Origin of the sequence: Azospirillum cavernae, from assembly GCF_003590795.1 — a bacterium.
Taxonomy (GTDB): Bacteria; Pseudomonadota; Alphaproteobacteria; order Azospirillales; family Azospirillaceae; genus Azospirillum; species Azospirillum cavernae.
On sequence record NZ_QYUL01000002.1, the window covers coordinates 510,055 to 565,000 of the forward strand.

The window sequence follows — 54,946 nt, forward strand, 5'->3', positions numbered from 1 at the left end:
AGCGCCGCCACCGCCTCGTCGGCGATGATGAGCTTGGGGTCGCAGGCCAGCGCGCGGGCGATGCAGACGCGCTGCCGCTGGCCGCCGGAAAACTCGTGCGGGTAGCGGTGGGCGTGTTCCGGCTTCAAGCCAACCTGGGTCAGCAGATCGGCCACCCGCTCCTCGATGGCGCGGCGGCGCGACAGGCCGGGGCGGCCGTTGGGGACGTAATCATGGACCAGCATCGGTTCGGCGATGCTGAAACCCACGGTCATGCGCGGGTTCAGCGAGGCGAAGGGATCCTGGAAGATGTATTGGATCTTCTCCTTCAGCTTGGCCTGACCGTTGGAATCGAGCGCCACCGTGTCCGCCCCCTCGAAGCGGATGGCCCCGGCGGTCGAGCGTTGCAGCCCCATGATGGTGCGGCCCGTGGTGGATTTGCCGCAGCCCGATTCCCCGACCAGCGCCAGCGTTTCGCCCGGACGCACCGAGAAATTGACCTGTTCCACCGCGTGGACGCGGGCCTTCAGCGTGCCGAACAGGCCCTTGCGCACGTCGAAACGGGTGACGAGGTTGGACACCTCCAGCAGCGGGGCGGCGGCGTGTCGCACCGTGTCCTGTTGGTGGATGGCGGGGGCTGTGTCGCTGTTCGCCGGTTCGTCCACCACCAGCAGGGGGAAGCGGGCGGGCAGATCCTGGCCGCGCAGCGCGCCCAGCTTGGGCACCGCCGACAGCAGGGCCTTGGTGTAGGGGTGTTTGGGGGCGGCGAAGATCTGTTCGACCGTCCCTTCCTCCACCTTTTGGCCGCGCCACATCACGACGACGCGGTCGGCGACCTCGGCCACCACGCCCATGTCGTGGGTGATGAAGATCACGCCCATGCCCATGTCGTGTTGCAACAGCCGGATCAACCGCAAAATCTGCGCCTGGATGGTGACGTCCAGCGCCGTGGTCGGCTCGTCGGCGATCAGCAGCGACGGGCGGCAGGACAGCGCCATGGCGATCATCACGCGCTGGCGCATTCCGCCGGAGAGCTGGTGCGGGTGGCGGTCGAGCAGGCGGGCCGGTTCGGGGATGCGCACCCGTTCCAACATGCGCAGCGCCTCGGCCCGCGCGGCCTTGCGGTCGACGCCCTGATGCAGCATCACCGCTTCGGCGATCTGGTCGCCGATGGTGAAGACCGGATTCAGGGACGTCATCGGTTCCTGAAAGATCATGGCGATGTCGTTGCCGCGCATGGCGGTCAACTCCTCCGCCGGGGGAAGCGCCAGATCGCGTTCCCGCCCGTCGCGGCCCCGGAAGCGGATGGCCCCCTTGGTGATCCGCCCGCCCGCGTAATCGACCAACCGCATCAGCGACAGCGAGGTGACGGACTTGCCGGACCCGGATTCGCCGACGATGGCCACCGTCTCGCCGGGCGCGACGGAAAAGCTGACGTCATCGACCACGGTGATCGGGCCATGCTCGCCCTGGAAGGCGACCGACAGCCCTTCGACCGACAGAAGGCGGTTGTCGGCGGGCGCGTTCATCGGCTCTGGCTTTCGGCGAAGAGGGCGGCGACGCGGCTCCACACCGGGCCGGGCTTGCCGGTTCCGACCAAACGACCGTCGATGGTGGTGACGGGGGTGATTTCCTTGGTCGTGCTGGCGATCCACACCTCATCCGCCGTGGCCAGTTCGATGGCGCGGACGTCGCGCTCGACAAAGGGCAGACCCGCCGCCGCCGCCAAACGCTGAATCACTTGGCGGGTGATGCCGATGAGGATGCGGTGATCGGCCACCGGGGTGGCGATGACGCCGTCCTTGACCACGAAGACGTTGGTCGCCGCGCCTTCGGTGACGAAGCCGTCACGGATCTGGATGGCGTCCACCACCCCGGCGTCGGTGGCGGCCTGCTGGGCCAGCACGCTGCCCAACAAAGCGATGGTCTTCAGATCGCAGCGGCCCCAACGGATGTCGGGCATGGTCAGGGCGGCGACGCCCTGCTCGCGCCAGGAATCGGGCGGGCGCTTCAGCGGGCTGACCATGCCGAAGATGGTCGGCGCGACCCCGGCGGGGAAGCCGTGGGCGCGGGCCGCCGCCGCGCCGCGCGTGACGTGCAGATAAACGGTCAGATCGCCGTCGATGCCGGACTCCGCCGTCAGCCGCTCCAGAATGGCCAGCCAATCGCCGTCGCTCATCCCGGTTTCGATGCGCAGGGACGCCAGACCGCGTTGCAGGCGGGTGACGTGGGCCTCGGCCTCGAACAGGCGCCCGTTGTAGGCCGCCGTGACCTCATACAGACCGTCGGCGAACAGAAAGCCGCGATCAAGCGGCGACACCTGAACCTGATCCAGCGGCAGGTAACGCCCGTTCCAGTAAGAGATGGTCATCGGTTTCAGCCCTGGTTGAAACGAAGGAAAGTTGTGGCGGCGGATGGTTGGGGGCGGCTCATCGCTCCTCTCGGTCCGGCTTGGCCCGGCCCGGTTTGGGGACGACGTGCAGATAGGGCAAAATGCGCTCGGCCATGTCGGCGGCGCGGTCCACCGTGTTGTTGCCGCTGCGGGCGAGCGCCGCGCCCAGCGCCATAATCAACGCCATCATGCCGGTGGTCGAGCTGTGCAAAACCCCATGATCGGCCCCGGCCAGCAGGGTGACGTCGGCCAGAGGCACGACGGGGGAATCAGGGGAATCGGTCAGCGCCAGCGTGCGCGCGCCCTGCTCCCGGCAATGCTGGACATGCTCCACCGTGCGGCGCGAATAGCGCGGGGTGGTGATGGCGATCATCAGATCGCCGGGTTGAACCTTCATCAGGCGGCGGATCGAGCGTTCCGGGCCGGCGAACTCCACCGTGGCGATGGCCTGATCGACGTAGGGGTCGAGCATGTCGGCCAGAAAGGTCGCCATATAGGCGCTGTCGCCCATGCCGCAGGTGTAGACGCGCTTGGCGCTGCGGATCAGGCGGATGGCCTCTTCGCACTGTTCGGGTTGCAGCAGGTCCAGGGTGCGGGCGATGTTCGCGGCGTCGCAGGCCAGCGATTCCCGCATGATTTCGGCGTTGGACGTGTCGCGCGACACCGCCGCCCGCAGCTTTTCCACCGGGGCGAAGGTGGATTCAAAGGCGCGCAACAAATCGTCGCGGAACTCCGGATACCCCTCATACCCCAGCGCGGTGGCGTAGCGGTTGACCGAGGCGACCGACACCTCGGCGGCGGCGGCCAATTCGCCGATTTTCAAGGTGGCGGTGCGGAACGGGTAGGCCAGCGCCCAGGCCCCGACCTTGGCCAGCGCCGGGGGCAACCGGGTCTGGTGCTGCTGCATCCGCATCAGCAGGGATTCGGTCGCGGCGGGTGGGGTGGGCTGGTCCATGCGTCGGCGTCTCGGTTCGTGAGGTGTCACCAGCGATGGATCACCCAGTTACACAAATCGCTCATTTCTGTAAATCTATTTTCACAATCGGCGCGATGAGACGATTCGACGAAGGGAATGGGCTGGCACCTGGATTTTTCTGCGACGGACGGCAATCCTTACGATTTGTTGAGCGTGCGCCCCTATGGTGACGGTCTCGTGGCTGATTCTGAGAGAGTCTGACGTTCGATATGCTTCCGTCCGGTTATGGCGCTCTTGAGATCCTCATCGTCGACGACATCGCGAACACCCGCCAGATTCTGCGGGCGATTCTGCGTCACCTGGGCTTTGCCCGCGTCACCGAGGCGGGCGGCACGACCGAGGCGCTGGCGCTCATCAAGGAAATCGGCCCCGATCTGGTCTTCACCGATTGGGACATGCCGGGGGCCAGCGGCCTTGACCTGATCCGCATCGTCCGCAGCCATCCCGAATCGCCCGACCCGACCTTGCCGATCGTCCTGCTGACCGCGCATGGCGACCGCCAATATGTGAAGGCGGGCCGCGACGCCGGGGCGACCGATTTCCTGGTCAAGCCCTTGGCCCCGGCGCGCATCCGTGACCGAATTTTGGACGTGGTCAGTCGTCCGCGCGGCTTCGTGTCCGCCCCTGGCTACAAGGGGCCGGACCGGCGGCGGCTGGACCGGCCCGTGGCGCAGGATCGCCGCTCGCCCGAGGCGCCGGCCCCCGACGTGATCCTGTTGCCGCCCGATGGTCTGCTGATGGCCAAGGTGTCGGGCGACGAGATGGCGGTCAAGCGCGCCCAGCAAAGCCGGGTGTCGATTCTGCGGACGCTGGCGGCGGCGCAGCAGAATCGCGCGACGTCCGGGATGATCGCCGCCGCCAACGCCGCCGCCGTCCGCGACGATCTGGACCGGCTGGTCAGCGAGGCGTTGAGCGCGCTGGACCGTTGCGCCGACGCCCTGGCGCGCATGGGCGAGCCGTTGGAACGGTTCCGGCGCGGCGCGCTGGACCAGATGCCGTCGTCGGCGGGGCGGGTCATCGGATCCCTGCAACGGCTGATCGCCGACCCGGCGCGCGTCATGGGCGATCCGGGAATCATCCGTCTGCATTTGTTGGCCATCCGCGCCATGCTGCGCGTCGGCGCCGATCCGGGGGCCGAACGGACGGCCACCGAACTGGCCAGCCAGATCGAGGCGCTGACTCAACGCCGGTCCGACTGAGGGGCCGGTCCGACTGAGTCGTTGGTTGGACGACGAGGCCGGTCGCTGCGGCGGAGCGTCGCAGACCATTTCCTTAGCCCTATCCTAAAGCGCGCTTTAGATCATTAAAGTTGACTTTGCGGACTGTCCATGGCGGAATCGTCGGCGTGGGGAGGGCGTTCATGACCGACAAGAACCGGGTGTACGGCGTCACGGAGTTGGCGGCGGAGTTCGATCTGACGCCGCAGGCGCTGCGCTTTTACGAGGAAAAAGGGCTGCTGTCGCCGCAACGGGCGGGCGGGCGACGGGTTTTCACCTACCGCGACCGGGCGCGTCTGATCCTGATCCTGAAATTCCGCCGCGTCGGTTTTTCGCTGGAGCAGATCGCCGAGTATCTCGCCCATTACCGTTCTGGTCGGCCCAGCGCCCGGCAATACCGCGACGGGCTGACGAAAATCCGCGACCGGCTGGCCGCCCTGGAGCGTATGCAGACGGAAATCGCCGAGATCGTCGGCGAATTGAAGGCGATGGAACTGGATGCCGAAGGGCGTCTGGCCGCCTGCGAACCGGCGCTGGCCGCCGACTGAACGTGTGACGACACACAACGAACCGAAACAAATCAAAGAACTGGGAGAGAAACCGATGCTGCGTGGATTGATGATGGGTGTGCCGCTTTTGGTGACGACGGCGTTGCGTCACGCCGCGCTGTACCACGCCGACACGGAAATCGTGTCGCGCACCACCGAGGGGCCGATCCATCGCTACAGCTACGCCGACGCCTGGGCGCGCGCGCAAAAACTGGCCCACGCGCTGGCGAAGCTGGGGCTGGAGCCGGGCGACCGCGTCGGCACGCTGGCCTGGAACGGCTATCGCCATCTGGAATGCTATTACGCCATCGGCGGTTCCGGCATGGTCTGCCACACCATCAACCCGCGCTTGTTCCCCGAACAGATCGCCTACATCGTCAACCACGCGCAAGACCGCGTGCTGTTCACCGACCTGACCTTCATCCCGTTGCTGGAGGGGTTGGCCGAGCATCTGACCGGGGTGAAGGCCATCGTCGTCATGACCGACGCCGCCCACATGCCGACCTCCAGCCTGCCCAACCTTTTGTGTTACGAGGATCTGCTGGCCGACCAGCCCGACCATTTCGATTGGCCGGAGCTGGACGAAAACACCGCGTGCAGCATGTGCTACACCTCCGGCACCACCGGCCACCCCAAGGGGGTGATGTACAGCCACCGTTCGGCCATCCTGCACGCGCTGGCGGCCTGCCTGCCCGACGTGTTCGATTTGTCGGCGTCCGACGTCGTGCTGCCCGTGGTGCCGATGTTCCACGTCAACGCCTGGGGCATTCCCTACGCCGCGCCGATGGTGGGGGCCAAGCTGGTGCTTCCCGGCGCCAAGCTGGACGGGGCCAGCCTGCATGAGCTGTTCGTGAGCGAGGGCGTGACCAACACCGCCGGGGTGCCGACCGTCTGGCTGGCGCTGCTGAACTGGCTGGACGCCAACAAGAAGGGCCTGGGGATTCTGCGCCGGGTCGCCATCGGCGGCTCCGCCTGCCCACCGATCATGATCCAGCGCTTCAAGGAGCATGGGGTCGAGGTTCTGCACGCTTGGGGCATGACGGAAACCAGCCCGCTCGGCCTCGCCAACATGCCCAAGGCCAAGCACGCGGGACAAAGCGCCGACGACGCGCTGGCGCTGGCCTCCAAGCAGGGCCGCCCGATCTGCGGCATCGAGTTCCGCGTCCTGGACAGCAACGGAAACGACGTGCCGCGCGACGGCAAAAGCTTTGGCCGGTTGCTGGTGCGCGGTTCCTGGGTCTGCTCGTCCTATTTCGGCCTGGATTCCAGCCCGGCGCACGAAACCGTCCCCGGCTGGTTCGAGACGGGCGACGTGGTGACGATGGACGCCGACGGCTATGTGCAGATCGTCGACCGCACCAAGGACGTCATCAAGTCGGGCGGCGAGTGGATCAGCTCGATCGATCTGGAAAACATCGCCGTTGGCCACCCCGCCGTGCAGGAGGCCGCCGCCGTCGCCATTCCCGACGAGAAATGGGGCGAGCGCCCGCTGCTGGTCGTCGTGGTGAAGGAGGGGGCCAGCCTGACCAAAGAGGAACTGTTGGCGGTCTTCGACGGCAAAATCGCCAAATGGTCCATCCCCAACGACGTCCGCTTTGTCGAGGCGCTGCCGCACACCGCCACCGGCAAGCTGTTGAAAAGCAGCATCCGCGACATGGTGACGACCCCGCCCGCCGCGTGATGACGTCCGCCGAATGATCCAGCAGCGGGGAGTCGTCCGGTCAGACGGTTCCCCGCTCGGTCATCCAATCGGTTTGATTGGCTTGATCGGTTGTTGGGGCGGCGGTGTTGCGCAGGATCAAGATGGTCTGGTCGTCGTCCATCGCCGTCCCATCGCGCAGCAGGACGGCGGCGGCCAGGGTCGGATCCACGCTGTGCAAGTTGCGCTCGATGAACAGAACCGGCAGGCGGACGCAGCCATCGCTGTGCAAGATGACGTGATCGCCCGCCGTCCACAAAAGATGAACGCAGGCGGGAATTTGTGGGTTGTAACCAACCATGGCCCAGCGCGCGGCCAGCGACGTCACCTTGCGGTCACGGATGACCGCCCCGGCGACGGTGCCCAGCGCGGTGTAATCCACAGCCTCTCCGCTTATTCGCAACACCGCCACGGTGCCGGTCGGCGTGTCGGCGATGTCGCGCCGGATGGCGCCCACCACCATTTGCGGCGACAAGCCGGGGGTGGTCGCGGCGGCCACCGCTTCGACGCGGCGGGCGCTGGCGCTGGCGCCCGGTATCCCATCGATGACCAGAGCCACGCCGTTGTTGGGGTTGTCGCAACGGAAAAACCATCCATCGCCGCAGGCGTCGGCCCCAAGCCGGGCGACCATCACCGCCCCAACGTCAACCACAGATCCGGGGGATGGCGCGGCGGCGCCATCCATCCGCCAGACTCGCGCCAAATGGGCGCTGCCGACGGAGGGGGTGGTGTGGGTTGCGAACTGGCTGGCTTGGGCCTGAACCACCGCCAGCGCGGCGGCGCCAGGGTCGTCGTCGGCGGAATCGGCGGGCGGGTTTCGGTCGAAGGTGAGACACTCCACCCCTTCGGCGCCCCAGCGGCGCATCAAAAACGTGGCTCCGCCCGTCAAACGGCTGGCGCGCTCACCCAGCGCCGACACCACAACGTCCAGACGTTGGCGGTCGATGTCGGTGAGCCGCCCCTCCGCCAAGGTCATCGCCAAACGTCGCGCCGTGATGATGTCGTCGGTCGACGCGACATCAAAACGATGATGGCAATGCCTGGGCAACATAAGAACGCTCCACTGAACGCGGTGTGGGATCGACGCGCGGGAGTGTAAGGCCAGCGGCGGCACTAACCCAAGCGTTAGCCTGCCATATGGACAACAACCCTAGCATCACCCCGTTTTCACGCCCAATGTCTCGCTTGAGGGATGGATCAGGGGGCGGCCATTTCGACCAAAGCGGGCATCATGGGGATCGACCGGGGAATGCTGTGCGCGCGCAGCATCTCCGCCGCTTCCCAGAGTCGGCCCAGACCAACGATCGACCGGCAGCCGGTTTTCTCCATGATGCGGGCGCGGTGGACTTCCACCGTCTTGATGCTGATGCCCAGATCCCAGGCGATGGTCTTGCTTTGCTTGCCTTCGACGATCAGGCGCAGAACCTCGGCCTCGCGGCGGCTCAGCAGCGTCAGACGGCGGACGGCGTCGCGGCCCCGGTCGCGCTGTTGGGCATAGGGGCTTTCGGTCGTCAGGCAGGCGCGGACCCGATCCAGGAAGGTCGGCGTGGCGAAGGGGTGCGCCAGGCAATCGGTGGCCCCCGCCTTCATGGCGCTGACGGCGGCGTCGACGTCGCCATGGTCGGTGATGACGAGGACCGGCAGATCATGACCGTGCAGCCCGGCTTCAGCGATCAATTCCTGAGCGGTCATGTCCGGCAATTCGTTGCGCACGACCAGACAGGTCGAGCCGGTTCCCAAGACGGACAGCGCGTCCGCCCCGGTGCTGTGAACGCGGCAAGCGATGCCGACGGCCCCCAAAGCGCGCGCCAAGGTGCTGCGCAGCAGCAGGTCGCCATCAACGATATGAACAAGGCAAGCGGTTTGCGTGAACATCAGAACGGTCCTCCACCAGACAGATCCAAAACCGATGTTGGCGCCGGTTTTGATTGCTTGATGATCCGCTGTCTCCACGAACCACCATCTTGAAACCCAGTGTAGCGGCGATGGCCTGCATATTTCTGCATGCACGAGGGATAGCGGAGCGGGCAAATGGGATACTGGGGATAGTATCCGGGGAAACAGTCGGCAGAAGATTGGAGAGCGCGGGATAGCGGAAAGGCGACCATAAATCGCAGGCGTTGAAAAACCAGCGGTTACTGTCGCGTGAATTGGTGGTGGTCACGGCGAATAAAAGAACGCTTCTTCCGTTGGGATGTTTTTAGCGGCAAAGATCCGCAGGATATTGCAGAGCAAAAGAAATTTTTGCGCACGGCGCGCATCATAAAATGTCGCTGACATTGATTGGTTGGCTTCGCCCCGACTCGGATGACGAATCGTCTCAGGAGGGCGTGGATTCGACCCACGCGCGCCACAGATCCCGATAGGCCGCTTCCAGATGGTGGGCGAAACGCGGCCCGTCGCACAAGGCGGACGCCGCCATCCGGCCCCGCAACCCCGCGCGCAAGGCCGCCAACGCGGCGCGGTCCTGCGTCAACCCGGCGGCGATGTCCAGATAGGCGTCGGCGTTGGCGGCGATGAGTTCGGGAAGCCCGGCGGCGGTGAGGTGGGCCACGGAATGGCGAGCGCAAAAGCGGTCTCCTCCGCCCAGCGTCACCACCGGAACGCCCATCCACAGGGCTTCCAGCGTGGTCAGCCCGCCGGAGTAGGGGAAGGGATCCAGCGCCACGTCGATGCGGTTGTACCAGCCGGGCAGATCGGCGTGCCGGGCGGCTCCCGACAATTCCACCCGCGTCGGATCGCCGCCCAACCCGACGATGGCGGCCAACAGCTTGGTCCGCACGCCCGCGTCGTCGAACTGGTGGGTTTTCAGCAACAGCCTTGCCGTCGGCAGGCGGTTCAGCAGGCGCACCCACAGGGCCAGGGTTGGTTCCGACAGTTTGGTCCGGTTGTTGAAACAGCCGAAGGTGACAGGACCACTGCCTTCGGAGGGCAGCGGCCCAACGGCGGGAGCGTCTTCCCGTGGCAAAACGCACACGTAATCGTCGGGCAGGCGGACCACGCGTTCGACCACGCTGGCGTCGCTGCCGGGCGGCATCTGGCGCGGGCAGGCGATCAGCGCGTCCATCGCCGACAGGCCGGTGGTGCCGACGTAACCGGCCCAGGTGGCTTGGACCGGAGCGGGTTTGCGGGCGAACAGGGGCAGCCGGTTGTTGGCGGTGTGCCCGGCCAGATCGACCAGGATGTCGATTCCGTCCGCCGCGATCAGCGCCGCCGCCGCCGCGTCGTCCAGACCATGGATCGAGCGCCAGCGGTCAGCCCCGGCGATCAGGCGGCGGGTCATGCCGTCTTCGCGCGGTTTGGCGTTGTAACAAAAAATCTCCACCGCCGCGCGGTCGTGGGCGGGCAGCAGCGGGGCCAGGAAGTAACCAATGGGGTGATAGCCGAAATCGGCGGAGACGTAGCCGACGCGCAAACGTCGCTCCGGGTCGGGCGCGTTGGGGTGGCGCCAGCCCGCGCGCGGGGCGCGGGGGCGACCATGCCGGTCGTCCCACAGCCGGTGTTCGGCCAGCAGGGCGGCGGCCGTCACTTTTGGGCTGTATTGCAAAGACAGCAGCAGGTTGGAATGCAGGTCGGCGCGGTCGGGAGCCGCCGCGACGGCGCGGCGGTTGTCGGCGATGGCCGTGTCGAGGTCCCCCAGATCCTGACGGACCACCGCCCGGTTGACCAGCCCGCCGACCAAAGCGGGGTCGAGCGCCAGGGCGCGGTTGCAGGCGTCCAAACCAGCGGAGATCCGCCCGGCCCGCCGCAGCATCGCCCCGCGATAGGCCCAGCCGTCGGCGTCCAGCGGCGTCAGCCGCAGCGCCCGCGCCATCAGCGCCGCCGCGTCGCCCGGCTGGTCCAAACTTTCGCAGACCAGCGCCAGATTGTTGAGAACCGCCGCAGAGTCGGGGGCCAACGCGGCGGCGACCCGCGCCTCGACCATGGCCTGCTCGGGCTGGCCAAGGTCGCGCAGCGCCAGCGCCAGATTGATTCGTCCGCCGCCCAGATCAGGGTGCAGGACCACCGCCCGATGGAAGGCGTCGCGCGCGTCGCGCGACCGACCGATGCGGCGGGCGAGCAAGCCGCGCGCGTTCCACGCCTCCGCGTCGGCGGGGGTCAAGGCCAGCAGGCGGCGCACATGCGCGTCGGCCAGAACGGGGCGATCCGCGCGCAGTCGGGCCAAAGCGGCGTGCAGATCAGGGGAGTCGGGCCGCAGCCGCAAGCTCCAGCTTTTCAAGCGCTCGGCGGCGGCGGTCTCCCCAACACGCAGCCGACAGCGCGCCAAGCCGGTCAACACCGAGGCGAAGGCCGGATCCAGCGCCAACGCGCGGGCGAAACCCGCCATCGCCCGTTCGGCGTCGCCCACCCGGTCGAGAGTCATGGCGAGGTTCGTTTGGGTCCGGGCGTCCAGCGGCGTCAGGCGCACGGCTTCGGTCAACGGTTCCACCGCTTCGGACGCGCGGCCCAACGCCCGCAAGACCAACCCGAGATTGTTCCAAGCTTCGGCGTGGGTGGAGGCGTGGGCCAGCAAAGCGCGGTAGGCGACGGCGGATTCCTCGCGTCGCCCGACGGCGTCCAAGCAAGCGGCCAGCCCGAATCCGGCGTCCACCCGCTGCGGCGCGAGCGCCAACGCCCCCTGATAGGCGTCGATGGCCTCGGCGGTTCGCCCCAGCGCGCGCAGGGCGTTGGCGAGGTTGACATGGTGATCGGGGGCCGCCGGGCCATGCCGCACGGCCAACCGCAGCAGCGCCGCCGCGTCGGTCAAGCGCCCGGTCTGCGCGCACAGCACGCCATGCAGGTGGAGGGCGTCGGCGTTCTCCGGGTCCACCTCCAGAATCCGGCCATAGAGCGTGTCGGCCTCCACCACCCGCCCGGCGAGATGATGGTCGAGCGCCAGCGCCAGGGCTTCGCGAATCGTGGCCATGCTTTATCCTCGCGGCAAAAAGCGCGCCCGGTCCAGGCTGTGGCGGGCCATTTTTTCGTTCAGGGTGCGGCGGGGGATGTCCAAAAGATCCATCACCGCCTTGATGTCGCCCCGGCAGCGGTCGAGCGCCTGTTCGATCACCCGCTTTTCAAAGGCGTCCATTTGATCGGACAGCGCGCGGGCCGCCGCCCCGTCGCCGCCGACCCCGCCGACTGGACGGCGGCGCAGCAGCGTGGCGACGCTCGACCGACCAACCGACAGGACATGGCGTTCGGCGAGGTTGCGAAGCTCGCGCACGTTGCCCGGCCAGTCATGCGCCTGAAGAGCGTCCACATCGTCGGCGTCCAGCGGGCGCGGGTCGCGGATGTGGTGGGCGGCGCTGTCGGCGACGAAGGCGTCGAACAGCAGGGGGATGTCCTCGGCCCGCGCCCGCAGCGGCGGGATGTGCAGTTCGGCGACGTTCAGCCGGTAATAGAGGTCGGCGCGGAACCGCCCTTCCTCGCTGAGGTCGAGCAAGTCCACCTTGGTCGCGGCGATCAGGCGGAGATCGACGGGCAGCGGCTTGTTGGATCCCAGCCGTTCGACCGTCCGTTCCTGCAAGGCGCGCAGCATCTTGACTTGCAGGGCCAGCGGCATGCTTTCGATTTCATCAAGGAACAGGCTGCCGCCGCTGGAATGCTCCAACTTGCCCGCGCGGCGCTGGGTGGCGCCGGTGAAGGCGCCCGGCTCATGGCCGAACAGCTCGCTTTCCGCCATGCTGTCGGGAATCGCCCCGCAATTGACCGCGACGAAGGCGCCCTTGGCGGCGCGCGGGCCGAAATCATGCAGGCAGCGGGCGACCAGTTCCTTGCCCGCGCCGGTTTCGCCGTGAATCAGCACGCTGGCGCTGGTGGCGGCCAGATCCAGCACCTCCCGCCGCAGATCGTCCATGGCGCGGGAGACGCCGATCAGCCGGGCCTCGATCCCCGCCGCGCCGCCGATCCGACGGCGCAGACCCCGGTTGTCGAGCACGAGGCGGCGCTTTTCGCAGGCCCGCCGGATGACGGCGACCAGATGATCAGGGGCGAAGGGCTTTTCGATGAAGTCGTAGGCGCCGCGCCGCATCGCCTCCACCGCCAGGGTCACGTCGCCATGGCCGGTGACGAGGATCACCGGCAGGTCGGCGTCGCGCTCCAGCGCGCGGGCCAGCACGGCCATGCCGTCCATGCGCGGCATCTTCACGTCGGTGACGAGGATGCCGGGAAAATCCGGCGACAGCCGGTCGAGCGCGCGCTCGGGCGTCTCAAACCTCTCCGCCGCGAATCCGGCCAACTGGAGCCATTGCGTGACCGACACGCGCATCGCCAGCTCGTCGTCGATGAACAGGACGGGGGTGGGCGTGGTCATGGCGGGGAAACCTCCTTGGCGTCCGGCAGGCGGATGACGAAGCAGGCGCCGCCGTCGGGGTTGTTTTCCGCCCGCAGGCCGCCGCCAAAGTCGCGGACGATTCCATAGGACAGCGACAGCCCCAGGCCAAGCCCCTGGCCAACCTCCTTGGTGGTGAAAAAGGGGTCGAACAGGCGGAACTGGTCGGCGTCGGCGATGCCGGTTCCCCGGTCGCGGATGCGGATTTCCCACGCCGCCGCGCCGTTGTCCGTGACTGGGGCGGCGGACAGGCTCAGGCGGCGGTCGTCCGCGTCGGCCATGGCGTCGGCGGCGTTGCGCAGCAGATTGACGAAGACCTGCTCCAACCGCACCGCGTCGCCGCGCACCAGGGCGTCGGGCGGGATCTCGATGTCCAGCGCGATGTCCTCCTCGCGCAGGCGGGGGGCCAGCAGGGTCAGCGCGTGGTTCATCGCGCGGGCGACCGACACCGCTTCGACCCGCGCCGGACCCTTGCGGGCGAAATCCTTCAAATGGCCGGAGATCACCGCCATCCGTTCGGCCAGATCGCCGATCATGGCGAGGTTGCTTTGCACCAGCGCGGCCTCCCCGCGTTCGGCCAGAATACGGGTGGAGGCGACGAAGGTGCGGATCGCCGCCAGCGGTTGGTTGATCTCGTGCGCCAAGGCCGCCGACATCTGGCCCAAGGCGGCCAGCTTGCCCGCCTGCACCAGTTCCTCCTGCGCCTCGCGCAGCACGCGGTTGGCGGCGACCAGTTCGGCGGTGCGCTCGGCCACCCGGCGTTCCAGCAGGGCGTGCGTTTCGCGTTGCAGGCGCAGGGTTTGTCGCCGTTGCTGCCCCAGCGCCGCGCCGGTCGCCAGCAGCAGAACGGCCAGCGCCGCCAGCAGGGCGGCGGCGTTGGCCTGCGTCCGAACCGGCTCCAAATCGGACAGGAAGCGGATGGTCCAGCCGAATTCGGGCAGGGCGCGATCTTGCATCAGATAGGCATGACGTTGGCCGTCCGGATTGGGCGTGGAGTCCGGCGCGGGCAGGCTGACCAACTGGGCGCCGCCGCCCATCAGGGGGCCTTCGCGGAGACCCAGCGCGTCCAGCGCGCTGCGGTCATACTGGCGGGTTTCGGCCAGCCGGGCGCGCACTTCGGCGGGCAGGGGGCGCAGGGCGCGGTATTTCCAAGCGGCGTGGCTGGCCAAAAAGACAACGCCGTTGTCGTCGGTGACGAGCACCCGTTCGCCGCCCGCCGCCCAATCCCGCTGCACCGGCTCCAGATCAATCTTGACCACAGCCAACCCGATCACCCCTTGGTCGGTTTGGGCGGCGTGGGACAGGAAATAACCGGGCTGGCCCGTCGTCACGCCGATGCCGAAATAGCGCCCGCTGCCGGTTTCCATCGCCTGCCGGAAATAGGGGCGGAAGTTGTAACGCTGGCCGACGAAGCTTTGCGCCGGGTCGCGCCAATTGCTCGACGCCAGCGCCAAGCCGCCGCCGTCCACGACGTAGAGCGCGGCGGATCCGGCGGTGGCGTTCGCCTCTTCCAACCGGCGGTTGACGACATCGCGCTGGGCGTCCGACGGCGCGGCCAGCAGGGCCAGAACATCATGGTCGCGGGTGGTCAGGGCGGGCAGGTAATCATACCGCCCGACCGCGTTGCGGATGCTGCTGGCGTAAAGGCCCAAGCGCTGCTCGCCATTGACGATCAAGTCGTCAAGCGCCAGCGCCTCCGCCCAGCGATGGGCGCCCCAGGCGGCCAACCCGGTGACGACGACCAGCGCCAGGGCGAGCGGGCCGACGTTGCGGCGACGGCGGTTGATGGCGGGGCGGGGCGGTTGGGGCATGCCCTCTTTCCTAGGGTTCCGGGCGGGGCGCTGTCCAGCGCCGTCGCGCATCGGGACTCTGCGTCACTTTCATGACGGGGCAAAGCCCGCTATGGTCCCGTCCGCAACGGGTTGCTGAGGGGATTTCGCCATGGACGCCGTTTCCATCCGCGCCGCTTACCGGCGTTACGCCGGTTTTTATGACCGCGTGTTCGGAACCTTGCTGGCCTCGGGCCGTCACGCCGCCGTGGCGTGGCTCAATCGGCGCGGCGGTTTGCGCATTCTGGAGGTTGGCGTTGGCACCGGCCTGTCGCTGTCGGATTACCGCAAGGACAACCGCGTCGTCGGCATCGATTTGTCCACCGACATGCTGAAGGTCGCGCAAGAGCGGGTGGCGCGGGAAAATTTGGCCCATGTCGAAGGGCTGCTGGAGATGGACGCGGGCAAACTGGCCTTCGCCGACGGCAGTTTCGACGTGGTGGTCGCCATGTATGTGATGACCGTGGTGCCCGACCCGCAAGGCACGATGGCGGAGTTGGAGCGCGTCTGCAAACCCGGCGGCGATATCGTCATCGTCAATCATTTCGCCGCCCCCCGGCCCGGCATCCGCCGCACGGTGGAAAACTGGTTGGCGCCCTTGTCGAAGAAGCTGGGCTGGCGGCCCGATTTCACGTTGGAGTCGCTGCTTCAGGGATCCCCCTTGGCGGTGCAGAGCGTCGAGACGGTGCCGCCCTTTGGCCTGTTCAGCCTGCTGCATTGCCGTCGCCAAGGGGCCTGACGGCTTCACCTGTTGTGGTAGGGTAAGCGTCAGCACGGCAGGCGACAGGAGCGCATCATGGGCGGCGGCGATCTTTCAGGGCGGCGGATTCTGGTGCCGGAAAGCCGGGATTTGGATCTGTTCGCCGGGATGATGGAGCAGCATGGCGCGGAAACCATCCGCTGCCCGATGGTCAAGATCCTCGACCTCGACGATCCCGCCCCGGCCCGCGACTGGCTCGACCAATTGACCGCCGGAGCCTTCAACGACGTCATCCTGCTGACCGGCGAGGGGCTGCGGCGTTTGATGACCGTCGCCCGCGCCGACGGGCGGGAAACCGAGGTTATCGCCGCGCTGGGCCGAACCCGCATTTTCGTGCGCGGGCCGAAGCCGGTGAAGGCGTTGCGCGAAATCGGTCTTGGCCCTTACCGAATCGCCCCGGCCCCGACCACCGACGGCGTGATCCAGGCGCTGGCCGAGGAGGATTTGAGCGGGCGAACGGTTGGGGTGCAGCTTTACCCCGGCAACCCGAACGAGCTTTTGCTTGACGCGGTGCGGGCGCGTGGCGGGGCGCCGGTGGCGGTCACGCCCTACCGTTACGCGTCCGATTCGGAAACCGTCGCGGTTGAGGCGGCGATTCGCGCCATGGCGGCGGGACGCATTGATTTTGTCGCCTTCACCGCTTCCCCCCAGGTCCGCCGTCTGCATGAGGTGGCCGAGGCGTGTGGTTTGGCCGACGAGTTCCGCGCCGGATTCCGCAACACCCGCATCGCCGCCGTCGGCCCGGTGGTGGCCGAGGCGGTCGTGGCGCTGGGCGGAACCGTCGCCGTGTCGCCGGAATCGACCTTTCACATGAAGCCGCTGGTCAACGCCATCCGGGATTTGTTGGCCCGCGATTCATCCGCCCAGCGGGGCTGATCGACCTCAGCCGCCCCAGGCGTCAACCGGCCCAGACATCAACCGCCAAGATCGTTGCGGAACAACTCCAGATCCAAATGCTCCATACGCATGCGGCGCTGACCGGCGGCTTTGCGGACGAAGGGACGACGCAGCGGGCGGCGCAGGGCGGCGCGGGCGCGGCCAATCAGGGAGGTGCAGCGGGCGGTGATGGTCGTGCGCATGGTCCGGCTCATCCTCAAGGTGAAAGCGTGGTCGGTGGTCGCGGGTCACAAGCTCCTATCCAATCACGCGACCATGACGCAGGCGTGTGACAGTTTTCGTCTCCGCTTGATTGCGGAACGATGTCATCAGCGTGGCTTTCGTCATCCGATGGACAAGAAAAAGGCGGGGGCCGAAGCTCCCCGCCTTTGATCCGCTCTTGCCGCCTCAGTGCTTACCTCAGTTCCCGCCTCAGTTCCCGGCGGCGGGGCCGAGGAAGACGCTGGCGTGGCTGTCCTTGTCGGCGTTGGCGGTGTCCGACAGATGGAAGGTCAGCGGGGTGGAGGCCGCCGTCACGTTGCCGCGCGGCGCGGTGACGTACACGCGGTAGGTCGCCACGCTGTCGGGCGAGGCGGAGATGGTGGCCGCGTGGTCCTTGCTCTCCGCGCCTTCGGCTTCGCCGATCACCTTGATCTCGGCGCCGTTCAGACCGCTGACGGTCAGGGCGTAGGCGCGCGATTGCCGGGTTTTGTTGGCGACCTTGAAGGTGTAGGCGTTGCGGAGGCTGCCGTCCGACAGGGTGACGAACAGCGGGGCGCGGTCGCGCAGCACGGTGATGTCCAGGCGCGGGCGCAGCGCGAAGCTCCAGGCCATCGCCCCGCCGATGACCAGCATCAGCAGGCCGTAAATGATCGTGCGCGGGCGGATCAGACGCCACTGATAGGTTTTGCCGCTGGCGCGGGTTTCGTGCGCCGCCAGCGAATCAAAGTCGATCAGCTTGGGCGGCAGCCCTTGGGCGATCATGATGCTGTCGCAGGCGTCCACGCACAGGCCGCAATTGATGCAGTCGGCCTGCTCGCCGCTGCGCACGTCGATGCCGATCGGGCAGACCTGCACGCATTGGCCGCAGTCGATGCAGTCGCCAAGGCCCTTTTCCCGGCGCTCGTCCCAGCTTTCCGACTTGCGCTTCGGCCCGCGATTGTCGCCCCGGTCGGCGTGGTAGGTGACGACCAGGCTGTGCTCGTCCAGCATCGCGCTTTGGATGCGCGGCCAGGGGCACATGTACATGCACATCTGTTCGCGCGTCCAACCGGCCATCAGATAGGTCATGCCGGCGAACAGGGCGAAGAAGCTGGTCGCCTCATAGGAGGCGTCGAACGTCACCAGTTGGCGCGCCAGGGTCGGCGCGTCGGCGAAGTAAGAGACGAAGCCGAAGCCGGTGACAAGGCTCAAGGCCAGCCAACCGGCGTGGGTGCCGGACTTGCGGGCCAGCTTGCGCAAGCTCCAGGGCGCCATGTCGTTTCGGATGCGCTCGGCCCGGTCGCCTTCAAAAAAACGCTCGATCCAGACGAACAGGTCGGTCCACACCGTGTGCGGGCAGGCGAAGCCGCACCACACCCGCCCGGCCAGCGCCGTCGCCAGAAACAGCCCCAGCGCCGCGACGATCAAAAGGCCGGTCAGGTAATAGATCTCCTGCGGCCAAATCTCGATCCAGAAGATGAAAAAGCGCGGGGTGTTCAGATCGAACAGCACCGCCTGGGCCGGGGCGTCGCCGCCGCGCTCCCACCGGATCCAGGGCGCAAGGTAGAACAGCGCCAGAAGAACCGCGAAGGTCGCCGTTTTCAGCCGCCGGAAAACGCCCTTCACCGCCTTTGGGTGGATCTTTTTCTGGCTTTCAAACAGAACGACTTTTTCGGCTGGGGCGGGCGTGGCGGCCGATTTGGGGGTCGGCTTGGCCTTCGTCGGCTGAACGATGCTACCGTCTGGCATGTGGAGGCGCCTGGGTTCCGGGTCAGTGAGCGATACGGACCATAGGCGCACGCCATCCCGTTCCCATTGACCGCGATCAAGTGGGACGCAAGAGAAAAACCACAATCACGCTGCGGCTTCTTTGGGGTGTGCGGACAATCCGCGTTTAAGCCAGAGGTGATACGCCGGTGCGCCGCCGTCCTCAAGCGTCTTATTGCGTCGCAACATGCCGTATTACTGATAGTGATTGGACGCAACAATCAGCGCGATGTAACGCCCCGCCTTGCCCAGCGTGACCAAAACCAAGAAGAGTCGCCAGTCCACCCGCAGGATTCCCGCCACCAAGGTCAGCGGATCGCCGATCACCGGCAGCCACGCCAGCAACAACGACCACACGCCAAAACGCTGAAACCAGCGGGTGGCGCGTGCGACCATCGCCGGAGACGCCGGGAACCAGCGGCGGTTTTGAAAGCGCATCAAAAAGCGGCCCAGCGCCCAGTTGGACGCCGACCCGGCGACGTTGCCCAGAGTCGCGACCAGGACCAGCAGGATGTCGTTGTAACCACCCGCCCGATGCAGGCTGACCAGCAGCAATTCCGATTGCGCGGGCAACAGGGTGGCCGCGACCAAGGCCGCAAGGAACAGGCCGACATAAGCGGCGACATCCGGCATGTGTTGCGAGCCTTTTCAATCCTGCGGCGACCCGGCTCCATAAAGCGGGGGAGATTGGGCAAGACAAGGAAAAACGAACCGTTGCGCCCTGGACAGCAAGACGAATCCCGCTTGCTCAACAACCGATGAGAGATAAGAATGCGCACGCGATGCGCGTCGCGTGTCAAAGTCTGGCCCAGTGAGCCTGGCCCGGCGAACTTGGTTGGGCGTGCGGTGAGACAATCGTCCGGAATCTCTGAGAGGAGCGGGGCAGGCGCATGACGGACACCGGGTTTGCCCGTTTCGGCGCCGATGATCGGTTGGTCTGGTGCAACGCGGCCTTTGCCGCATTGTTTGGCGTGGCGCCCGGCGCTTTTTCCTCCGGCGTCACCATCACCGGGCTGCTGGGCGATGTTGGCGCGCGCAGGCTGCGGCAGGCTGGTTTTGTCGATCACCCAGCTTGTGGTGGTGGGCGCGCGCGGCTGTCGGCGGGGCTGGGGGAAGCGGGGGAGCTTTTGCTGTCGGCGCGCCTTGCGGATTCTACGCCCCATCAGCCCGCCCCCCAACCAAGCGGGCTGGGCGATCCGATCACCCTGTGGGAAAAAACCAGTCTGGTTCTGGAATGCATGAGCCAGGGGGTGATGGCGTTCGACAGCAATTTGGAACTGGTGGCCTGGAATCGCCGGGTTCTGGACTTGCTGTCGATCAACCCGGACTTTCCACGTTACCGCCAGCCTTACGAGGAGGTGGTCCGTCACATCGCCGAGCGCGGAGGCTATGGGGCGGGCGATGTCGAAACGCTGGTTCAGCAACGGTTGGCCCACATCCGCAGCGCCTCTTGGCCCTTTTACAACGAACGCATGCACCCCGACGGTCTGGTTATTGAAACGGTGACGTTGGCGTTGTCGGGGGGCGGATTCGTCACCACCTACACGGACATCACCGAACGCAAGCTGGCCGAACGCGAACTTGCCGCCAGTCGCGAATTGTTTGAGTTGGCCATCCGGGCCGCGCGCGAGGGAATCTCGCAATGGGATTTGCGCGATGACACGCTGTGGCTTTCGCCGCAATGGTGGGCGCTGCTGGGTTATGACTCGGTGGACATCGGCGACAGCCGCGCCTGTTGGGAAAGACTGATCCACCCCGATGATCGCCCCGCCGCTTTGGCCCTGGTGGACGACGTTAGGACGGGGCGGGTGGCGGAAAGCCAAGAGCTGCAACGCTATTTCCACAAATCCGGCGCCATCGTCCATCTCGACACCCGGTCGATCGCGGTCTCAGGCCCGGATGGGCGGCCTTTCCGCATCGTCGGCTCCTACACCGATGTGACCGAGACGATTCGCGCCGCCGAGGCCGTCCGCGCCGCCAAGGACGAGGCCGAACGGGCCTTGCAGGATCTGAAAGAGGCCCAGGTTCATCTGATCCAGGCGGAGAAAATGGCGGCGTTGGGATCGCTGGTCGCCGGGGTGACGCATGAAATCAACACGCCCATCGGCATCGCGCTGAGCGGAGCGTCCTTGTTGGCGGACAAGGCCCGTGATCTGCGGCTGTTGTTTGACGCGGGAACGATGCGCCGGGGCGATTTCGCCGGTTTCATGGAGACGGTGGACGAAGCGACCCATCTGATGCTGCTGAACATCGAGCGCGCCGCTCGTTTGATGCAAAGTTTCAAACAGATCGCCGTCGATCAAGCCAGCGAGGAGCGTCGGGTCTTTGATTTGAACGATTACATTCATGAGGTGTTGCGCAGTCTTGGCATGCGCGTCCGCCGCTCCGGCCACGCCGTCCGCGTGAGTTGCCCGGAGGATTTGACGCTCGACAGCTATCCAGGCGCGATCAGCCAGATCCTCACCAATCTGGTGATGAATTCGATCATTCACGGCTATGATTCCGGGGAAATCGGGCGCCTGGACATCGCGGCGCGCTGTGACGGCGATGCGGTGGAGTTGATCTACGCCGATGACGGAAAAGGAATTCCCGAGGCGATTCAAGCGCGGGTGTTCGAGCCGTTCTTCACCACCTGCCGTGATCGTGGCGGGAGCGGCCTTGGCCTGAACATTCTTTACACGCTGGTCACGCGCACCCTGCGCGGCACGGTGCGTCTGGACAGCGGGTCGGGGCGGGGCGCGACCTTCATTCTGCGTTTTCCCCGTGCGATGGCGCGGGCGCGGCGTTTGGCCTGAGCCAAGAAACGCTTGAGCCAAGAAAAAGCCCCCGCGCCGAACGAACGGAGCGGGGGCTTTTTAGAGCAGATCGCGTTAAATCGGGATCGATTTGACGCGTGAATCTGCTCGATAAATCAAAGATTAGAGCGCCGCGCTGTTTCAGATTTAGCGCGCGGCGCTCTAAACATTCAATGGTCGCGACAAACCGCCGGTTACTGCGGGCGGCGCGACGCGCGGTGCGCCGGGATCGGGATCGGGCGAATCGCCTGCTCCTCTCGGCGGCTGGCCGACATGTCGATTTCAATGCGCGACAGCGCCTTGCGCAGTTCGTGCACGGTTTCCGACAGGGACTGGATCGTGCCTTCGTTGGGCTGTTGACGCCAGCCGCGATAGGCGGTGATGCAGGCCTTGGCGGTGTCGCGCAGACGCCCTTCCACCGCATCGACCGGCGGCACCGGGCCGGAGGTCGACGCAGCCGGACGAGGCGCGTCCGTCGCGACCGGCGCCGGAGCGGCGGCGGGCGACGCAACCACCGGCTGTGGCGCCGGTTCCGGGCGGCTCAAACGCAGGGTCTCCGAGGGGGCCGCTGGAGCCGAACCGGCGTCGTCGGCCCGCGCTTCTGGCCGGGTCAGGCGGGGGCGAAGTCGGCTGCCCGCCGTGCGATCCGCCGAGGTCTCGCTCTCCGTCACCGTCGTCGAGGGCGCGGCCTCAGCCACCGGGGCGGCCTCAACCATCGGGGCGACGGGCGCAACCGAAGCGGGATTTGTCTGAGGTTCCGCCGCTGTCGCGGGCGGCTCGATCGCGCCGCTGTCGCTGACGTTCAGCTCCCCTTGACCGCTGGCGGCTTCCGCTTTTTTGATGATGTAGGAAATCGCGCTGGGCGTGCATTCAAACTCGCGCGCGATGGCCGACAGCGTCGCGCCACCGTTGTAGCGTTCAAGAATTTCCGGCCAGGCCGATTGAGGAATGCGGCCGCGCTTCTTGGGAGACTCCGGTTCGCTCCCGGTATCTGCGTTCATTATGTCGCTCGGTTGCCAAAGTGAATTTTGAGTCATTCGTCAGCATGTTTCGCCGGATCGCACGCTTTTGACGCAGGAACACGCGGGCGCGTGCGTCAACATCATCGGGCTTCACGCTGGCGGGCGATGTTTTCGGTACGGATGACTATCGGAAACTCTTGTCAAAAACGCCAGCATAACTTTGCAGAGAATCGCGAATTTGTTGGGGTCAGCCACCGGATGGCGGGTGGATGGATTTAAAAACCACCAATGGTGAGAGCGATTTGAAAACAACGAGGGATGCGGGCGATGGCGTCGTCCTGACAAAAAACGCCGAACGAGCCGCAGCGCCCGCCGTTGCGGATCGGGCGGGGCTGGCTTCCTCATGTCGGCATCCTTTTCCTCTACCGCTCATCGCGCCGCGAGAGTATTTTGCCGCCCGTTCGATGAATAGGATGGCCGCAGTGAGCATTTTTTCGGAAGGCCGACCGCCGGTGCGGCTGTCGGTCGTCGTTCCGGTTTTCAACGAAGCCGACAACGTGCTGCCGCTGCTCGACGAAATCGAGCGGGCTTTGGCCCCGCTTGGCGGTTTTGAAGTGATCTTTGTTGACGATCAATCCGACGACGACACCCAGGCGCGCCTTGCCCCGGCGATTGCGGCGGGACGTTTGCGCGTTCTGCGGCATCACAGCCGGTCCGGGCAGAGCGCCGCCGTGCGCACCGGCGTGAAGGCGGCGCGTGGCGAATGGGTGGTGACGCTGGACGGCGATGGACAAAATGACCCCGCCGACATTCCAGCCTTGTTCGCCTTGGTGTCCGACGGTCAGGCGGGAGCGCCGGTTCTGGTCGGCGGCATTCGACAAAAGCGCCAGGACACGCTGTCCAAGCGTTTGGCCTCGCGCTTCGCCAACGCTGTTCGCCAAGCGTTTCTTCAGGATGGCTGCACCGACAGCGGTTGCGGGTTGAAGCTGTTCCGGCGCGACGCCTTCCTGGATTTGCCGTTTTTCGGCGCCATTCACCGCTTCCTGCCCGCCTTGTTCCGGGCGCACGGCCATCCAGTGGCTTATGTGCCGGTCAATCATCGCCCGCGCGAACGCGGGGTGTCGAAATACAACAATTGGCGGCGTGGGCTGATCGGCGTGGTCGATCTTCTGGGGGTCTATTGGCTGAAACGGCGAACCAAGCGGTCGCCTGTTTCTGAAGATTTGTGAAATTGTCGATCACGGAAGTCCACCATGCTTGAACGCGCCATCGCCTGGTTCCAGGACCAGAGCACGACCGATCTGATCTGGATTGGCTTGGGCTTCTTCGCGCAGTTTCTCTTTATGATGCGCTTTGTCGTGCAATGGATCGCCAGCGAACGCGCCAAAAAAAGCGTCATGCCGGAGATTTTCTGGTATTTCTCCATTGGCGGCGGGATTTTGCTGTTGGCCTATTCCGTCTATCGGGTTGACCCGGTCTATATGTTCGGGCAGGGGCTGGGGCTTATCATTTATTTCCGCAACCTCTATTTTGTCTGGAACAACAAGAAACATGGGAGAGAGGTGTGACGAGCCGTCTGCCGCTCTACGCCTATCTTTTGCTGGCGCTGTTGAGCGCCGGGTTGTTCCTGCCCGGCTTTTCCAACCTGCCGCCCTTTGACCGGGACGAGGCGCGTTTCGCTCAAGCCTCCTCGCAAATGCTCGACAGTGGCAATTACGTCGATATCCGGTTCCAAGAGGAGACGCGCTACAAGAAGCCGGTCGGGATTTACTGGCTGCAAAGCGCCTCCACCGCCCTGGCGTCGGCGGTCGTTGGCGACTCAAAGGTGATCTGGACCTATCGGATCCCGTCCTTTCTGGGCGCTGTTCTCGCCGTTCTGGCCAGCGCCTGGGTTGGGGCGCGGCTGTTTGGCGGCGCCGCTGGGTTTCTCACCGGGTTGATGATGGCGTCCTGCGTCGTGCTGGGCGTTGAAGCCCGCATGGCCAAAACCGACGCGGTGCTGCTGGCCACCGTGGTGATCGGGCAGGCGGCGTTGGCGCATCTCTATTTGACTCGCGACCAGGATTCGCCGATGGGGCGGGCCGCCTGGACGCTGCCGCTGCTGTTCTGGGTTTCGGCGGGGCTGGGCATTCTCATCAAAGGGCCGATTGTCCTGCTGGTGTCGGGCAGCACGCTGCTGGTGCTGGCGCTGTGGGACCGCAAGGCGGCCTGGATGAAACGGCTGAAGCCGCTGGCCGGTCTTGGAATCGTGCTGGCCATCGCCGCGCCCTGGCTCATCGCCATCGCCATCAAGACCAACGGCGCCTTCTTCGCCGAATCCGTTGGTCACGACATGCTGGGCAAGGTCGCCGGTGGGCAGGAGGGCAAGGGGCTGCCGCCGGGCTACTATCTGGGCAGCTTCTGGATCACCTTCGCGCCCTGGTCGTTTCTGGCTCTGCTGGCGGTTCCCTGGGTGTGGGCGAAGCGTCGGGACGACGCCGTGCGTTTCTGCATCGCCTGGATCGTGCCAAGCTGGCTGGTGTTCGAGGCGGTGCCGACCAAGCTGCTGCACTACACCTTGCCGGTTTTTCCGGCGATCGCCGCGCTGGCTGCGGCGGCCCTGATGGATCGGTTCGGTCGGACCCAAGACCACCCGCGCCGCGTCCTGACGGCGCTGGCGGTTGGTTTGGGGGGCTTGGGCTTTGGCGCTTTGACCTTGGCGGTGGCCGCGCTCCCCTATCTGGTGGATGGGCGCATCGATCCGGTTGGTTTGGCGCTGGTTCCGGCGGTGGCCGGGCTGTTCGCCCTGTCGGTGCGCGGCTTGCTTCACGCCCAACACCGTTCCGGCATTCTGGCCGGGTTGGCGGCGGCGGGGTTGCTCTACGCGGGAACTTATGGCGCGGTGTTGCCCGCCATCAACGGAATTTGGATCAGCCGACAAGCGGCACAGGCGGTGGCGGCGGCGCAGCCCTGTCCGAACAGCGTGGTCGCCTCGGCGGGCTATTCCGAACCGAGTCTCGTCTTCCTGCTCGGCACGCCGACCAAGCTGGGCGGCGGCGGCGCGGCGGCGGCGCATCTGGTGGCCGATCCGGCTTGCGCCCTGGCGCTGGTGGAAGATCGCGAAGAGGCGGCGTTCCGCGCCGTCACCGATTCAGCCTTCGGTTTGCGCGGCCCCGCCCGCTTGGCCGAAATTTCCGGAATCAACTACAACACCGGCAAGCGGGTTCACCTGACCCTGTACGCCCGTCCGGGGAACTGAGGGGCGGGCGCGTTTGCGGGGTCGCGCGGCCCCTCGTCACGCGGCGTCTGGATGCTCCTCGGGCCGCCACAGCCAGGCGGCGCCGCGCACGCCGCTTGAATCGCCGTGCAAGGCTTGACGCACCGGCGTGTCGAAACGGTCGCTGAAGACCCAGCGGGCGATGGCCGACGGCAGCCGCTCATACAAAATGGCGGCGTTCGACAGGCCGCCGCCCAACACGATGACGTCGGGATCCAGCAGATTGACGACGCTGGCCAAGCCACGGCCCAGCCGGTCCACCAGCCGGTCAACGCTGGCGGCGCAGGCCGCGTCGCCGTCGCCAGCGCGGGTGATGATCGCGTGGGCGGTCAGCGTTTCGCCGGTCATGGCCAAATGGTCGGCGGCCACCGCCGGGCCGGACAGGTGGGTTTCCAGGCAGCCATGACGCCCGCAATAACAGGCCGGGCCGGGGCGTTCCGCGTCGGTTGGCCAGGGCAGCGGGTTGTGCCCCCATTCACCGCCAATGGCGTTGCGGCCCGACAAAGGACGGCCATGGGCGACGATCCCGGCCCCGCAGCCGGTGCCAAGAATGGCGGCGAAGACCACGCCGCACCCGGCGCCAGCCCCATCCGCCGCCTCCGACACCGCCAGACAATTGGCGTCGTTCTCAACCCGCACCGGACGGTTCAGGGCGTCGCTCAGGTCACGGTCGAGCGGATGCCCGATCAACCATGTCGAGTTGGCGTTCTTCACCAGCCCGGTGGCGGGGGAGATGGCACCGGGAATGCCGACGCCGACCGTCGCCCGCCCGCCGATTTCGCTTTCCAGCGCCTGAACCAGAGCGGTGATGGTGGCGAGCGTGCCGGCGTAATCGTCGCGCGCCGACGGAACCCGCCGCCGCAGCAACGCGCCGCCGTGGCGGTCGAGGACGATGCCCTCGGTCTTCGTGCCGCCAAGATCAATGCCGATGCGATACATGACCGCAGCAATAGCGGCGAAGCCGCTTGGCATCAAGCCGTCCTGTGACAAGAGAGGCGAAGAGGCTGGGACAAATGGCGCGGGCCGGGCAAATCGCTTGGAGCGGCTGGGGCGATGCGGTAGAACGTCGCCTTGGCTGCGTGACGGCTGTTTGTTCACCAGCCTGCCCGTTCAAACGAACCGCGCCACCGGAGCACAAGATGAGTCGCCTGCGCGCCGCCCTTATCCCGTCGTCTTTCCCGTTGCGCCGCATGGCCCTGCTGGGCACCGTGTTGGCGGCCCCGCTTGTCCTGTCTGGGACGGTCATGGCGGCGGAGTCCAAGCCCGCCGCCGCCAAGCCGCCGGTTGTGAAGGCCGCCATCTCCAAACCGCAAGCCTGCTACACCCGCAGCGAACATGCGGCGGAGCAGTTGATTCGCATGCACACGGAGATGATGATCGTCGGCTTGACGTGCAAAAACGTCGTGCCGGAAAGAAATCCGTTCGGTGTGTATCAGGATTTCTCGGTCAAGAATCGCGCCCTGCTGTCCAGCTCGGAAGCGACGATTATCGGCCATTACAGGAAGACCAGCGGCTCCAGCGCGACCAAGAATTTCGACACCTTCCGCACGGAGCTGGCGAACGAAAGCAGCCGTCGCGCCGCGACCATCGGCATTCCACAATATTGCGAGACCTTCGTTGACCGCTCCCAAGCGGCCAAGGAACTGACGCCCGACGATTTGCGCGTTTTGACCAGCGACGAGAAGAACGCCGGACTGATGCATCTGGCGAGCAAGCCGCTGTGCGACGTGAAGGTGGTCAGCGTTCCCGACACCAGCCCGTTCCAGGTGGCGCAGGCGCCGGTCTCCACGACCGCCAAGCCTGCGAAGGCGAAAGCCAAACCCGCCGCCAAGGCTCCGGCCAAGCCAAAGGTCGCCGCCGCTCCGGTGTCGCAGACCGTCGCGGTTCGCTGAGAGCGGCGTTCCGCATAAGATTTTGGTGATGACGAAGGCCCCATCCGCAACCAGCGGGTGGGGCCTTCGTCGTTTTCCGCCGTGCGGGACGCATGCGCAGCACACAAATCTGTCTTGCAAAAATCCACCGGGCTGGTACTACCAAAACAAGGCGTGGGTTTGCCTCCGTCCCGTCCAAGGCGGAGCGTGAGGGAGGCCCTGAACGCGAAAAATCATGGCCCGTCAAATCAATAGACGGGTGGACCAGACAGGGGGCTGCTGTTGCGTGATCGGTGTGCCGTGTGTGCCCGTGTCATGGCGCCCTGCCTTTGCGACGCGCTGAAGGTGGGGTGACGCTATGGAATATTTTCTTCAGCAATTGATCAACGGGCTTTCGCTAGGGGCCATTTATGGTCTGATCGCGATTGGCTACACGATGGTTTACGGGATCATCGGGATGATCAATTTCGCGCACGGCGAGATCTACATGATCGGGTCGTTTGTGGCGTTGATCACGTTTTTGGCGCTGGGGGCGTTGGGGATCACCTGGGTGCCGTTGGCGCTGGTGGTGATGCTGGCGGCGTCGATGCTGTTCACCAGCGTGTATGGTTGGACGGTGGAGCGGATCGCCTACCGGCCCTTGCGCAACTCGCCGCGTCTGGCCCCGCTGATTTCGGCGATCGGCATGTCGATCTTTCTGCAAAATTACATGCAGATCCTTCAGGGCGCGCGGTCGAAGCCGTTGCAGCCGATCCTGCCGGGCAATTTGACCATTCTGGACGGCGCGGTGTCGGTCAGCTATGTGCGGTTGGCGACCATCGTGCTGACGCTGGCGTTGATGATCGGCTTCACCATCCTCATCAACAAGACCTCGCTGGGTCGGGCGCAGCGCGCCTGCGAGCAGGACAAGAAGATGGCCGGGTTGCTGGGCGTCAACGTTGACCGGATCATTTCGCTGACCTTCGTCATGGGCGCCGCGTTGGCCGCCGTGGCGGGCATGATGGTGCTGTTGATCTATGGCGTGATCGACTTTTACATCGGTTTCCTGGCGGGCGTGAAGAGCTTCACCGCCGCCGTTCTGGGCGGGGTCGGGTCGTTGCCCGGGGCCATGCTGGGCGGGGTGGTGATCGGGCTGATCGAATCCTTCTGGTCGGGCTATGTCGGCTCCGAATGGAAGGACGTCGCCACCTTCACCCTGCTCGTCCTCGTGTTGATCTTCCGTCCGACCGGCCTGCTGGGTCGGCCGGAAATCGAGAAGGTGTAAGGCCATGACCATGCCGTCTCACGCCGCTGGCGCGCCCCCTCATGGCGCCCCGCACGTCGCCGCCAAGGCCGTCGACTGGTCGGGCAGCCTGCGCGACGCGGGCTTCGCCGCCTTCGTCGCCCTGCTGTTGACCGTTCCGCTGGTCGGTTTGCGCACCATCGACCGCCCGACCGGGCTTGGCATCGAAGCCCGGCCCGAGGAGGTCGTCGCCTCTGTCCTGCTGGTTTTCTTCGGTCGTCTGGGCCTGGGCCTGATCGGCCAGGGTCTGGCGCTGCCGGTGCTGTTTTTGGCGCTGGCCGCCGCCGCCGTCGGTCTGGCCATCCCGCTGCCGACGCAGGTGCTGCGTCTGGTGCTGGTCGCGGGCGGCGGCATCATCGCGCTCCGCGCCGCCTTCGCCGTCACCACCCACCGCTCGAAGCTGACGCTGGCCGAGCGCGACCGCAAGATGGACCGCGTCGCCGCCCAGGTGCAGCACGCCACCAAATACATCGCCCCGGTCGCCTTCATCGGCGCCGTCCTGTTGCCGATGACGCCGCTCGCCGACCGCCAGTTGCTGGACATCGGCATTCTGCTGCTGACCTACATCATGCTGGGTTGGGGATTGAACATCGTCGTCGGTCTGGCCGGTCTGCTGGATTTGGGCTATGTCGCCTTTTACGCCGTCGGCGCCTATTCCTACGCGCTGCTGGCCCATTATTTCGGTTTGAGCTTCTGGGTGTGTCTGCCGTTGGCCGGGTTGCTGGCCGCTTTTTCGGGCGTGTTGCTGGGCTTTCCGGTGCTGCGGCTGCGCGGCGATTACTTCGCCATCGTGACCTTGGGCTTTGGCGAGATCGTCCGCATCATCCTGGTCAACTGGTACCAATTCACCGGCGGCCCCAACGGCATTTCCGGCATTCCGCGCCCGAGCTTCTTCGGCCTCGCCGAATTCTCGCGCACCCCGGCGGAAGGGATGGCGGCCTTCCACGAGCTGTTTGGCCTGGAATTCTCGCCGCTGCACCGCATCGTCTTCATGTATTACCTGATCCTGGCCCTGGCCCTGGCCGTCAACCTCTTCACCCTGCGCATCCGCAAGCTGCCGCTGGGCCGCGCCTGGGAAGCCCTGCGCGAGGATGAGATCGCCAGCGCCTCGTTGGGCATCAACCGCACCAACATGAAGCTGGCGGCCTTCGCCATCGCCGCGATGTTCGGCGGCTTCGCCGGGTCCTTCTTCGCCACCCGCCAGGGCTTCATCAGCCCGGAAAGCTTCACCTTCATCGAATCGGCGATCATTCTGGCCATCGTCGTGCTGGGCGGCATGGGCAGCCAGGCGGGCGTCGTCGTGGCGACGCTGCTGGTCATCGGCCTGCCCGAAGCCTTCCGCGAACTGGCCGATTACCGCATGCTGGCCTTCGGCATGGGCATGGTGGTGATTATGCTGTGGCGTCCGCGCGGCCTGCTGGCCCACCGCGACCCGACCATTCTCTTGCACGGCGGCAAGAAGCCCGCCACCGGGGGGGCCGCCCGATGAGCGCCGTGACGAGCACCGCAATGACGGACGACAAGCCTTTGCTGAGCGTTGAGCATCTGACCATGCGCTTTGGCGGTCTGGTGGCCAACAACGACGTGTCCTTTGTGGCGCGGGCGGGCGAGATCACCGCGCTGATCGGCCCGAACGGGGCCGGCAAGACGACGCTGTTCAACTGCGTCACCGGCTTTTACACCCCCACCGTGGGGCGGTTGACGCTGCGCCATTCCGACGGCAAGGAATTCCTGCTGGAACGGATGCCGGGCTACCGCATCGCCCAACAGGCGGGCGTGGCCCGCACCTTCCAGAACATCCGCCTGTTCGGCGGCATGAGCGTTCTGGAAAACCTGATCGTCGCCCAGCACAACAAGCTGATGCGGGCCTCGGGCTTCGCCATCGCCGGGTTGCTGGGGCTGCCGACCTACCGGGCGGCGGAAAATGAGGCGCTGGAGCTGGCCAAATATTGGCTGGACCGGGTGAAGCTGACCGAATTCGCCGATTGGGAGGCGGGCAATCTGCCCTATGGCGCGCAACGCCGTTTGGAGATCGCGCGCGCCATGTGCACGGAGCCGGTGCTGCTGTGCCTGGACGAACCGGCGGCGGGCCTGAACCCGCGCGAATCGGGCGATCTGGCCGAAATCCTGACCTTCATCCGCGACGCCCGCAACCCGAACGGGCGGCAAACCGGCGTGCTGCTGATCGAGCATGACATGAGCGTGGTGATGCGCATTTCCGACCATGTGGTGGTGCTGGATTACGGTCGGAAGATTTCCGACGGCGACCCGAATTCGGTGAAGAACGACCCGGCGGTGATCCGCGCCTATCTGGGCGAGGACGAAGACGCCGACCTGCCGCCGGAGATCGCCGCCGATCTCAGCGTTTCGGCTCCCGCCGCGCAGAAGGGGGCCTGAAGCCATGAGCGAACCCATGCTTAAGGTGTCGGGCGTCCACACCTTCTACGGCGCGATTGAAGCCTTGAAGGGCATCGACATCGAGATCAACGCGGGCGAGATCGTCTCGTTGATCGGCGCCAACGGGGCGGGGAAATCCACCCTGCTGATGACGCTGTGCGGCAGCCCGCGCGCCCGCCAGGGCCGCGTGCATTTCGAGGGCGAGGACATCACCGACCTGCCGACCCACGAGATCGTGCGGCGCGGCATCGCGCAAAGCCCGGAAGGCCGACGGATTTTCCCGCGCATGAGCGTGCTGGAAAACCTGCAAATGGGGTCCATCGTCGCCCAACCGGGCAGCTTCGACCGCGAGTTGGAGCGGGTGCTGACCCTGTTCCCCCGCCTGAAGGAACGCATCGCCCAGCGGGCGGGCACCATGTCGGGCGGCGAGCAGCAGATGCTGGCCATCGGCCGGGCGCTGATGAGCCAACCGCGCCTGCTGCTGCTGGACGAGCCGTCGCTGGGTCTGGCCCCGCTGATCGTCAAACAAATCTTCTCGGTCATCAAAGAGATCAACCGCGAGCAGAAGATGACGGTCTTCATGGTCGAGCAAAACGCCTTCCACGCGTTGAAGCTGGCCCATCGCGGCTATGTGATGGTGAACGGCAAGATCACGATGACGGGGTCGGGCGCGGCGCTGCTGGCCGACCCGGAGGTCCGCGCGGCCTATCTGGAAGGGGGACACTGAGATGGACGCTGTTTTGGGATCGTCGCTGTCGGTGTTCGTCTTTTTGACGATCCTGGTCTTCGGCGGCTTCGGCGTGCTGACCGGCCAAACCCTGGCCGAAGGCTGGAAGCCGATCTCGGCGGTCTGGGCCTATTCCCTCCTGCTGGGGGTCGGCGACCGCTTCCTCGCCTGGGGCCTGGCGGGCGAAACCCTGCTCGCCCCCTGGGGCTTCATCGTCCACACCGCCGCCATCGCCGCCATAACCGCAACCACATACCGAATGGCCATCGCTCGCAAAATGGTCAACCAGTATCCGTGGATCTATGAGCGGTTCGGACCCTTTCACTGGCGCGAGCGCGCCGGTGGCGGTTTGGCGGAATGACGCGCGCGATAGGGCTTGGCGAACGGCCTTGAGCGAATAGAATAGACCATATGATCCGCCCCCTTCGCAAAACTGTCGCAGTGGCGACCGGGTGGATTGTGGTAAAAAGGACATTGCCGGAGGGGACCCGGCGATGAAGGCCCGCAAGGGCCGGGGGTATGTTGCAACAGGGACCTTCTCAACGAACAGGGAGCTAGCACACCCATGAAATTCAAGCTGTCCCTTCTCGCCGCCGTGGCGGCGACCGCGCTCTCCGTGACGGCCGCCAAGGCCGACATCTCGGTGGCGACCGCTGGCCCGATCACCGGCCAATACGCCACCTTCGGCGAGCAGATGAAGAAGGGCATGGAACAGGCCGTGACCGACATCAACGCCGCTGGCGGCGTGCTCGGTCAGAAGCTGAAGCTGGAAGTCGGCGACGACGCCTGCGATCCCAAGCAGGCTGTGGCCGTCGCCAACCAGCTGGCCAAGGCCGGTGTGAAGTTCGTGGCCGGTCACTTCTGCTCGGGTTCTTCGATCCCGGCGAGCCAGGTCTACGCCGAAGAAGGCATCCTCCAGATCTCCCCGGCTTCGACCAACCCGAAGCTGACCGAGCAGGGCCTGAAGAACGTCTTCCGTGTTTGCGGTCGTGACGATCAACAGGGCATGATCGCCGGCAAGTATCTGCTGGACAAGTTCAAGGGCAAGAAGATCGCCATCCTTCACGACAAGTCGGCTTACGGCAAGGGTCTGGCCGACGAGACGCAGAAGTCGCTGAACGCGGGCGGGCAGAAGGAAGCCATCTACGAAGCCTACACGGCGGGTGAGAAGGACTACTCCGCTCTGGTCTCCAAGCTGAAGGCGGCGGCGGTCGATGCGATCTACATCGGCGGCTACCACACCGAAGCGGGCCTGATCGCCCGTCAGATGAAGGACCAAGGCCTGACCGCCACCCTCATCTCGGGTGACGCGCTCGTGACCAACGAGTATTGGGCGATCACCGGCTCCGCCGGTGAGAACACCATGATGACCTTCGGTCCCGATCCGCGCGAGAAGCCGAGCGCCAAGGCGGTGGTCGAGAAGTTCCGCAAGGCGGGTTACGAGCCGGAAGGCTACACCCTGTACACCTACGCGGCCGTGCAGGTGTGGGCCGAGGCCGTCAAGACCGCCGGTTCGACCGACGTCGCCAAGGTTGCCGCCGTGCTGAACAAGACCACCTTTGACACCGTCAACGGCAAGGTCAGCTTCGACGCCAAGGGCGACCTGACCACGCCGGACTATGTCTGGTACAAGTGGAGCAACGGCGCCTACGCTCAGGTCAAGTAACCGCTTCTCACGGTTGTTTGGGTGAGACGAAAGGGTCCGGCAAGCGATTGCCGGACCCTTTTTTCGTTCGGCGTTTCATGCGCCGGGTTACGGAATGGGCCGGTTGACGCGGATGGCGTCGGCGCGGGCGATGGCGGCGAGCGCGGCGTCGTGCCCGCCCTGTTGGGCCAACAGGCGTTCGGAGCTTCGCAGAACGTCGCGCCAGAAGGCGGCGGCGCGCGGCTGGTCGCTGGCTGTCAACTCCACCCAATGAACGTGGCTGAGTCGGATGGCGCTCCCCCCCAGTTCCGAGACCAGGCGAGTCGCGAAGGCCAATGTGTCGAGGTCGGTGTCCATAGACCGATGAACCCGCCCTGATGACGTTTATTCCACGGGCAAAGCGATCACAGGTGGCGTCGATTGGATTTGTTGCGGCGCTACCAGGGTTGGATTGTGGCGATGCCGTGGCAATTGACGGACGCGCGCCACGATGGGGATGTTTTGTGTTTCAATGGCGCTTGTCGGATCGCTCGGGATGGGCGGTCCAGGGTCGGGATGGGTTTTGGAGAGCGATATGCGCCGAAAGCGCGAAGTTGTTGAAGGTCAAATCTACCGCAAGCTCGGCCCCAGCGGCGGTTTCTGGCAGGTCGTGGCGATCCGCAAGGACGGCATGGGAACCCAGCATGCCCAGCTCAAACGCACCGACGATCCGAAGACGCTGAAAACCCTGTCGGTCATGGCGTTGCTCGACAACCAGCAATTCGAGATCGCGACGGAGGCCTAAGCCCGTCGCTGGTAGAGATCGACGCCGTCCGGCCCGTCGTGGCGCTCCAGCGCGCCGCGACGGATCAGGTGGTTGAGGTGGGCAATGGCCTCACCCATGGCGAACACCATCTGATGCGGGTCGAGCGGGCGCTTGAACAGGGTGCGCGTCACCATCGCGGCGGTTTGCGGGCTGGCGCATTGCAGGGTGATTTCCGCCAACCGCGCGCCATGATGGGCGTGCAACTCCGCCGCTCGGGCGTGCAGCCCGTAAAAGGGCAGGCCGTGCGAGGGCAGGACCAGGGTGTCCGGGGGCAGGGCGGACCACGCTTCCAAACTCGTCAGATAGTCGGTCAGCGGGTCGGCGTCCGGCTCGGTCGGCCAGACGCTGATGTTCGGGCTGATGCGCGGCAAAATTTGATCGCCGGGGATCAGCAGGCCGCGCGCCGCGTCGTGCAGACACACAGGCTCGGCGGTGTGGCCGCCGCCGCCGATCACCCGCCACGTCGAGTCGCCAATCGTCAGATCATCGCCCGCCCGCAAGCGGGTCAACACCGCCGGAACGCTGGGCACGCCGCGCGGGTAAGCGCTTTTGCGGCCAAGCACGGCGGCCAGAACCTCGCCCTCCAGACCGCTGCGCTGGTAAAAGCGCTCGACCGCCCTGTCCATCGCCGGGCTGTTGCCAGCGGACAGCATGCGGGCGAACAGCCATTCGGTGAGGGACGCGGCGAAGGACGCGCCGGTGCGCTCCACCAACCATCCCGCCAAGCCGATGTGATCGGGATGGAAATGGGTGGCGATGATCCGCTCCACCGGGCGGTTTTCCAGCGCGCCGGTGAACAGCCCCTCCCACGAGTCGCGGGTGCGGGCGTCGCCCAGGCCGGTGTCCACCAGCGTCCAGCCCCGCTCCCCGCCCTCCAGCGCCCAGACGTTGATGTGGTCCAACTGGAAAGGCAGGGCCAACCGGATCCACAGGACACCCGGCGCCACGGCGCGGGCGCAGCCCGGTTCCGGGGCGCTGTCGAAGGGATGGCGGAGCGCGGCATCGGGTGAAAGGGACATGGTGATCCGCTGGTTGGGTGGTTGATGGCGTTCCGACCATCGGAGGGGCGGATCATGGGCAAGAGCAAGCGTGCAAAAATGCAACAGAGTGACGGTTGTTGCAACGGCAAGAATTTGCGGTGGAACCCAGGGCGATCCGGTTGGTTACGGGATGGGCTGTCGTGAGGCGGTTCTGGGCTGGGGCGATGGCGTCCGTCCACTGCGGGCCGACAGGCCGATGGGGACTGAGGTGTTTTGCCTGGCTCCCCTGTCAACCTCGGAAGGATTAGAATGATGATGCGACGTATTTTGTTTGGCGCCGCGCTTGCCGCTGCGCTGCCCTCCGTCGCCATGGCCGCGACCGAGGGCTTTTATGTGGGCGCCGGCGCTGGTGGGAATTGGACCCGCGACGCGGATCTCAGCAGCTACCCGACGGCGACGACGGGCTTGAAGGAGACGTTCAAGTCTGGCGGAATTGGCGATGTGTCGATTGGTTACGGAACCCCCACGGGGCTGCGCGCCGAGCTGGAATTCGCCTGGCGGTGGCGCAACGCGATCAAGGACACGGAGAGCGGCACGCCTGCGCTGCGTGGCCTGGGCGGCAAGACCAGTTCCATCGCCTTCATGGGCAACGGGCTGTATGACATCAAGACCGGCACGGCCTTCACCCCTTACCTCGGCCTTGGCGCGGGCGTCGCGCAGGTTCGCCAATCCCTGAACGGGGCGAGCGACAAGGATTGGGTGTTCGCCTATCAGGGCATCGTCGGCGCGTCCTACGCGGTGTCCGACGCGGTGGCGGTGACGCTGGATTACCGTTATTTCGCCACCCTCGACCCGGAATTCACGTTGGGGCCGGTGACGTCGAAGGGCGAATACCGAAATCACACGGTTCTGGCTGGTCTGCGTTACAGCTTTGGCGCGCCGCAACGCCCGATGACGGCGACGCCGGTCGCCACCGCCCCCGCCCCGATGGCGCAAGCCCAATCGGAGTATCAGGTGTTCTTCGATTGGGACAAGGCGGCGATCACCCCGACCTCGGACAAGATCATCGGCGACGCGGCGGCGGCGGCGGGCAAGGAGCGTCCGGTCAATATTCAGGTGATCGGCCACACCGACACCTCCGGGTCGCCCGCCTACAATCAACGCCTGTCGATGCGCCGGGCCGAGGCGGTGAAGCGGGCCTTGATCGCGCGCGGAACCCCGGCGTCCCTGGTCTCGATCGAGGGCAAGGGCGAGTCCCAGTTGATGGTCTCCACCGGGCCGAACGTGCGCGAGCCGTCGAACCGTCGCGCGCAGATCCTGATCCGCGTGCAGTGAGGTTCTGACGGGAGGACGCCGCCACCGTTGGCTTCGCCGCGCCGGTCCTGTTTTGGGGATACGGCGCTGGAAAAGTCAGCGGCGCGGCGTCCTTTTGCCGTTTGTCGAATGGCCACACGCTAATGGGGTGGCGTGAAGCGTTGCGTCAGCGTATGACGATGGTGGTGCAACGCGCATTTTTGGTTCGGGACGTTTCATGCAGGTTCTGATCGCCGACGATCATTCCATCGTCCGCAGCGGCTTGACCCATTTGGTTGGGGAATTGGATGAGCAGGCCACGGTGGTTGCCGCCACCAGCTTTGGTCAAGTCGGCGCCATTCTCGACCAGGGAACCAGTTTTGATCTGATCGTCATGGATCTGCGGATGCCCGGCCTTGGCGGTCTTGACGAGGTTGAGGCGCTGGTCAAGCGGGTGGCTCCGGTGCCGGTCGCCGTCTTTTCGATGATCGAGTCGCCTGATGAAATGCGCGCGGTGCTGTCGCGCGGGGTGCGCGCCTTCATCCCGAAATCGACCGACGACGTGTTGGTGGTCAACATCCTGCGGCTGGTGATGGCCGGGGGATCCTATGTGCCGCCGGTTCTCGGCATGCCGGGGGGCGCCGCCGCCGCCACGGCGTCACGCGCCGCTCCCCCCAGCCTGTTCGACGGGTTGACCCGCCGCCAGTTGGAGGTGCTCGATCTGCTGACTCAGGGTTTGTCCAACCAGGACATTGGCGAGCGGCTGGGGCTGAACCTGTCCACGGTCAAAACGCATGTGACCGGCGTGTTGAAGGCGCTGGGCGTCGGCAGCCGCACGCAGGCGGTGCTGTTGGTCAAGGAAACGGGGCGCGACCGGCTGGTTTGAAAGCCGGAGACATCGGCCAGAACCATCGGCCAGAACCATCGGCTAGAACAGGGCGTTCATCAACGAGCCGCGCCCGCCATAGCTGCCGCTCGACCCCAGCAGGCTGAGCGCGCTGCTGGCGGTGGAGGAACTGCCGCCGTTCAGCATGGCCGCCAGCCCTTGAAGCTTGGTGTTGCCGCCGAAGGGGTTGGACCCTTGGGCCGGTTGTTTGGCGATGGTGTCGTAATCCTTGCTGTAGCTGCCCATGCGGAACTGCACGCCATAGCTTTTGGCGTCTTTCACCGGCACGTCCTTGTCACGGGCGACGCGCACCGTGTAGTCGCCCTTGTCCAGTTCCAACTCGCCCTTTTGCATTTTCTTGAAGGCGTCGTAGGCCGATCCGGAATCTTTGTTGCTGTCGGCGACGACTTTGCCCTGCCGGTCCATCAACTGCACGCGCACCCCGGCGTCGCCGACGGTGCCGATGGTGGCGTTGCCCTTGGCGACGACCGAGAATTTGTAAAAATCGGCGGGATCGTTCGAGGCCAGCGAACTGAAAACGTTCAGGCGGCTGTTGTCCTTGATGAGCGTGCCGATGTTGGTCGCGAAGGGGGCGGTGTTGGTCGCGGATTTGGCGACCGACTGTTCATACTCCTGCACCTTGCCCTTGGCGCCGGTGTCGGCGGTCCCCGACGCCTGTTGCTGCACGCGCTTGACCGCCGCGTCGATCGACTGCTGGAGGCTCTGCGCCATGCCGCCGATATCGCCGAAACTGGACAAACTGACCATGACCGCTCTCCTCGCCTGCCCCCGGTTCGGCGTGTCCGCGCCGGAGTGATCCACATCACAGGGAATGCAGGAAGCGGGCCAGAATGGTGAAGCCAGTGTTTGCAAGGATTCTGTCGGTTTGAACCAACGGTTGTTCCGGACCGCCCGGCAAGAATCTCAGGGCGACGGCAAGATTTTCCCGTTGCGAGTAGCCCATTGTTACCCACCCGTGCGGGGGCGGTGGGATAGTCGCTCTGCCGGATGATCGGCTCCGCAATCCAATGCGCAGATACGGGAGGGTTCCATGGCCGCGAAGAAGATCCTGATGATCGTTGGGGATTACGCCGAGGATTACGAGACGATGGTGCCGTTCCAGGCGCTCGCCATGGTCGGCCACACCGTCCACGCGGTGTGTCCGGGCAAGCACGCGGGCGACCGCATCGCCACCGCCATCCATGATTTCGAAGGCGATCAGACCTACAGCGAAAAGCGCGGCCACAATTTCACCCTCAACGCCTCGTTCGAGTCGGTCAGCGCCGCTGGGTACGACGGGCTGGTCATTCCCGGCGGGCGGGCGCCGGAGTATTTGCGGCTGAACGCCGACGTCATCGCGCTGGTCCAGGCCTTCTTCGCGCAAGACAAGCCGGTGGCGGCGGTTTGCCATGGCGCGCAGCTTCTCGCGGCGGCGGGCGTGCTGAAGGGTCGCCGGGTGTCGGCCTATCCGGCCTGCAAGCCGGAGGTCGAGTTGGCGGGCGGCGAGTACGCCGACATCCCGCTCGATTCCGCCGTGGCGGACGGTAAACTGGTGACGGCCCCGGCCTGGCCGGCGCACCCGGCGTGGCTGGCGCTGTTCCTCACGGCGCTGGACGCCGAATAAACCAAAGGTCGGACCAAAGCCGGGACGAAGGAGAGCGGCGCATGTGCGAGATCTACGTCAAGGCTGATCCGATTCTCTACGAATGCCGGTCGCGCTCGGTGCGCATCCACGGGGTCGTGACCAGCATTCGCCTGGAGAATCTGTTCTGGGACGTGCTGGCCGACATCGCCGCGCGCGACGGCATGACGGTCAATCAATTGATCGCCAAGCTGTATGACGAGATCGTCGAGGCGCGCGGCGAGGTGCCGAATCTCGCCTCGTTCCTGCGGGTCAGTTGCATGCGCTACCTCACCCTGGTTCTGGGCAAGGAGGAGGCCGCACCCGCCCCTCGCCCGGTTTTGCGGCGGGAGGCGGAGGTGGTGGCGTTGCGGCCTTAACCCAAACAGGGTTACTCGTCGTAGGCCATCAGCGAGACGCTGGGGACGTCCAGCTTGTCGCGCCCGTTCAGGAAGGTCAGTTCCACCAGGAAGGCGGCGGCGCGGACGTCGGCGCCGACCTGACGCAGCAGGCTGATCGCGGCGGCCATCGTGCCGCCGGTCGCCAGAAGATCGTCCAGCATCACCACGCGCTGCCCCGGCGTCACCGCGTCGGCCTGCACCTCGATGGTGTCGGTGCCATATTCCAGATCATAGGAATGCTTCACCTTGTCGCCCGGCAGCTTGCCGTGCTTGCGCACCATGACGAAGCCGATGCCCAGCGCCAGGGCCAGCGGCGCGGCGACCAGGAAGCCGCGCGACTCGATGCCGACCAGCAGATCGGGCTTGTGCGGGCGGATCGCCTCGGCCAGTTGGTCGATGGCGGCTTTCCAGGCCGGACCATGGGCCAGCAGCGGCGACACGTCGTAAAACAGGATGCCCGGCTTCGGGAAATCCGGGATGCCGCGAATGTGGGTTTTCAAATCCATGGGGAAAGGTCCGTCCAAGAGCGTGGCGCGACGCCGACCAACGACGCACTCTATCGGGCGGGATGAACGCGCGCAAACAGGCGTTGCGCCGCAGGGGGTGGGGCGCAGCCATCGGGCCTATGCATGCGCTGCGGGGTTGACCCGCCGCGTCCGCATCGCCACCGTCTAGCCCGCAAGTGTGACACAGGGGCGGAGCGGGTGCGCGGCGTGGTGGCGGAACGGGTGTGGATCAAGTCGCGGCAAGGCGATGCGGGGAGCGACGGGGCGACCGGCGAGGGGGCGTGGCGCCTGGACGCGGGCGGACGCTGGACGTTGGACGCCGCCGACGCGGCCACCGCCGCGCTGGACGCGATCCAGCTTGCCAAATCGGCGAGCGCCGTGCGCTTTGGCCTTGCCGGGCTTGAGGCGCTCGACACCGTGGGGGCGTGCCTGTTGATGGGGCTGGCCGACCGGCTGACGGCGGAAGGCCGCAAGGTGACGGTCCTGGACGCCCGGCCCGAGCACGCCGCCTTGATCGACGCGGTGCGCGGGGCGGGCAAGGCGGCGGTCAAGATCGTCGCGCCGAGCCATCACCCGATCATCGACATGATCGCCGGAATCGGCGAGGACTCCATCGCGGCGGGAAAAGAGGCGCTGGATCTCATTGGCTTTCTCGGCCTTGTCACCATCACCTTCGCCCGGCTGCTGCTCCACCCGTCGCGGCTGCGCGTGACGTCCGTGTTCTACCACATCCAACAGACCGGCTTGAACGCGCTGCCGATTCTCGGGCTGCTGTCCTTCTTGATCGGCGTGGTCCTGGCCTTCCAAGGGGCCGACCAGTTGAAGCGCTTCGGGGCGGAGCTGTACGTCGTCAATCTGCTGGGGGTGTCGGTTCTGCGCGAGATCGGCATTTTGATGACGGCGATCATCGTCGCCGGACGCTCCGGCTCCGCCTTCACCGCGCAGATCGGCACGATGAAGGTCAACCAAGAGGTGGACGCGATCGGCACCATGGGGCTGGATCCCATCGAATTGCTGGTGGTGCCGCGCGCCATCGCCCTGATGGTCAGCCTGCCGCTGTTGGCCTTTTACGCCGACATCATGGGGCTGTTTGGCGGCGCGGTGATGAGCTACGCGACTCTCAACATCACCTTTGGTCAGTTCATCCTGCAACTTCACACGGCGGTCGGCATCGGAACGGTGATGGCCGGGTTGATAAAGGCGCCGGTCTTCGCCCTGGTCATCGCCATGGTCGGCTGTTACGAGGGGCTGAAGGTGTCGGGCAGCGCCGAAAGCGTCGGAACCCTGACCACCAAATCCGTCGTCGAGGGGATCTTTCTGGTGATCGTCATCGACGCGCTGTTCTCCGTGCTGTTTTCGGTGTTGGGCGTGTGATGAGCGAAACAGTCGCCCCCGACCTGCCGACGACCGCGCAACCCGTCATCCGGCCCGTCATCCGGGTGCGGGACCTCGTCACCCGATTCGGCACGCAGACCGTCCATGACGGGCTTGATCTCGACGTTCAGGCGGGCGAGGTGCTGGGCGTCGTCGGCGGCTCCGGCTCCGGAAAATCGGTGCTGCTGAAGGAAATCCTTGGCCTGATAAAGCCCGCCGCCGGGCGGATCGAGCTTTTGGGGCACGACACCGCCGATTTGTCGCGGGACGAGCGCGCCGCGCTCCAGGCGCGCACCGGCGTGCTGTTCCAGAACGGCGCGCTGTTCAGCTCGATGACGGTGGCGGAAAACATCATGCTGCCGTTGAAGGAGCACACCGATCTGCCTCTGTCGCTGATTGGCGAGGTCGCGCGGGTGAAGATCGCCATTGCCGGGTTGCCGCCGGACGCCGGGGCCAAGCAGCCCTCGCAACTGTCCGGCGGCATGGTCAAGCGGGCGGCGCTGGCCCGCGCCCTGGCGCTCGACCCCGCCATCCTGTTTTTGGACGAGCCGACCGCCGGGCTGGATCCCATCGGGGCGGGGGCCTTCGACACGCTGATTCGCGACCTTCAACGCAGTCTGGGGCTGACGGTTTTCATGGTGACGCATGATCTGGACAGCCTCGTGACCATCTGCGACCGCATCGCGGTGCTGGTGGACAAGAAAATTCGGGTGGGCACGCTGGAGCAGCATCTGGCCGACCCACACCCCTGGATTCACGATTATTTTCACGGACCGCGTGGCCGCGCCGCGCGCCACGCGACGGATTGAGGCAAGCCATGGAAACGCGCGCCAGCTACATTCTGGTCGGCAGCTTCGTGCTGGTCCTGATCGCCGGTCTGTTGGGCTTCTCTGTCTGGATCGCCAAGGTCCAGTTGGAAGAAACCCGCCAGCCCTACCGGGTGTATTTCACCGGCTCGGTCACGGGCCTGCAACCCGGCAGCCCGGTGCGCTATCGCGGCGTGCCGGTGGGGACGGTGGGCGACATCCGGCTCGATCCCGACAATGTCACCCGCGTGCGCGTCACCATTCAGGTGCAGAACGACACGCCGATCATGGCCGACTCCATCGCGTCGCTGGAAATGCAGGGCATCACCGGCGGCGCCTATGTGCAGATTTCCGGCGGGACGGAGGGGGCGGAACGGTTGAAGGCGACCGCGCCGGATGGGATTCCAGTGATCCCCTCGAAAACCTCCTCTTTGTCGGCGGTGGTGGACAGCGCGCCGCAACTGGTCAGCCGGGCGTCGGAACTGATCGCCCGTTTGGGCGATATGATGAACGCCGACAATCAAAAGGCGATGACCGACATTCTGGCCAACGTCAGCCGCATCAGCGGCGATCTGGCCCGCGCCACGGCGGGGCTGGACGGCACGATGGCGCAGGCGCGGGACACGTTGAAGGGGCTGGAGCCGGTCGGCCCGCATCTGGATCAAACGATCATCCAGGCGCGCGACACGCTGGCCACCGTCAACAACAGCGCCAAGCAATTGACCGGAGACAGCCGCGACCTGATTCAGTCGCTCAAGCGCACGTCGACCGAGCTGACCGCCCTTTTGGGCGAAAACCGCGCGCCAATGCGCGACTTCACGGCGACGGGGCTGTATGACTTGAGTTTGTTGATCGCCCAGTTGCGCGACCTGTCGGGTCAGTTGTCGCGGGTGGTCACACGGATTGAAAATGACCCGTCGAACTTCCTGTTTGGCGGAACCCGGCAGGGTGTGGAGGTGCGGGGCAAATGAACGGTCGAACACGGATGATGGGGCGGTTGGCGTCCCTGGTGGGGCTTGGTCTGGCGCTGTTGGGGCTGACGGCCTGCTCGACGATCATCAACCCCACCGCGCCCAAGCTCTACACCCTGACGCCGCGCGCCGTGGTCGAGGCTGGGGCGCCGACGGTGACATGGCAATTGCTGGTCGAAACGCCGTCGTCGGCGGCGGGCGTCGACACGCCGCGCATCGCCCTGTCGCGCACGCCAACCACGTTGGATTATTTCGCCGACGTGTCGTGGGCCGACCGGGCGCCGAACATGGTGCAGGGGGTCATTGTCCAGTCCTTTGAGGACAGCGGGCGGATCCTGTCGGTCGGACGCGACACCATGGGGCTGCGCTCCGACCTTGTGCTGAAATCGGAGTTGCGCGACTTCCAGGCCGAATACGCGACGCCGGGCGCGACCAGCCCGGACCGCGTGCATGTCCGGCTGTCGGCCAAGCTGGTGGCGATGCCGCGCCGGACCATCGAAGCGGGGGAAACCTTTGACGCGGTGGTTCCCGTCCGTGGGCGGGATTTCACCGACGTGATCGCCGCCTATGACGTGGCGTTGGGTCAGATCAGCGGCGCGCTGGTGAGTTGGACGCTGCGCAATGGGCGCGCCGCCATCCCGTAACCGCTGGGCCGCGCGGAAAAACCTTGCCAGGGCTGCATATCCGCGTGCGTAATAGGGTTGATCGCGAGGTGGCGGACGGGCGTTGATGACGGAACTTTCGGGACTTCCCCGCGAGGAATTGGAGGCGATGGCCGAGGCCGGTCGGGAGGTTCGGGTCTGCCAGCGGGTGCTGGCCAAGACCGGCGACACCGTGGTCGGCGAATTGCTGCGTGGGCATGGCACGCTCTATGAGTGGCGCCACTACCCGCCGGGCGACGTGTATGACGCCGAGCATCACGCGCAATATTATTACCATTGTCACCCCGAAGACGAACGGCCCAAGGGTGAGCATGGCCATTTCCACAGCTTCCTGCGTCCCCACGGCATGCCCTCGGGAATCCGTCCGGCCCCGCTGCCGGACTACGCCCCGCCCGACAACGACAACGATGCGCTGTCCCATTTGATCGGCGTCGCCATGGACGTGGCCGGGCAGCCGGTGCGGCTGTTCACCACCAACCGCTGGGTCACGGGCGAAACCTGGTACGCGGCGGACGATGTGGTGGCCATGCTCGATTCCTTCATCGTCGATCACGCCCGCCCCTCCTGGCCGACCAACCGCTGGATCACCGGGCTGGTCCGCCTGTTCCGCCCCCAGATCATCCGCCTGTTGCGTGAGCGGGACGCGGCGATAGGTCGCTGGGCCAACCAACATCCCGACGCCTATGTTTATGAGGATCGGGGGTTGGAGGTCGCCTCCCAATGCCCCATCTCGGTGGAGGAGCAGATTGCCGAGGTGGAGATGCTGGCGCGTGGAACCCGCCGCCGTCGCTCAATTCTTCCAGAACCGCCCCGGTTTGTGGAGGACGAGGGGGGTGGTTTGACAATCTCCGCCGATCCGTCCCGCCTTCTTCGTTAATGAAGGTTCAACAGTTTCGTCACATCCTTTAACGTGAGGAAGTGCTCCCGGCCATAAGGGGGCAGACCAGGGCAGGAAGGGTCCGCGACCCATGACCGAGCATTTGACCCAAGCCGACGTCGTTCGACTGTTGTCGGACCCGTCGCCCAACAGCCGGACCGATCTTGCCGCCAAGATCGCCCGCCAATTCGGCGGCGCGGAACTGTCCGCCAGCGAACGAAAACTGGCGGAAGACATCATCCGGGTGATGGTGAACGACGCGGTGGTCAGCGTCCGCCAGACCTTGGCCGAGAATCTGAAATCCAACCCGGCCCTGCCGCGCGACGTCGCCCTGACCATGGCGCGGGATGTGGAGGCGGTGGCGATTCCGCTGCTCAGCGTGTCCACCGTGCTGACCAGCGCCGATTTGATCGAGATCTTGCGGTCGGGCGCCGACTCCAAAAGTTTGGCCATCGCCCAACGCCCGAACGTTCCCGCCGCCGTCGCCGACGCGCTGGTGGAAACCGGGTCGGAAAAGGCCGTGGCGGCGCTGGTCGCCAACGAAGGGGCGGAACTGGGCGAACAGACGCTGGGGAAGGTGATCGACCGTTTTGGCGCCAGCGAAGCCGTGCAGGATCCGCTGGTCCACCGGGGCAAATTGCCGATCACCATCGCCGAACGGCTGGTGGCGGTGGTGTCGGAAAAGCTGCGCCAACATTTGGTGTCGCATCATGAACTTCCGGCCAAGGTCGCGTCCGAGTTGATCCTTCAAAGCCGCGAGCGCGCCACCGTGGCGCTGTTCAGCGGCGAGAATGACGAAAGCGCGTTGGAGCGGCTGGTCGCCCAACTGGCGCGCACCGGACGCCTGACGCCGTCGTTGCTGGTCCGCTCGCTGTGCACCGGCGACATCGCGTTTTTCGAGCACGCGATCTCGCAGATGGCGAATGTGCCGATGACCAACGCGCGGCTGCTGATCCATGACGCCGGGCGGTTGGGGCTGAAATCCCTGTACGACAAGGCGAAACTGCCGTCGGCCCTGCTGCCCGCCTGCCGCATCGCCATCGACGTGCTGCGCGAGACCCCTTACGACGGCGAACCCGGCGACCGGGAGCGTCATCGCCGCCGCCTGATCGAACGCATTCTGACCCAGTATGAGGATTTGGCGCCGGAGGATTTGGATTTCCTCCTGACCAAGCTGGGCGACATGATGCAGACGGAGCATGAGGCGGCCTGACGGGGGCCTTCCGAGGCCGATGGGCGCTTGCGTCGGTGTGTCGTTTGGTCGCAGACTGCGTGACGGGATGGGCTTGTAGGGGCTGAAGGGATGAAGCGCGCGGCCTCGCCTCCGCACAGTCAATCCGCCGACCGCGCTTCCCAGACGTCCAGCGAGACGCCAGAGGAGACGATCCGTCGTCTCGAACGGCGCATCGCCGCGTTGGAGGCCCGCTCCGCTCTGGACCCCCACAAGCCGCGCGACGCCGGGCTGCGGGCCAGCGAAGCGCGATTCCGCTCTCTGGTGCAAACGGCGGCCAGCATCATTTTGGTTCTGGGCCAGGATGGCCGCGTGCAGGAGGCCAACCGCGAGGCCGAACGCGCCTTCGGTCTGAATCCCGACAGCGCCATCGGGCGGTCCTGGATGGAGGTGGTCGGGGAGCGGCCCGGCGGGGTGTTCGCCGCGCAACTCGCCATCGCTGGGGAAGGGCAGGAGGTTCGCAATTTCGAACAGGTGCAGCATGACCGCGCCGGGGTGGGCGAGCGGGTGCTGCTGTGGAACATGAACCGTCTGCCGGAAACCGAGGGGGTCGCCCCGGCGATCATCTGCGTCGGCCAGGACATCACCCGCCGCAAACGCGCCGAACTGGCGCTGCGCCACGCCCGCGACGAGTTGGAGATGCGGGTGGCCGAACGCACCCGCGCCCTGATGCAGGAGGTGCAGGAGCGCCGCCGGGCTGAACAGGCGCTGATCCAGGCCAAGGAACAGGCCGAACTGGCCAACCGGGCCAAAAGCGAATTTCTGGCCAACATGAGCCATGAGCTGCGCACGCCGTTGAACGCGATCATCGGCTTTTCCTCGATGATGGAAAGCGAGATCGTCGGGCCGATTGGCCACCCGAAATATCTGCATTACGCCGGGGTGATCGGCAAATCCGGCCAGCATTTGCTGGCGGTCATCAACGACATTCTCGACGTTGCCAAGATCGAGGCGGGCAAGCTGGACCTGTACCCCCAGCCGATGAACGTCCGCGACGCGGTGGACAGCTCGTTGCTGCTGATCGCCGAGCGGGCGGAGGAGGGCGGCATCACCCTGCTTGATTCGGTGGCCGACGACACGCCGTTGATGCTGGGCGATCCGGTGCGGGTGAAGCAGATTTTGCTGAATCTGCTGTCCAACGCCGTCAAATTCACTGGCTCTGGAGGTCAGGTGTCGCTGCGGGTGCGGCCCGACCATGACCGCATTTTGATCGAGGTGGCCGACACCGGCATCGGCATGAACGCCGAGGGCATCGCCATCGCCTTGCAGCCCTTCGGGCAGGTGGACAGCCAATTGTCCCGCCGGGCGGGCGGCACCGGCCTTGGCCTGCCGCTGGTGCGCTCCTTCGTCGAACTGCTGCACGGCACGTTGGACGTGCGCAGCCGGGAGGGGGAGGGAACGACCGTCAGCGTCCGCTTGCCGGTGGCTCGTCCCGACGAGGCGTGACCTCCGGCGCTTGGACGGAAAAGACGGCGCCTTTGCCTTCGACCGAACGCACCGCCACCGGATGGCCGAGCAACCGGGCCAGGCGCTCGACAATCGCCAGGCCCAAGCCGATTCCCTCGCTGCGGTCGCGGTCGGGGCGGTCGAGCTGGACGAACTCCTCGAAGATGCGGCGACGGTCGGTTTCGGCGATGCCGCGCCCGGTGTCGTAAACCTCGATCCACAGCGCGCCGCCGCGACGGCGGCAACCGACCAGAACGCCGCCCTGTTCGGTGTAGCGGATGGCGTTGGCGATCAGGTTGCGGATGATGCGTTCCAACAAGGCCGGGTCGCTGTGAACCACCACGTCGGTCGGCACGGCGCGCAGGCGCAGCCCCTTGGCGTCCGCCTGCCCCGCGAACTCCGCTTCCAACTGGTCGAGCAGGGGGGAGAGCGGGACGTCGGCGGGTTTGGGCAAGATCACGCCGGATTCCAGCTTGGAGATTTCCAAAATCGCGTTCAGCAGGTCGCGCATCGACCGCTGGGCCGCCTTCAGATCGGTCAGCATCGCCATCGCCTTGGCGGTCTGGCTCTGACGCTCCAGCATGCCGGTGAACATGCCGATGGCCTGCAAGGGTTGGTGCAGATCGTGGCTGGCGTGGGCGAGGAAGCGCGATTTGGCGCGGTGGGCCTGCTCTGCCGCGTTTTTGGCGGCGTGCAACTCGGCGGTGCGTTCGCGCACCTGCTGCTCCAGCGTGGCGTTGGCCCGCTCGATGGCGTCGGTCATCCGGGCGATTTCGGTGAACTGGTCGCGCACATGGCGGGTCATCGGGCGGAAGATGACCAGCGCCTCGAACAGCAGCGTCAGCAGCGTCAGGATCAGCGCCGCCAACCCCATCCGGTGCAGGGAGTGAAAGCCCGCCTCGCCCTCTTCCTGATAGAGCGCGACCATGACCTCCAACCGATCAAGCAGCGGCCCCAAGGCTTGGGTGGTCACGTAATCGGCATCGGCCATGCCGGGGGGCAAACCGCTGGGGGCGGCGGCGATGACGGCACGCAGGGCGGCGATGTGGCGGCTCACCAGCGGGTCGAGAGGATCGGAGCCGCCGAAAAACAAATCCTTGGGCGGCGGCCCCAGGGCCGGGCCGCCGGCGGGACCGGCCCGCCCGCTCAAGCGCCGGTGCGCCGCCTCGAACATGTCGGTCGCCTCAGCCAACTGGCGGCCCAGATCGGCGCGGGAATAGGCGTCGGGGTTGTGCTTGAGCTGTTCAACCAGCAGGGCGGTGCGTTGCGACAGCATGCGCTGGCGGCCCGAGACGTTGACCACCTCCAGCATCCGTTCATGCTGGCCGATCACCCGCTCGGTCATCACGAAACCGGCCAGCGTGCCCAGCGCGATCAACGCCAGGGCGACGCCGTAGCGCAAGGTCATCCAACGGGCGGTGGTGGCGCCAATGGGGATCATGCGCGTCCTCGGAATCGTCATGCTGCGACGCAGCGATGGGGAAGCCTACCCGTGAATCGGGTCTTCGGCAAACCCGCAAGCGGCCAGCGCCGCCCGCATGTGGGCGGGAATCGGGGCGACGGCGCCGACCGGCTCGCGCTTGGGGTAAAGCGGCAGGGAGATCGCGCGCGAATGCAGATGCAGCGGATGCCCCTCCGGCCCGCCATATTGCGGATCGCCCAGCAGCGGACAGCCGATGGAGGCGCAATGCACGCGGATCTGGTGGGTTCGCCCGGTGTGCGGGGTCAATTCCAGCCACGTTCTGCCGTTGGCCCGGCCCTTGACCACATAATCGGTGATCGCGGTTTGCCCGTCGGGCAGCCCGCCGACCATCCGCCAGCCGCCGGTCTTGTTCGAGACCTTGGACAGCGTCAACTCGATCCGCCCGGACTCCGCCGGGGGCGATCCGGCGACCACCGCCCAATAGGTTTTGTCCACCTTGCCGTCCTGGAACAGGATGCCGATCTTGCGCAGCGCCTTGGCGTGGCGACCGAGGATCAAACAGCCCGAGGTGTCGCGGTCCAGCCGGTGGGCCAGCGACGGGGCCTTGGGGAAGCCAAAACGCAGGGCGTCGAAATGCCGTTCCAGATTGGGACCGCCCGCTGGCCCGGCGTGGACCGGCAACCCGGCGGGCTTGTCGATGATGAGCATCAGACCGTCACGGAAGAGGATGCGGTCTTGAATTTGGGCGGGTGTCACGGGTGGTTTATCCCCAGGCGCGAGAAATCAACAAATCGAGCGCCGCAATGATGCGGTCGCCGTCGTCTGCGAGCGAACAGACCGTCTCGCCGAGATGGGAGGGAATGGACAAGCTCTGAAGCGTGTGCAAAACCACGGCGCGGTTTTCAATGATGAACACCGGATTTAAAGCAGCCTCAACCGGAGGATTGGCGCTCTTGTCAACCAGAGGAACAACAAAGCGCCGATGGAAATGATCGAAGCGGTGAGACTGAACGATGACGACATAAGGTATGATCGACCGTTGACCGCCCTTGGTCCGATGAACATCAAATTGGGACATCAGAGATCGTCGAGATACTGGTCAGCGAAGGAGCCATGAATCGCGTCGAACTCGTTCCAGGTGGCGATAACGGCGTCGAGCCGACGGTCCCGCTCGTCGCGGTCGCGCTCCTCCTGGGTGACATAGTCGGTCAACAGCTTCTCCACCCGATCCGACAGGTTGCCGGTCAGGGATTCCGCGCGGCGGACCAGATCCTCGTCCAGCAACACCGTCACCGGGCGTTTTTGCGCCGGTCGGTCCTGTATGCCGTCCATGCCGAAAGCCTCCCTCGCGTCCCGGCCATGATAGGCGCAGGACGCGAGGAACGGCAAGTCGGCCTTACGCGAGCTTCAATTCCTTGAAGAAATCATTGCCCTTGTCATCGACGATGATGAAGGCCGGGAAATCCTCGACCTCGATGCGCCAGATGGCTTCCATGCCCAGTTCGGGATACTCGACGCACTCGACCTTCTTGATGCAGTCCTGCGCCAGACGGGCGGCGGCGCCGCCGATGGAGCCGAGATAGAAGCCGCCATGCGCCTTGCAAGCCGCCGTCACTTCGGGGCTGCGGTTGCCCTTGGCCAGCATGACCATGGAGCCGCCCGCCGCCTGGAACTGATCGACGAAGCTGTCCATCCGCCCCGCCGTGGTCGGCCCGAAGGAGCCTGAGGCGTAGCCTTCCGGCGTCTTGGCCGGGCCGGCGTAATAGATCGGGTGGTTCTTGAAGTAATCCGGCAGAGGCTCGCCCGCGTCCAGACGAGCGCGCAGCTTGGAGTGCGCCAGATCGCGGGCGACGATCAACGATCCGGTCAGTGACAAGCGGGTGCGGATCGGGTGCTGGGACAGCGTGGCGCGGATGTCGGCCATCGGCTGGTTCAGGTCGATCTTGACCACATCGTCGGACAGATGCTCGTCGCCGATCTCCGGCAGATACTGGGCCGGATCGGTTTCCAACTGCTCCAGGAAGATGCCGTCCTTGGTGATCTTGCCGACCGCCTGACGATCCGCCGAGCAGGAGACGCCAACCCCGATGGGCAGCGAGGCGCCATGGCGGGGCAGGCGGATGACGCGGACGTCGTGGCAGAAATACTTGCCGCCGAACTGGGCGCCGATGCCCATGTTCTGGGTCAGCTTGTGAACTTCGGCCTCCATCGCCAGATCGCGGAAGGCGTGGGCGTCTTCACCGCCGCTGGTCGGCAGACCGTCCAGATAACGGGCGGAGGCCAGCTTGACCGTCTTCAGATTCTGTTCCGCCGACAGGCCGCCGATGACGATGGCCAGATGGTAGGGCGGGCAGGCCGAGGTGCCGAGATAGCGGATCTTGTCTTCCAGGAACTTCAGCAAACGGTCGGGAGCCAGCACCGACGGGGTGGCCTGATGCAGGAAGGTCTTGTTGGCCGACCCGCCGCCCTTGGCCATGAACAGGAATTTGTAATAATCCTCGCCCTCCGAATAAATGTCGATCTGGGCGGGCAGGTTGTTGCGGGTGTTCTTTTCCTCATACATCGAGATGGGCGCGAGCTGGCTGTAGCGCAGGTTGCGCTTCAGATAGGCGTCGCGGGCGCCTTCGGACAGCGCGGCCTCGTCGCCGCCCTTGGTCCAAACGCGGCGGCCCTTCTTGCCCATGATGATGGCGGTGCCGGTGTCCTGGCACATCGGCAGCGTCCCGGCGGCGGCGATGTTGGCGTTCTTGAGAAGGTCGAGCGCCACGAACTTGTCGTTGGCCGAGGCCTCGTCATCCTTCAGAATCGTCGCCAACTGGGCCAGATGGCCGGGGCGCAGCAGATGGTTGATGTCGGCGAAGGCCGCCTCGGCCAGCAGACGCAGACCTTCCGGCTCCACCTTCAGAACCTGCTCGCCGTCGAAGTCGACGACGGACACATGGTCGGAAGACAGCTTGCGGTAGGTCGTTTCGTCCTTGGCGAGCGGAAACAGGCCAGCGGCTCCGTTGGCTGAGGCGATGTCGTCGGGCATGGGGCGTTCCTTCGGCAATATCCGTGTGCTGCCCGCCGCTTCCCTGGCCCGCCGGATCGATCCCCGGCGCGCGAAAAGGGGCGGGGCCGCGCTCGGCCCCCCTTATACACCGCTGGGGGGACGACACAACGATAAGGCGGACGCGCCGGGGCGGTTGCGGCAATAGCGCCCAACAAAAAGGGCCGCGCCGAAGCGCAGCCCTTGATTGGTCGCGGCTTGACCGGCCGACCGCTTACGCCGCCGCCTTCAGACCGCCCGAGGCTGCGAACGGAGCCTGTTCCGCCGGTTCGGCGGGGGCGCCGACCCATTCGGTGTGGGCGGGGATGTCCTCGCCCTTCATCACCAGCGTCAACGGACCCAGCCGGGCGAATTCGCCGATGTGGGTGTCGTAGAGCACCGTGGCCCCGGCTCCGACGGTGACGCCTTGGGCGACCGACACGCGGCCAACCTTCATCACCCGATCCTCGTACAGATGGGTTTGCAAGGCCGACAGCGCGTTCACCGCCGCGTAATCGCCGACCGACACGCAATCGAACTCGGTGATGTCGGTGGTGTCCATGAAGACGCCCTGGCCGAACTTCGTGCCAAACAGCCACAGCACCCAGGGCAGCATCGGCGTGCCGCGCAGATGGTCGAGCAGCACCTTGCCCGCCAACCCCCAATAGAGCACAGCCACCGCTTCGGTCCGCATCGCCCACCAGGACCACATCGGCTTCATGGTCGGGGTGTAGCGGCCCATCAGCGCCCATTTGACCAGCACGACCATCAACACCATCGCTGAGGGAATGGCGACGCTGACGCCGATGAACTGCCACAGGAAATCACCGTAACGCCCGTCGATGATGGCCGGGGCGAACAGTTCCACCGCGAAGGTGCCGAAGGTGATGAACAGCATCGTCGGCATCGACAGGCTGAACGCCTCGAACAGGGCGCGGCCCAGACGGCGGGCGCGTGACGGCTCAAAGGTCCAATTGGACGAGATGTTGTCGAACTTCTGGCGCACCGGCAGCTTGATCGGCGGGCTGCCGAACCAAGTGTCGTTCGGCTGCATCTGGTCGTTGGTCGGCGGCTTCGATTTGATGCCGATCAGGCAGCCGGTCGGAATGACCGCGCCCGGCGGCACCACGGCGTCGTTGCCGACGAAGACGCGCGCCTCGGTCTTGACCGGCTTCAGTTCCATCCAGCCGCGCCGGATGTCCTCGTCGCCCAACACCACCTCGTCGGCGATGAAGCATTTCTCGCCGATGTCCACCAGATCATAGCGCCCGGCGAGGTTGGTCGAGATCTCGGCGTCGCGCCCGATCTTGGCGCCCATCAGCCGATACCACGCCCGCATGTAGACGGTGGCGTAGAGGGAGCTGAGGGTTTCCAGCATCACTTCGGTGGACAGGGCGACGATCCATTTGCGGACGTAGAACCAACTGTGGACCGAATAGGTTCCGGCCTGGACGCGCGGCAACAGCACCCAGCGCACCCCGGCGATCAGGAAGACGGTGACGCCGACCAGAGCCATCGCCGTCGGCCACGCGATGGCCGGGACGTAATAGAGGTAATTGACCCTGAACAGCCCGCCCATCATGGCGTCGAGCCGGTCGAACAGATAGAAGGCCGGATAGATCGGGATCAAGGCGATGGGTGGCAGGGCCAGCAGGGCCAGCGCGTAGATCACCGCCTGCGCCGCCTTGCGCAGCGGCCCGGCGGTCGCCTCCTCCGGCAACGCCTCGCGGTCCACCGCGCCGACCTTGCGGGCGGGCGAGCCGTCCCATTTTTCGTAAGCGCCGGTTTCTACCCCGGCGGGCAGCGCGGTCAGATCGGCGAGTTCGGTTCCTTCGCCAATCACCGCGCCATGCCCGATGACGCAGGAGGTGCCGATGTAGGCGTCCGCGCCAATGTCGATGGAGCCGATCACCAGCTCATTGCCGATGACCTCGGCGTTGGCCAGCTTGACCTTGCTGCCGATGGCGGCGCCATACCCGATGCTGACCAAATCCAGCGCCCCGGACTCGATTTCACCGATCAACGCCGCGTCGCCAACCTTGGCGCCCAGCGCGCGCAGGAAGACGCGCATCACCGGCGATCCCTGGAACCATTTCAGATGGACCAGACTGATGAAGCGTTGCGCCAGCCACCAGCGGTAATAATAAACGCCCCACAGAGGGTAGCGGCCCGGTTTGGTTCGCCCGATCACCAACCATTTGGCGGCGATGGCGATGACCAGAGTGGCGATGTTGATGACGGCGTAGACGCCCAGCAAGGTTCCAACCTCTTGGAACATCGTGGCGTCTTCGCCCGACAGCAGCATGTAGCTGACAAACACGCCCAACCATTGCGCCGTCATCAGCGCCAGGATGAAGGGCAGCGCCACCGCCTGCGCCAAACCGCAGAGGAAGCGCCGCATCAGGGGCGGCGGGGTGAAGGACAAATCCGGTGGCGCGGCGGCCTTGCCGCCCGCTCCGCGCGGAGCCTTGGCCTCCAGACGCTCGGCCATCGCGCGCAGGGTGCGGGCGCCGTAGACGTCCTGCAAGGTCAGGACGCCTAGCTCAGCGCTTTCCCGCACCGCTGACACGAAGCGCGCCGCCAACAGCGAGTGGCCACCGAGATCCAGGAAGAAATCGCCTTCCAACGGAATGCTCTGACCGGGGAAGACCCGGCGGGCGGCGCTCAGCAGGGCGGCTTCGGTCGCGCTGCGCGGCTCGTCCTGTTCGGCGGCGCCGTTGTCTTCCGTCAGCGTGACCGTTTGCAACGTCTTGCGGTCAGCCTTGCCCGAGGTCATCCGGGGCAGGCTGGCCACCCGTTCGTAATGGGCGGGGACCATGTAGCTGGGAAGCTGGGCGCGCAACGCCGCGCGCAACACTGCGACGTCAAGTTCGGCCCCAGGGTGGGCGACCAGAAAGGCGACGAGCCGATCCAGCCCGTAATCGGCGCGCAGCACGACGGTGGCTTGCGCCACGCCGGGAAGGTCGGTCAGTTTGGCTTCGATTTCGCCCAGTTCGAGGCGGAAGCCGCGAATTTTGACCTGATCGTCAATGCGGCCATGGAACAGAAGATTGCCGTTCTCATCCACGCTGACCGCGTCGCCCGACCGATAGAGCGTTGGGGCGGTTCCATCGGACTGGAACGGGTTGGCGATGAATTTTTCCGCCG

Annotated in this window: 51 protein-coding genes (2 of these 51 running past the window's edge); 28 read left to right on the forward strand and 23 right to left on the reverse strand. The window is 65.9% G+C overall.

Translation table 11 applies throughout. The features are described 5' to 3' along the window. The 3 genes in view from D3877_RS13780 to D3877_RS13790 are tightly spaced (at most 58 nt apart) and all read right to left on the reverse strand, a layout consistent with a single transcriptional unit that may run on beyond the window. Positions 1-1,508 carry the 5' portion of an ABC transporter ATP-binding protein gene (locus tag D3877_RS13780; protein WP_119831354.1) on the reverse strand. Its footprint begins 382 nt before the window's first position, so only the first 1,508 of its 1,890 coding nucleotides appear in the window; the start codon lies at positions 1,506-1,508; its stop codon lies off the left edge, out of view. Continuing rightward, a complete protein-coding gene (locus tag D3877_RS13785; protein ID WP_119831355.1) occupies positions 1,505-2,350 on the reverse strand; it encodes a D-amino acid aminotransferase in 846 nt (281 codons plus the stop codon). The genes D3877_RS13780 and D3877_RS13785 overlap by 4 nt, the downstream gene beginning before the upstream one ends. Before the next feature lie 58 nt (positions 2,351-2,408). Further along, complete coding sequence (locus tag D3877_RS13790; RefSeq protein WP_119831356.1) at positions 2,409-3,326, reverse strand: MurR/RpiR family transcriptional regulator; 918 nt, start codon at positions 3,324-3,326, stop codon at positions 2,409-2,411. Positions 3,327-3,556: 230 nt separating this feature from the next. Between D3877_RS13790 and D3877_RS13795 the strand changes: the two genes are divergently transcribed. The 3 genes from D3877_RS13795 to D3877_RS13805 all read left to right on the forward strand — a co-directional run bounded on the left by D3877_RS13795 (position 3,557) and on the right by D3877_RS13805 (position 6,793). Continuing rightward, positions 3,557-4,546 carry a response regulator gene (locus D3877_RS13795; protein WP_119831357.1) on the forward strand — a complete coding sequence of 330 codons (990 nt, stop codon included), beginning with the start codon at positions 3,557-3,559 and terminating at the stop codon, positions 4,544-4,546. Positions 4,547-4,707: 161 nt separating this feature from the next. After that, positions 4,708-5,112 carry a MerR family transcriptional regulator gene (locus D3877_RS13800; protein WP_119831358.1) on the forward strand — a complete coding sequence of 135 codons (405 nt, stop codon included), beginning with the start codon at positions 4,708-4,710 and terminating at the stop codon, positions 5,110-5,112. A 55-nt stretch (positions 5,113-5,167) separates the two neighbouring features. Then, the gene (locus tag D3877_RS13805; RefSeq protein ID WP_119831359.1) at positions 5,168-6,793 is read left to right on the forward strand and encodes a 3-(methylthio)propionyl-CoA ligase; all 1,626 of its coding nucleotides are present in this window, start codon (positions 5,168-5,170) and stop codon (positions 6,791-6,793) included. A gap of 40 nt (positions 6,794-6,833) precedes the next feature. Here the strand turns inward: D3877_RS13805 and D3877_RS13810 are convergent, their stop codons facing one another. From D3877_RS13810 to D3877_RS13830, 5 genes are all read right to left on the reverse strand, one after another. Beyond that, positions 6,834-7,862, reverse strand: coding sequence for a hypothetical protein (locus tag D3877_RS13810; RefSeq protein WP_119831360.1), 1,029 nt, complete (start codon positions 7,860-7,862; stop codon positions 6,834-6,836). A 146-nt stretch (positions 7,863-8,008) separates the two neighbouring features. Continuing rightward, entirely contained in the window at positions 8,009-8,686 is a 678-nt protein-coding gene (locus D3877_RS13815; RefSeq protein WP_119832441.1) for a response regulator transcription factor, read from the reverse strand. Positions 8,687-9,131: 445 nt separating this feature from the next. After that, the gene (locus tag D3877_RS13820; RefSeq protein ID WP_119831361.1) at positions 9,132-11,717 is read right to left on the reverse strand and encodes a tetratricopeptide repeat protein; all 2,586 of its coding nucleotides are present in this window, start codon (positions 11,715-11,717) and stop codon (positions 9,132-9,134) included. A 3-nt stretch (positions 11,718-11,720) separates the two neighbouring features. After that, positions 11,721-13,103, reverse strand: a complete 1,383-nt coding sequence (locus D3877_RS13825) for a sigma-54-dependent transcriptional regulator (protein ID WP_119831362.1) — start codon at positions 13,101-13,103, stop codon at positions 11,721-11,723. Continuing rightward, entirely contained in the window at positions 13,100-14,932 is a 1,833-nt protein-coding gene (locus tag D3877_RS13830) for a sensor histidine kinase (protein WP_119831363.1), read from the reverse strand. Before D3877_RS13830 ends, D3877_RS13825 begins: the two co-directional genes overlap by 4 nt. A gap of 130 nt (positions 14,933-15,062) precedes the next feature. Here D3877_RS13830 and D3877_RS13835 point away from each other — a divergent pair, with 130 nt between their 5' ends. Both D3877_RS13835 and D3877_RS13840 read left to right on the forward strand, forming a co-directional pair. After that, entirely contained in the window at positions 15,063-15,689 is a 627-nt protein-coding gene (locus D3877_RS13835) for a class I SAM-dependent methyltransferase (protein WP_119831364.1), read from the forward strand. Positions 15,690-15,746: 57 nt separating this feature from the next. Beyond that, positions 15,747-16,586 (forward strand): uroporphyrinogen-III synthase, encoded by an 840-nt coding sequence (locus D3877_RS13840; RefSeq protein WP_119831365.1) that lies wholly within the window; start codon positions 15,747-15,749, stop codon positions 16,584-16,586. 38 nt (positions 16,587-16,624) lie between these two features. On the opposite strand, the gene D3877_RS30250 is transcribed toward D3877_RS13840, so the two are convergent. The 3 genes from D3877_RS30250 to D3877_RS13850 all read right to left on the reverse strand — a co-directional run bounded on the left by D3877_RS30250 (position 16,625) and on the right by D3877_RS13850 (position 19,187). Next, positions 16,625-16,789, reverse strand: a complete 165-nt coding sequence (locus D3877_RS30250) for a hypothetical protein (RefSeq protein ID WP_199720804.1) — start codon at positions 16,787-16,789, stop codon at positions 16,625-16,627. A gap of 229 nt (positions 16,790-17,018) precedes the next feature. After that, positions 17,019-18,536 carry a cytochrome c oxidase accessory protein CcoG gene (ccoG, locus tag D3877_RS13845; RefSeq protein ID WP_119831366.1) on the reverse strand — a complete coding sequence of 506 codons (1,518 nt, stop codon included), beginning with the start codon at positions 18,534-18,536 and terminating at the stop codon, positions 17,019-17,021. Positions 18,537-18,749: 213 nt separating this feature from the next. Next, positions 18,750-19,187, reverse strand: a complete 438-nt coding sequence (locus D3877_RS13850) for a YqaA family protein (protein WP_119831367.1) — start codon at positions 19,185-19,187, stop codon at positions 18,750-18,752. Between the two features lie 257 nt (positions 19,188-19,444). Between D3877_RS13850 and D3877_RS13855 the strand changes: the two genes are divergently transcribed. Next, positions 19,445-21,349 carry a PAS-domain containing protein gene (locus D3877_RS13855; RefSeq protein WP_119831368.1) on the forward strand — a complete coding sequence of 635 codons (1,905 nt, stop codon included), beginning with the start codon at positions 19,445-19,447 and terminating at the stop codon, positions 21,347-21,349. Between the two features lie 194 nt (positions 21,350-21,543). Here D3877_RS13855 and D3877_RS13860 read toward each other — a convergent pair whose 3' ends face one another. Then, a complete protein-coding gene (locus tag D3877_RS13860; RefSeq protein ID WP_119831369.1) occupies positions 21,544-22,350 on the reverse strand; it encodes a hypothetical protein in 807 nt (268 codons plus the stop codon). Between the two features lie 434 nt (positions 22,351-22,784). Here D3877_RS13860 and D3877_RS13865 point away from each other — a divergent pair, with 434 nt between their 5' ends. Genes D3877_RS13865 through D3877_RS13875 form a run of 3 tightly spaced genes read left to right on the forward strand, consistent with a single transcriptional unit; the run spans position 22,785 to position 25,549 of the window. Continuing rightward, positions 22,785-23,540 carry a glycosyltransferase family 2 protein gene (locus D3877_RS13865; RefSeq protein WP_199720805.1) on the forward strand — a complete coding sequence of 252 codons (756 nt, stop codon included), beginning with the start codon at positions 22,785-22,787 and terminating at the stop codon, positions 23,538-23,540. A 24-nt stretch (positions 23,541-23,564) separates the two neighbouring features. Beyond that, on the forward strand, positions 23,565-23,879 hold the full coding sequence (locus D3877_RS13870; protein WP_119831371.1) for a lipid-A-disaccharide synthase N-terminal domain-containing protein: 315 nt from the start codon (positions 23,565-23,567) through the stop codon (positions 23,877-23,879). Next, positions 23,876-25,549, forward strand: coding sequence for an ArnT family glycosyltransferase (locus tag D3877_RS13875; RefSeq protein WP_199720806.1), 1,674 nt, complete (start codon positions 23,876-23,878; stop codon positions 25,547-25,549). The genes D3877_RS13870 and D3877_RS13875 overlap by 4 nt, the downstream gene beginning before the upstream one ends. 36 nt (positions 25,550-25,585) lie before the next feature. On the opposite strand, the gene D3877_RS13880 is transcribed toward D3877_RS13875, so the two are convergent. Further along, entirely contained in the window at positions 25,586-26,539 is a 954-nt protein-coding gene (locus D3877_RS13880; protein ID WP_238474881.1) for an ROK family protein, read from the reverse strand. A gap of 167 nt (positions 26,540-26,706) precedes the next feature. On the opposite strand from D3877_RS13880, the gene D3877_RS13885 reads away from it, so the two are divergent. The 7 genes from D3877_RS13885 to D3877_RS13915 all read left to right on the forward strand — a co-directional run bounded on the left by D3877_RS13885 (position 26,707) and on the right by D3877_RS13915 (position 33,510). Next, positions 26,707-27,459 (forward strand): hypothetical protein, encoded by a 753-nt coding sequence (locus tag D3877_RS13885; RefSeq protein WP_119831374.1) that lies wholly within the window; start codon positions 26,707-26,709, stop codon positions 27,457-27,459. 337 nt (positions 27,460-27,796) lie between these two features. Next, positions 27,797-28,702: an ABC transporter permease subunit gene (locus D3877_RS13890; RefSeq protein WP_119831375.1), complete on the forward strand. Its 906-nt coding sequence runs from the start codon at positions 27,797-27,799 to the stop codon at positions 28,700-28,702. A gap of 4 nt (positions 28,703-28,706) precedes the next feature. Next, positions 28,707-30,209 (forward strand): high-affinity branched-chain amino acid ABC transporter permease LivM, encoded by a 1,503-nt coding sequence (gene livM, locus D3877_RS13895; protein ID WP_119831376.1) that lies wholly within the window; start codon positions 28,707-28,709, stop codon positions 30,207-30,209. A gap of 20 nt (positions 30,210-30,229) precedes the next feature. Continuing rightward, positions 30,230-31,117: an ABC transporter ATP-binding protein gene (locus D3877_RS13900; protein WP_199720851.1), complete on the forward strand. Its 888-nt coding sequence runs from the start codon at positions 30,230-30,232 to the stop codon at positions 31,115-31,117. A 16-nt stretch (positions 31,118-31,133) separates the two neighbouring features. Then, entirely contained in the window at positions 31,134-31,844 is a 711-nt protein-coding gene (locus tag D3877_RS13905) for an ABC transporter ATP-binding protein (protein WP_119832442.1), read from the forward strand. Position 31,845: 1 nt separating this feature from the next. After that, the gene (locus D3877_RS13910) at positions 31,846-32,205 is read left to right on the forward strand and encodes a DUF6867 family protein (RefSeq protein ID WP_119831378.1); all 360 of its coding nucleotides are present in this window, start codon (positions 31,846-31,848) and stop codon (positions 32,203-32,205) included. A gap of 204 nt (positions 32,206-32,409) precedes the next feature. Continuing rightward, complete coding sequence (locus tag D3877_RS13915; protein WP_119831379.1) at positions 32,410-33,510, forward strand: branched-chain amino acid ABC transporter substrate-binding protein; 1,101 nt, start codon at positions 32,410-32,412, stop codon at positions 33,508-33,510. An 87-nt stretch (positions 33,511-33,597) separates the two neighbouring features. Here the strand turns inward: D3877_RS13915 and D3877_RS13920 are convergent, their stop codons facing one another. Further along, positions 33,598-33,846, reverse strand: coding sequence for a VOC family protein (locus D3877_RS13920; protein ID WP_119831380.1), 249 nt, complete (start codon positions 33,844-33,846; stop codon positions 33,598-33,600). A 217-nt stretch (positions 33,847-34,063) separates the two neighbouring features. Here D3877_RS13920 and D3877_RS13925 point away from each other — a divergent pair, with 217 nt between their 5' ends. After that, complete coding sequence (locus tag D3877_RS13925) at positions 34,064-34,273, forward strand: hypothetical protein (RefSeq protein ID WP_119831381.1); 210 nt, start codon at positions 34,064-34,066, stop codon at positions 34,271-34,273. Here the strand turns inward: D3877_RS13925 and D3877_RS13930 are convergent. Continuing rightward, positions 34,270-35,313 carry an MBL fold metallo-hydrolase gene (locus tag D3877_RS13930; RefSeq protein WP_119831382.1) on the reverse strand — a complete coding sequence of 348 codons (1,044 nt, stop codon included), beginning with the start codon at positions 35,311-35,313 and terminating at the stop codon, positions 34,270-34,272. The genes D3877_RS13925 and D3877_RS13930 overlap by 4 nt on opposite strands. Before the next feature lie 270 nt (positions 35,314-35,583). Between D3877_RS13930 and D3877_RS13935 the strand changes: the two genes are divergently transcribed. Beyond that, a complete protein-coding gene (locus D3877_RS13935) occupies positions 35,584-36,609 on the forward strand; it encodes an OmpA family protein (RefSeq protein ID WP_119831383.1) in 1,026 nt (341 codons plus the stop codon). Positions 36,610-36,805: 196 nt separating this feature from the next. After that, on the forward strand, positions 36,806-37,453 hold the full coding sequence (locus D3877_RS13940) for a response regulator transcription factor (protein ID WP_119831384.1): 648 nt from the start codon (positions 36,806-36,808) through the stop codon (positions 37,451-37,453). Between the two features lie 42 nt (positions 37,454-37,495). Here D3877_RS13940 and D3877_RS13945 read toward each other — a convergent pair whose 3' ends face one another. Next, on the reverse strand, positions 37,496-38,221 hold the full coding sequence (locus D3877_RS13945) for a hypothetical protein (protein ID WP_119831385.1): 726 nt from the start codon (positions 38,219-38,221) through the stop codon (positions 37,496-37,498). A gap of 283 nt (positions 38,222-38,504) precedes the next feature. On the opposite strand from D3877_RS13945, the gene D3877_RS13950 reads away from it, so the two are divergent. Both D3877_RS13950 and D3877_RS13955 read left to right on the forward strand, forming a co-directional pair. Next, the gene (locus D3877_RS13950; RefSeq protein ID WP_199720807.1) at positions 38,505-39,077 is read left to right on the forward strand and encodes a DJ-1/PfpI family protein; all 573 of its coding nucleotides are present in this window, start codon (positions 38,505-38,507) and stop codon (positions 39,075-39,077) included. Between the two features lie 41 nt (positions 39,078-39,118). Then, entirely contained in the window at positions 39,119-39,454 is a 336-nt protein-coding gene (locus D3877_RS13955) for a ribbon-helix-helix domain-containing protein (protein ID WP_119831386.1), read from the forward strand. 11 nt (positions 39,455-39,465) lie between these two features. Here the strand turns inward: D3877_RS13955 and D3877_RS13960 are convergent, their stop codons facing one another. Further along, positions 39,466-39,981, reverse strand: coding sequence for an adenine phosphoribosyltransferase (locus D3877_RS13960; RefSeq protein WP_119831387.1), 516 nt, complete (start codon positions 39,979-39,981; stop codon positions 39,466-39,468). Positions 39,982-40,179: 198 nt separating this feature from the next. On the opposite strand from D3877_RS13960, the gene D3877_RS13965 reads away from it, so the two are divergent. The 7 genes from D3877_RS13965 (at position 40,180) to D3877_RS13995 (ending at position 47,348) form a co-directional block, all read left to right on the forward strand. Further along, entirely contained in the window at positions 40,180-41,355 is a 1,176-nt protein-coding gene (locus tag D3877_RS13965; RefSeq protein WP_238474882.1) for an MlaE family ABC transporter permease, read from the forward strand. Next, on the forward strand, positions 41,355-42,164 hold the full coding sequence (locus D3877_RS13970; protein WP_119832444.1) for an ABC transporter ATP-binding protein: 810 nt from the start codon (positions 41,355-41,357) through the stop codon (positions 42,162-42,164). The genes D3877_RS13965 and D3877_RS13970 overlap by 1 nt, the downstream gene beginning before the upstream one ends. Positions 42,165-42,172: 8 nt before the next feature. Then, positions 42,173-43,132 (forward strand): MlaD family protein, encoded by a 960-nt coding sequence (locus D3877_RS13975; RefSeq protein WP_119831389.1) that lies wholly within the window; start codon positions 42,173-42,175, stop codon positions 43,130-43,132. Continuing rightward, positions 43,129-43,776, forward strand: a complete 648-nt coding sequence (locus D3877_RS13980) for an ABC-type transport auxiliary lipoprotein family protein (protein WP_238474883.1) — start codon at positions 43,129-43,131, stop codon at positions 43,774-43,776. Before D3877_RS13975 ends, D3877_RS13980 begins: the two co-directional genes overlap by 4 nt. A gap of 85 nt (positions 43,777-43,861) precedes the next feature. Continuing rightward, positions 43,862-44,671 carry a DUF6969 family protein gene (locus D3877_RS13985; protein WP_119831391.1) on the forward strand — a complete coding sequence of 270 codons (810 nt, stop codon included), beginning with the start codon at positions 43,862-43,864 and terminating at the stop codon, positions 44,669-44,671. Between the two features lie 91 nt (positions 44,672-44,762). Further along, positions 44,763-45,884, forward strand: a complete 1,122-nt coding sequence (gene spbR / locus D3877_RS13990) for a SpbR family protein (RefSeq protein WP_119831392.1) — start codon at positions 44,763-44,765, stop codon at positions 45,882-45,884. Between the two features lie 90 nt (positions 45,885-45,974). Next, the gene (locus D3877_RS13995) at positions 45,975-47,348 is read left to right on the forward strand and encodes a PAS domain-containing sensor histidine kinase (RefSeq protein WP_119831393.1); all 1,374 of its coding nucleotides are present in this window, start codon (positions 45,975-45,977) and stop codon (positions 47,346-47,348) included. Here the strand turns inward: D3877_RS13995 and D3877_RS14000 are convergent. The 6 genes from D3877_RS14000 to D3877_RS14025 all read right to left on the reverse strand — a co-directional run. Beyond that, positions 47,308-48,789: an ATP-binding protein gene (locus D3877_RS14000; RefSeq protein WP_119831394.1), complete on the reverse strand. Its 1,482-nt coding sequence runs from the start codon at positions 48,787-48,789 to the stop codon at positions 47,308-47,310. The genes D3877_RS13995 and D3877_RS14000 overlap by 41 nt on opposite strands. Before the next feature lie 45 nt (positions 48,790-48,834). Further along, positions 48,835-49,527, reverse strand: a complete 693-nt coding sequence (locus tag D3877_RS14005; protein ID WP_119831395.1) for an RluA family pseudouridine synthase — start codon at positions 49,525-49,527, stop codon at positions 48,835-48,837. Between the two features lie 7 nt (positions 49,528-49,534). After that, a complete protein-coding gene (locus D3877_RS14010) occupies positions 49,535-49,849 on the reverse strand; it encodes a CcdB family protein (RefSeq protein ID WP_119831396.1) in 315 nt (104 codons plus the stop codon). Beyond that, entirely contained in the window at positions 49,849-50,103 is a 255-nt protein-coding gene (locus D3877_RS14015; RefSeq protein WP_119832445.1) for a type II toxin-antitoxin system CcdA family antitoxin, read from the reverse strand. Before D3877_RS14015 ends, D3877_RS14010 begins: the two co-directional genes overlap by 1 nt. 64 nt (positions 50,104-50,167) lie before the next feature. Continuing rightward, the gene (locus D3877_RS14020) at positions 50,168-51,802 is read right to left on the reverse strand and encodes a fumarate hydratase (protein WP_199720808.1); all 1,635 of its coding nucleotides are present in this window, start codon (positions 51,800-51,802) and stop codon (positions 50,168-50,170) included. A 232-nt stretch (positions 51,803-52,034) separates the two neighbouring features. After that, positions 52,035-54,946, reverse strand: partial view of a Pls/PosA family non-ribosomal peptide synthetase gene (locus tag D3877_RS14025; RefSeq protein ID WP_119831397.1) — the 3' portion only. Its footprint extends 1,192 nt past the window's final position; only the last 2,912 of its 4,104 coding nucleotides appear in the window; its start codon lies beyond the right edge, outside the window — the gene reads right to left on this strand; it ends in the stop codon at positions 52,035-52,037.

Excerpts from the sequence above, each read along its gene's own strand:
- D3877_RS13785 (WP_119831355.1), bottom strand. The coding sequence starts at position 2,350 with ATGACCATCTCTTACTGGAACGGGCGTTACCTGCCGCTGGATCAGGTT.
- D3877_RS13790 (WP_119831356.1), bottom strand. The coding sequence starts at position 3,326 with ATGGACCAGCCCACCCCACCCGCCGCGACCGAATCCCTGCTGATGCGG.
- D3877_RS13795 (WP_119831357.1), top strand. The coding sequence starts at position 3,557 with ATGCTTCCGTCCGGTTATGGCGCTCTTGAGATCCTCATCGTCGACGAC.
- D3877_RS13800 (WP_119831358.1), top strand. The coding sequence starts at position 4,708 with ATGACCGACAAGAACCGGGTGTACGGCGTCACGGAGTTGGCGGCGGAG.
- D3877_RS13805 (WP_119831359.1), top strand. The coding sequence starts at position 5,168 with ATGCTGCGTGGATTGATGATGGGTGTGCCGCTTTTGGTGACGACGGCG.
- D3877_RS13810 (WP_119831360.1), bottom strand. The coding sequence starts at position 7,862 with ATGTTGCCCAGGCATTGCCATCATCGTTTTGATGTCGCGTCGACCGAC.
- D3877_RS13815 (WP_119832441.1), bottom strand. The coding sequence starts at position 8,686 with ATGTTCACGCAAACCGCTTGCCTTGTTCATATCGTTGATGGCGACCTG.
- D3877_RS13820 (WP_119831361.1), bottom strand. The coding sequence starts at position 11,717 with ATGGCCACGATTCGCGAAGCCCTGGCGCTGGCGCTCGACCATCATCTC.
- D3877_RS13825 (WP_119831362.1), bottom strand. The coding sequence starts at position 13,103 with ATGACCACGCCCACCCCCGTCCTGTTCATCGACGACGAGCTGGCGATG.
- D3877_RS13830 (WP_119831363.1), bottom strand. The coding sequence starts at position 14,932 with ATGCCCCAACCGCCCCGCCCCGCCATCAACCGCCGTCGCCGCAACGTC.
- D3877_RS13835 (WP_119831364.1), top strand. The coding sequence starts at position 15,063 with ATGGACGCCGTTTCCATCCGCGCCGCTTACCGGCGTTACGCCGGTTTT.
- D3877_RS13840 (WP_119831365.1), top strand. The coding sequence starts at position 15,747 with ATGGGCGGCGGCGATCTTTCAGGGCGGCGGATTCTGGTGCCGGAAAGC.
- D3877_RS30250 (WP_199720804.1), bottom strand. The coding sequence starts at position 16,789 with ATGCGCACGACCATCACCGCCCGCTGCACCTCCCTGATTGGCCGCGCC.
- ccoG (WP_119831366.1), bottom strand. The coding sequence starts at position 18,536 with ATGCCAGACGGTAGCATCGTTCAGCCGACGAAGGCCAAGCCGACCCCC.
- D3877_RS13850 (WP_119831367.1), bottom strand. The coding sequence starts at position 19,187 with ATGCCGGATGTCGCCGCTTATGTCGGCCTGTTCCTTGCGGCCTTGGTC.
- D3877_RS13855 (WP_119831368.1), top strand. The coding sequence starts at position 19,445 with ATGACGGACACCGGGTTTGCCCGTTTCGGCGCCGATGATCGGTTGGTC.
- D3877_RS13860 (WP_119831369.1), bottom strand. The coding sequence starts at position 22,350 with ATGAACGCAGATACCGGGAGCGAACCGGAGTCTCCCAAGAAGCGCGGC.
- D3877_RS13865 (WP_199720805.1), top strand. The coding sequence starts at position 22,785 with ATGGCCGCAGTGAGCATTTTTTCGGAAGGCCGACCGCCGGTGCGGCTG.
- D3877_RS13870 (WP_119831371.1), top strand. The coding sequence starts at position 23,565 with ATGCTTGAACGCGCCATCGCCTGGTTCCAGGACCAGAGCACGACCGAT.
- D3877_RS13880 (WP_238474881.1), bottom strand. The coding sequence starts at position 26,539 with ATGCCAAGCGGCTTCGCCGCTATTGCTGCGGTCATGTATCGCATCGGC.
- D3877_RS13885 (WP_119831374.1), top strand. The coding sequence starts at position 26,707 with ATGAGTCGCCTGCGCGCCGCCCTTATCCCGTCGTCTTTCCCGTTGCGC.
- D3877_RS13890 (WP_119831375.1), top strand. The coding sequence starts at position 27,797 with ATGGAATATTTTCTTCAGCAATTGATCAACGGGCTTTCGCTAGGGGCC.
- livM (WP_119831376.1), top strand. The coding sequence starts at position 28,707 with ATGACCATGCCGTCTCACGCCGCTGGCGCGCCCCCTCATGGCGCCCCG.
- D3877_RS13900 (WP_199720851.1), top strand. The coding sequence starts at position 30,230 with ATGACGGACGACAAGCCTTTGCTGAGCGTTGAGCATCTGACCATGCGC.
- D3877_RS13905 (WP_119832442.1), top strand. The coding sequence starts at position 31,134 with ATGCTTAAGGTGTCGGGCGTCCACACCTTCTACGGCGCGATTGAAGCC.
- D3877_RS13910 (WP_119831378.1), top strand. The coding sequence starts at position 31,846 with ATGGACGCTGTTTTGGGATCGTCGCTGTCGGTGTTCGTCTTTTTGACG.
- D3877_RS13915 (WP_119831379.1), top strand. The coding sequence starts at position 32,410 with ATGAAATTCAAGCTGTCCCTTCTCGCCGCCGTGGCGGCGACCGCGCTC.
- D3877_RS13920 (WP_119831380.1), bottom strand. The coding sequence starts at position 33,846 with ATGGACACCGACCTCGACACATTGGCCTTCGCGACTCGCCTGGTCTCG.
- D3877_RS13925 (WP_119831381.1), top strand. The coding sequence starts at position 34,064 with ATGCGCCGAAAGCGCGAAGTTGTTGAAGGTCAAATCTACCGCAAGCTC.
- D3877_RS13930 (WP_119831382.1), bottom strand. The coding sequence starts at position 35,313 with ATGTCCCTTTCACCCGATGCCGCGCTCCGCCATCCCTTCGACAGCGCC.
- D3877_RS13935 (WP_119831383.1), top strand. The coding sequence starts at position 35,584 with ATGATGATGCGACGTATTTTGTTTGGCGCCGCGCTTGCCGCTGCGCTG.
- D3877_RS13940 (WP_119831384.1), top strand. The coding sequence starts at position 36,806 with ATGCAGGTTCTGATCGCCGACGATCATTCCATCGTCCGCAGCGGCTTG.
- D3877_RS13945 (WP_119831385.1), bottom strand. The coding sequence starts at position 38,221 with ATGGTCAGTTTGTCCAGTTTCGGCGATATCGGCGGCATGGCGCAGAGC.
- D3877_RS13950 (WP_199720807.1), top strand. The coding sequence starts at position 38,505 with ATGGCCGCGAAGAAGATCCTGATGATCGTTGGGGATTACGCCGAGGAT.
- D3877_RS13955 (WP_119831386.1), top strand. The coding sequence starts at position 39,119 with ATGTGCGAGATCTACGTCAAGGCTGATCCGATTCTCTACGAATGCCGG.
- D3877_RS13960 (WP_119831387.1), bottom strand. The coding sequence starts at position 39,981 with ATGGATTTGAAAACCCACATTCGCGGCATCCCGGATTTCCCGAAGCCG.
- D3877_RS13970 (WP_119832444.1), top strand. The coding sequence starts at position 41,355 with ATGAGCGAAACAGTCGCCCCCGACCTGCCGACGACCGCGCAACCCGTC.
- D3877_RS13975 (WP_119831389.1), top strand. The coding sequence starts at position 42,173 with ATGGAAACGCGCGCCAGCTACATTCTGGTCGGCAGCTTCGTGCTGGTC.
- D3877_RS13980 (WP_238474883.1), top strand. The coding sequence starts at position 43,129 with ATGAACGGTCGAACACGGATGATGGGGCGGTTGGCGTCCCTGGTGGGG.
- D3877_RS13985 (WP_119831391.1), top strand. The coding sequence starts at position 43,862 with ATGACGGAACTTTCGGGACTTCCCCGCGAGGAATTGGAGGCGATGGCC.
- spbR (WP_119831392.1), top strand. The coding sequence starts at position 44,763 with ATGACCGAGCATTTGACCCAAGCCGACGTCGTTCGACTGTTGTCGGAC.
- D3877_RS13995 (WP_119831393.1), top strand. The coding sequence starts at position 45,975 with ATGAAGCGCGCGGCCTCGCCTCCGCACAGTCAATCCGCCGACCGCGCT.
- D3877_RS14000 (WP_119831394.1), bottom strand. The coding sequence starts at position 48,789 with ATGATCCCCATTGGCGCCACCACCGCCCGTTGGATGACCTTGCGCTAC.
- D3877_RS14010 (WP_119831396.1), bottom strand. The coding sequence starts at position 49,849 with ATGTCCCAATTTGATGTTCATCGGACCAAGGGCGGTCAACGGTCGATC.
- D3877_RS14015 (WP_119832445.1), bottom strand. The coding sequence starts at position 50,103 with ATGGACGGCATACAGGACCGACCGGCGCAAAAACGCCCGGTGACGGTG.
- D3877_RS14020 (WP_199720808.1), bottom strand. The coding sequence starts at position 51,802 with ATGCCCGACGACATCGCCTCAGCCAACGGAGCCGCTGGCCTGTTTCCG.